60 protein-coding genes (2 of these 60 only partly in view) are annotated in these 54,930 nt (G+C 66.1%); 31 read left to right on the top strand and 29 right to left on the bottom strand.

Going from position 1 to position 54,930, the window contains the following annotated elements; genetic code table 11:
* Together C491_RS13940 and C491_RS13935 are read left to right on the top strand one after the other, a co-directional pair.
* Positions 1-123: the final stretch of an HpcH/HpaI aldolase family protein gene (locus C491_RS13940; RefSeq protein ID WP_005557362.1), read on the top strand. 660 nt of this gene lie to the left of the window's left edge; only the last 123 of its 783 coding nucleotides appear in the window; its start codon lies off the left edge, out of view; the stop codon is at positions 121-123.
* A gap of 91 nt (positions 124-214) precedes the next feature.
* Entirely contained in the window at positions 215-529 is a 315-nt protein-coding gene (locus C491_RS13935) for a hypothetical protein (protein ID WP_005557360.1), read from the top strand.
* 38 nt (positions 530-567) lie between these two features.
* Here C491_RS13935 and C491_RS13930 read toward each other — a convergent pair whose 3' ends face one another.
* The 5 genes from C491_RS13930 to C491_RS13915 all read right to left on the bottom strand — a co-directional run bounded on the left by C491_RS13930 (position 568) and on the right by C491_RS13915 (position 3,822).
* The gene (locus C491_RS13930; protein ID WP_005557358.1) at positions 568-816 is read right to left on the bottom strand and encodes a HalOD1 output domain-containing protein; all 249 of its coding nucleotides are present in this window, start codon (positions 814-816) and stop codon (positions 568-570) included.
* Positions 817-858: 42 nt separating this feature from the next.
* Positions 859-1,134: a helix-turn-helix transcriptional regulator gene (locus C491_RS13925; RefSeq protein ID WP_005557356.1), complete on the bottom strand. Its 276-nt coding sequence runs from the start codon at positions 1,132-1,134 to the stop codon at positions 859-861.
* A gap of 403 nt (positions 1,135-1,537) precedes the next feature.
* On the bottom strand, positions 1,538-1,870 hold the full coding sequence (locus C491_RS13920) for a hypothetical protein (RefSeq protein ID WP_005557354.1): 333 nt from the start codon (positions 1,868-1,870) through the stop codon (positions 1,538-1,540).
* Positions 1,871-2,081: 211 nt separating this feature from the next.
* Positions 2,082-2,234: a DUF7560 family zinc ribbon protein gene (locus C491_RS23305; protein WP_169331739.1), complete on the bottom strand. Its 153-nt coding sequence runs from the start codon at positions 2,232-2,234 to the stop codon at positions 2,082-2,084.
* A 124-nt stretch (positions 2,235-2,358) separates the two neighbouring features.
* The gene (locus C491_RS13915) at positions 2,359-3,822 is read right to left on the bottom strand and encodes a short-chain fatty acid transporter (protein ID WP_005557353.1); all 1,464 of its coding nucleotides are present in this window, start codon (positions 3,820-3,822) and stop codon (positions 2,359-2,361) included.
* Positions 3,823-3,997: 175 nt separating this feature from the next.
* Between C491_RS13915 and C491_RS13910 the strand changes: the two genes are divergently transcribed.
* Positions 3,998-4,198, top strand: coding sequence for a hypothetical protein (locus tag C491_RS13910; protein ID WP_005557352.1), 201 nt, complete (start codon positions 3,998-4,000; stop codon positions 4,196-4,198).
* A 124-nt stretch (positions 4,199-4,322) separates the two neighbouring features.
* A complete protein-coding gene (locus C491_RS23725; RefSeq protein WP_394295454.1) occupies positions 4,323-4,541 on the top strand; it encodes a helix-turn-helix domain-containing protein in 219 nt (72 codons plus the stop codon).
* A 44-nt stretch (positions 4,542-4,585) separates the two neighbouring features.
* Here C491_RS23725 and C491_RS13905 read toward each other — a convergent pair whose 3' ends face one another.
* Both C491_RS13905 and C491_RS13900 read right to left on the bottom strand, forming a co-directional pair.
* Positions 4,586-4,861, bottom strand: coding sequence for a PadR family transcriptional regulator (locus C491_RS13905; RefSeq protein ID WP_005557350.1), 276 nt, complete (start codon positions 4,859-4,861; stop codon positions 4,586-4,588).
* Between the two features lie 108 nt (positions 4,862-4,969).
* Positions 4,970-5,563, bottom strand: coding sequence for a cupin domain-containing protein (locus C491_RS13900; RefSeq protein ID WP_005557349.1), 594 nt, complete (start codon positions 5,561-5,563; stop codon positions 4,970-4,972).
* Between the two features lie 172 nt (positions 5,564-5,735).
* On the opposite strand from C491_RS13900, the gene C491_RS13895 reads away from it, so the two are divergent.
* A complete protein-coding gene (locus C491_RS13895; protein WP_005557348.1) occupies positions 5,736-6,890 on the top strand; it encodes a pyridoxal phosphate-dependent aminotransferase in 1,155 nt (384 codons plus the stop codon).
* Here the strand turns inward: C491_RS13895 and C491_RS13890 are convergent.
* From C491_RS13890 to C491_RS13880, 3 genes are all read right to left on the bottom strand, one after another.
* The gene (locus C491_RS13890) at positions 6,887-7,615 is read right to left on the bottom strand and encodes an SDR family NAD(P)-dependent oxidoreductase (RefSeq protein WP_005557347.1); all 729 of its coding nucleotides are present in this window, start codon (positions 7,613-7,615) and stop codon (positions 6,887-6,889) included. The two genes, C491_RS13895 and C491_RS13890, sit on opposite strands and share 4 nt — an antisense overlap.
* A 542-nt stretch (positions 7,616-8,157) precedes the next feature.
* Positions 8,158-8,628 carry a nucleoside deaminase gene (locus tag C491_RS13885; protein WP_005557346.1) on the bottom strand — a complete coding sequence of 157 codons (471 nt, stop codon included), beginning with the start codon at positions 8,626-8,628 and terminating at the stop codon, positions 8,158-8,160.
* A 38-nt stretch (positions 8,629-8,666) separates the two neighbouring features.
* A complete protein-coding gene (locus C491_RS13880; protein ID WP_005557344.1) occupies positions 8,667-9,086 on the bottom strand; it encodes a VOC family protein in 420 nt (139 codons plus the stop codon).
* A 290-nt stretch (positions 9,087-9,376) separates the two neighbouring features.
* Here C491_RS13880 and C491_RS23300 point away from each other — a divergent pair, with 290 nt between their 5' ends.
* Positions 9,377-9,526, top strand: coding sequence for a hypothetical protein (locus C491_RS23300; RefSeq protein ID WP_005557342.1), 150 nt, complete (start codon positions 9,377-9,379; stop codon positions 9,524-9,526).
* A 53-nt stretch (positions 9,527-9,579) separates the two neighbouring features.
* Here C491_RS23300 and C491_RS13875 read toward each other — a convergent pair whose 3' ends face one another.
* A complete protein-coding gene (locus C491_RS13875; protein WP_005557340.1) occupies positions 9,580-10,005 on the bottom strand; it encodes a universal stress protein in 426 nt (141 codons plus the stop codon).
* Positions 10,006-10,210: 205 nt separating this feature from the next.
* Here C491_RS13875 and ric point away from each other — a divergent pair, with 205 nt between their 5' ends.
* From ric to C491_RS13860, 3 genes are all read left to right on the top strand, one after another.
* Entirely contained in the window at positions 10,211-10,921 is a 711-nt protein-coding gene (ric, locus tag C491_RS13870; protein ID WP_005557338.1) for an iron-sulfur cluster repair di-iron protein, read from the top strand.
* 182 nt (positions 10,922-11,103) lie between these two features.
* On the top strand, positions 11,104-14,373 hold the full coding sequence (locus C491_RS13865; RefSeq protein WP_049891957.1) for a nitric-oxide reductase large subunit: 3,270 nt from the start codon (positions 11,104-11,106) through the stop codon (positions 14,371-14,373).
* Between the two features lie 38 nt (positions 14,374-14,411).
* Positions 14,412-14,744, top strand: a complete 333-nt coding sequence (locus C491_RS13860; protein ID WP_005557336.1) for a hypothetical protein — start codon at positions 14,412-14,414, stop codon at positions 14,742-14,744.
* A 57-nt stretch (positions 14,745-14,801) separates the two neighbouring features.
* Here C491_RS13860 and C491_RS21750 read toward each other — a convergent pair whose 3' ends face one another.
* From C491_RS21750 to C491_RS13840, 6 genes are all read right to left on the bottom strand, one after another.
* Complete coding sequence (locus C491_RS21750; RefSeq protein WP_083909330.1) at positions 14,802-14,987, bottom strand: DUF7560 family zinc ribbon protein; 186 nt, start codon at positions 14,985-14,987, stop codon at positions 14,802-14,804.
* A gap of 96 nt (positions 14,988-15,083) precedes the next feature.
* Positions 15,084-15,971 carry a TorD/DmsD family molecular chaperone gene (locus C491_RS13855; RefSeq protein WP_005557335.1) on the bottom strand — a complete coding sequence of 296 codons (888 nt, stop codon included), beginning with the start codon at positions 15,969-15,971 and terminating at the stop codon, positions 15,084-15,086.
* Positions 15,972-15,973: 2 nt separating this feature from the next.
* The gene (locus C491_RS13850; protein WP_049892067.1) at positions 15,974-17,182 is read right to left on the bottom strand and encodes a 4Fe-4S dicluster domain-containing protein; all 1,209 of its coding nucleotides are present in this window, start codon (positions 17,180-17,182) and stop codon (positions 15,974-15,976) included.
* 2 nt (positions 17,183-17,184) lie between these two features.
* Positions 17,185-20,781 carry a molybdopterin-dependent oxidoreductase gene (locus C491_RS13845; RefSeq protein ID WP_005557333.1) on the bottom strand — a complete coding sequence of 1,199 codons (3,597 nt, stop codon included), beginning with the start codon at positions 20,779-20,781 and terminating at the stop codon, positions 17,185-17,187.
* Complete coding sequence (locus C491_RS23995; RefSeq protein ID WP_275040012.1) at positions 20,774-20,899, bottom strand: hypothetical protein; 126 nt, start codon at positions 20,897-20,899, stop codon at positions 20,774-20,776. Before C491_RS23995 ends, C491_RS13845 begins: the two co-directional genes overlap by 8 nt.
* A gap of 137 nt (positions 20,900-21,036) precedes the next feature.
* Positions 21,037-22,248: a P-loop NTPase gene (locus tag C491_RS13840; RefSeq protein WP_005557332.1), complete on the bottom strand. Its 1,212-nt coding sequence runs from the start codon at positions 22,246-22,248 to the stop codon at positions 21,037-21,039.
* A 181-nt stretch (positions 22,249-22,429) separates the two neighbouring features.
* Between C491_RS13840 and C491_RS13835 the strand changes: the two genes are divergently transcribed.
* Positions 22,430-23,101 (top strand): helix-turn-helix domain-containing protein, encoded by a 672-nt coding sequence (locus tag C491_RS13835; protein ID WP_005557331.1) that lies wholly within the window; start codon positions 22,430-22,432, stop codon positions 23,099-23,101.
* 142 nt (positions 23,102-23,243) lie between these two features.
* Positions 23,244-26,054 carry a cation-translocating P-type ATPase gene (locus C491_RS13830; RefSeq protein ID WP_049891954.1) on the top strand — a complete coding sequence of 937 codons (2,811 nt, stop codon included), beginning with the start codon at positions 23,244-23,246 and terminating at the stop codon, positions 26,052-26,054.
* 58 nt (positions 26,055-26,112) lie between these two features.
* Here C491_RS13830 and C491_RS13825 read toward each other — a convergent pair whose 3' ends face one another.
* The 4 genes from C491_RS13825 to C491_RS13810 all read right to left on the bottom strand — a co-directional run bounded on the left by C491_RS13825 (position 26,113) and on the right by C491_RS13810 (position 28,970).
* The gene (locus tag C491_RS13825; RefSeq protein WP_005557329.1) at positions 26,113-27,357 is read right to left on the bottom strand and encodes a glycosyltransferase; all 1,245 of its coding nucleotides are present in this window, start codon (positions 27,355-27,357) and stop codon (positions 26,113-26,115) included.
* 95 nt (positions 27,358-27,452) lie between these two features.
* Positions 27,453-27,872 carry a universal stress protein gene (locus C491_RS13820; protein WP_005557327.1) on the bottom strand — a complete coding sequence of 140 codons (420 nt, stop codon included), beginning with the start codon at positions 27,870-27,872 and terminating at the stop codon, positions 27,453-27,455.
* 164 nt (positions 27,873-28,036) lie between these two features.
* Positions 28,037-28,513: a pyridoxamine 5'-phosphate oxidase family protein gene (locus C491_RS13815; protein WP_005557325.1), complete on the bottom strand. Its 477-nt coding sequence runs from the start codon at positions 28,511-28,513 to the stop codon at positions 28,037-28,039.
* 103 nt (positions 28,514-28,616) lie between these two features.
* Positions 28,617-28,970, bottom strand: coding sequence for a DUF7344 domain-containing protein (locus C491_RS13810; protein ID WP_005557323.1), 354 nt, complete (start codon positions 28,968-28,970; stop codon positions 28,617-28,619).
* Positions 28,971-29,442: 472 nt separating this feature from the next.
* Here C491_RS13810 and C491_RS13805 point away from each other — a divergent pair, with 472 nt between their 5' ends.
* Entirely contained in the window at positions 29,443-29,754 is a 312-nt protein-coding gene (locus C491_RS13805) for a hypothetical protein (RefSeq protein WP_005557322.1), read from the top strand.
* A gap of 256 nt (positions 29,755-30,010) precedes the next feature.
* The gene (locus tag C491_RS13800) at positions 30,011-30,895 is read left to right on the top strand and encodes a CPBP family intramembrane glutamic endopeptidase (protein ID WP_241431321.1); all 885 of its coding nucleotides are present in this window, start codon (positions 30,011-30,013) and stop codon (positions 30,893-30,895) included.
* Positions 30,896-31,016: 121 nt separating this feature from the next.
* Here the strand turns inward: C491_RS13800 and C491_RS13795 are convergent, their stop codons facing one another.
* Positions 31,017-31,409: a secondary thiamine-phosphate synthase enzyme YjbQ gene (locus C491_RS13795; protein ID WP_005557318.1), complete on the bottom strand. Its 393-nt coding sequence runs from the start codon at positions 31,407-31,409 to the stop codon at positions 31,017-31,019.
* Between the two features lie 104 nt (positions 31,410-31,513).
* Between C491_RS13795 and C491_RS13790 the strand changes: the two genes are divergently transcribed.
* Positions 31,514-32,245 (top strand): diphthine--ammonia ligase, encoded by a 732-nt coding sequence (locus C491_RS13790; RefSeq protein ID WP_005557316.1) that lies wholly within the window; start codon positions 31,514-31,516, stop codon positions 32,243-32,245.
* A gap of 86 nt (positions 32,246-32,331) precedes the next feature.
* On the opposite strand, the gene C491_RS13785 is transcribed toward C491_RS13790, so the two are convergent.
* Positions 32,332-32,781 (bottom strand): pyridoxamine 5'-phosphate oxidase family protein, encoded by a 450-nt coding sequence (locus tag C491_RS13785; RefSeq protein ID WP_005557314.1) that lies wholly within the window; start codon positions 32,779-32,781, stop codon positions 32,332-32,334.
* A 174-nt stretch (positions 32,782-32,955) separates the two neighbouring features.
* Here C491_RS13785 and C491_RS13780 point away from each other — a divergent pair, with 174 nt between their 5' ends.
* Positions 32,956-34,284 (top strand): ATP-grasp domain-containing protein, encoded by a 1,329-nt coding sequence (locus C491_RS13780; RefSeq protein WP_005557313.1) that lies wholly within the window; start codon positions 32,956-32,958, stop codon positions 34,282-34,284.
* Between the two features lie 57 nt (positions 34,285-34,341).
* Here C491_RS13780 and C491_RS13775 read toward each other — a convergent pair whose 3' ends face one another.
* From C491_RS13775 to C491_RS13755, 3 genes are all read right to left on the bottom strand, one after another.
* The gene (locus C491_RS13775; RefSeq protein ID WP_005557311.1) at positions 34,342-34,743 is read right to left on the bottom strand and encodes a hypothetical protein; all 402 of its coding nucleotides are present in this window, start codon (positions 34,741-34,743) and stop codon (positions 34,342-34,344) included.
* Between the two features lie 489 nt (positions 34,744-35,232).
* Positions 35,233-36,219: a TackOD1 domain-containing metal-binding protein gene (locus C491_RS13765; protein WP_005557309.1), complete on the bottom strand. Its 987-nt coding sequence runs from the start codon at positions 36,217-36,219 to the stop codon at positions 35,233-35,235.
* Between the two features lie 565 nt (positions 36,220-36,784).
* Positions 36,785-36,976, bottom strand: a complete 192-nt coding sequence (locus tag C491_RS13755; RefSeq protein ID WP_005557308.1) for a hypothetical protein — start codon at positions 36,974-36,976, stop codon at positions 36,785-36,787.
* Positions 36,977-37,360: 384 nt separating this feature from the next.
* Here C491_RS13755 and C491_RS13750 point away from each other — a divergent pair, with 384 nt between their 5' ends.
* The 7 genes from C491_RS13750 (at position 37,361) to C491_RS13720 (ending at position 44,348) form a co-directional block, all read left to right on the top strand.
* Positions 37,361-37,591 carry a hypothetical protein gene (locus C491_RS13750; protein ID WP_005557306.1) on the top strand — a complete coding sequence of 77 codons (231 nt, stop codon included), beginning with the start codon at positions 37,361-37,363 and terminating at the stop codon, positions 37,589-37,591.
* Between the two features lie 227 nt (positions 37,592-37,818).
* Positions 37,819-39,726 (top strand): TAT-dependent nitrous-oxide reductase, encoded by a 1,908-nt coding sequence (gene nosZ / locus C491_RS13745; RefSeq protein WP_049891949.1) that lies wholly within the window; start codon positions 37,819-37,821, stop codon positions 39,724-39,726.
* A 20-nt stretch (positions 39,727-39,746) separates the two neighbouring features.
* The gene (locus C491_RS13740) at positions 39,747-40,514 is read left to right on the top strand and encodes a hypothetical protein (RefSeq protein ID WP_005557302.1); all 768 of its coding nucleotides are present in this window, start codon (positions 39,747-39,749) and stop codon (positions 40,512-40,514) included.
* On the top strand, positions 40,507-41,907 hold the full coding sequence (gene nosD / locus C491_RS13735) for a nitrous oxide reductase family maturation protein NosD (RefSeq protein WP_005557301.1): 1,401 nt from the start codon (positions 40,507-40,509) through the stop codon (positions 41,905-41,907). The genes C491_RS13740 and nosD overlap by 8 nt, the downstream gene beginning before the upstream one ends.
* Positions 41,888-42,859, top strand: a complete 972-nt coding sequence (locus C491_RS13730) for an ABC transporter ATP-binding protein (RefSeq protein ID WP_005557299.1) — start codon at positions 41,888-41,890, stop codon at positions 42,857-42,859. Before nosD ends, C491_RS13730 begins: the two co-directional genes overlap by 20 nt.
* The gene (locus tag C491_RS13725; RefSeq protein ID WP_005557297.1) at positions 42,856-43,788 is read left to right on the top strand and encodes an ABC transporter permease; all 933 of its coding nucleotides are present in this window, start codon (positions 42,856-42,858) and stop codon (positions 43,786-43,788) included. The genes C491_RS13730 and C491_RS13725 overlap by 4 nt, the downstream gene beginning before the upstream one ends.
* Positions 43,785-44,348 carry a nitrous oxide reductase accessory protein NosL gene (locus C491_RS13720; protein WP_005557295.1) on the top strand — a complete coding sequence of 188 codons (564 nt, stop codon included), beginning with the start codon at positions 43,785-43,787 and terminating at the stop codon, positions 44,346-44,348. The genes C491_RS13725 and C491_RS13720 overlap by 4 nt, the downstream gene beginning before the upstream one ends.
* Before the next feature lie 81 nt (positions 44,349-44,429).
* Here C491_RS13720 and C491_RS13715 read toward each other — a convergent pair whose 3' ends face one another.
* The gene (locus tag C491_RS13715; protein ID WP_005557293.1) at positions 44,430-45,761 is read right to left on the bottom strand and encodes an MFS transporter; all 1,332 of its coding nucleotides are present in this window, start codon (positions 45,759-45,761) and stop codon (positions 44,430-44,432) included.
* 107 nt (positions 45,762-45,868) lie between these two features.
* Positions 45,869-47,269, bottom strand: coding sequence for a chromate efflux transporter (gene chrA / locus C491_RS13710; RefSeq protein ID WP_005557291.1), 1,401 nt, complete (start codon positions 47,267-47,269; stop codon positions 45,869-45,871).
* 197 nt (positions 47,270-47,466) lie between these two features.
* Here chrA and C491_RS13705 point away from each other — a divergent pair, with 197 nt between their 5' ends.
* From C491_RS13705 to C491_RS23295, 8 genes are all read left to right on the top strand, one after another.
* Positions 47,467-48,033 (top strand): hypothetical protein, encoded by a 567-nt coding sequence (locus C491_RS13705; protein ID WP_005557289.1) that lies wholly within the window; start codon positions 47,467-47,469, stop codon positions 48,031-48,033.
* A gap of 63 nt (positions 48,034-48,096) precedes the next feature.
* A complete protein-coding gene (locus C491_RS13700) occupies positions 48,097-48,579 on the top strand; it encodes a DUF892 family protein (RefSeq protein ID WP_005557288.1) in 483 nt (160 codons plus the stop codon).
* A 189-nt stretch (positions 48,580-48,768) separates the two neighbouring features.
* A complete protein-coding gene (locus C491_RS13695; protein ID WP_005557286.1) occupies positions 48,769-49,440 on the top strand; it encodes a helix-turn-helix domain-containing protein in 672 nt (223 codons plus the stop codon).
* A 78-nt stretch (positions 49,441-49,518) separates the two neighbouring features.
* Complete coding sequence (locus C491_RS13690) at positions 49,519-49,737, top strand: hypothetical protein (protein WP_005557283.1); 219 nt, start codon at positions 49,519-49,521, stop codon at positions 49,735-49,737.
* A 215-nt stretch (positions 49,738-49,952) separates the two neighbouring features.
* A complete protein-coding gene (locus C491_RS13685; RefSeq protein ID WP_005557282.1) occupies positions 49,953-50,378 on the top strand; it encodes a hypothetical protein in 426 nt (141 codons plus the stop codon).
* 176 nt (positions 50,379-50,554) lie between these two features.
* Positions 50,555-51,343, top strand: a complete 789-nt coding sequence (locus tag C491_RS13680) for a helix-turn-helix transcriptional regulator (RefSeq protein WP_152421333.1) — start codon at positions 50,555-50,557, stop codon at positions 51,341-51,343.
* A 268-nt stretch (positions 51,344-51,611) separates the two neighbouring features.
* Positions 51,612-54,062 (top strand): CARDB domain-containing protein, encoded by a 2,451-nt coding sequence (locus C491_RS22950; RefSeq protein ID WP_160167159.1) that lies wholly within the window; start codon positions 51,612-51,614, stop codon positions 54,060-54,062.
* Between the two features lie 9 nt (positions 54,063-54,071).
* Positions 54,072-54,218 carry an FmdB family zinc ribbon protein gene (locus C491_RS23295; protein ID WP_005557277.1) on the top strand — a complete coding sequence of 49 codons (147 nt, stop codon included), beginning with the start codon at positions 54,072-54,074 and terminating at the stop codon, positions 54,216-54,218.
* 83 nt (positions 54,219-54,301) lie between these two features.
* On the opposite strand, the gene C491_RS13670 is transcribed toward C491_RS23295, so the two are convergent.
* Positions 54,302-54,643, bottom strand: a complete 342-nt coding sequence (locus C491_RS13670; RefSeq protein WP_005557275.1) for a cupin domain-containing protein — start codon at positions 54,641-54,643, stop codon at positions 54,302-54,304.
* 90 nt (positions 54,644-54,733) lie between these two features.
* Between C491_RS13670 and C491_RS13665 the strand changes: the two genes are divergently transcribed.
* Positions 54,734-54,930, top strand: the beginning of a protein-coding gene (locus C491_RS13665) for an ABC transporter substrate-binding protein (RefSeq protein WP_049891946.1). Its footprint extends 700 nt past the window's final position; the window shows 197 of its 897 coding nt (coding positions 1-197); the start codon lies at positions 54,734-54,736; its stop codon lies beyond the right edge, outside the window.

Below are 54,930 nucleotides of genomic sequence, written 5' to 3'. Positions count from 1 at the left end.
CGCTGGGTCGACGCCGGCGTCGACTTTGCGATCGCCGGCGCGGACCTGTGTTACCTCGCGGAGGGGAGCGACGCCGCGCGGGAGACGTTCGAAACGATGACCGCTGACGACGGCTCGGACTGAGTCCAGGCAGGGAAACGGCCTCGCGGGAACGAATTCCGAGAGCCGCCGCTCTCGGCCCAACGACTATAGTCACCGCCGATCATGTCCTCCCATGGTCGAGGCACATCTTCGGGAACTCGACGGCGAGCAGATTCGGTACAACGACGACACCTGGGAGTTTACCGGAACGATCGACGTGAAACAGAACGGAAACCGGATCCACGCGGCCGCGAAAAAGCCCGAACGGGTCCGCGGAAACACCGGGACCCTCAATTTCACGCTCGACGAGCCACCGGCCTCGCTCAATCCGGGGAATCTCGGCGACCTCGGGTGTGAACTCGAGCAGGGAGCCGACGGTCCCGTCCTCGTCGTCGACCGAAACCACACGGTCGATCGCTACACGCTAGATAGTCTGAGCTACGATTGAGCGCGCGGTTTTGACGTCTCCACCGCTCGGGATCGAACTCAGTCGATTCTGACGACCGGGTCGTCGTCGAACTCGATGCGGATCGTGTGTCCGGCGTACGGGAACTCGACCGTCCCGATCCGCACCGCTTCGCTCTCGGGATCCGCGAAGATCGCCTCGAGCGCGTCTGGATCGACCGCGTCGAACAGCGGTGGGAGCGCCACCGGATCGACGTTCTCGAGCGTCGCGACCCCGACGACGATCCGTTCGTGTATCTCGGTACCAGCCTTCGTGAGTGTTTCAGTCATCGTTCTCCGGAACCATATTATTTCGTAAATACTTTCGGCTGATTATTGGCCGGTGTACCGGGAGACCCACTCCAGACGGTCCTCGATCGCCTGCTCTCCGGTCTCGGTGAGTTCGTAGTAGTTCGTCCGGCGGTCGAGTTGCCCCTTCTCGACGAGGTCCTTGTTGACGACCGCATCGAGGTTCGGGTACAGCCGACCGTGGTTAATGTCGGCGCTGTAGTACTGCTCGATCTCCGATTTGATCTCCTGGCCCGACGGCTGTTCGGCACCCGCGATCACGTAGAGGAGGTCTCGCTGGAATCCCGTGAGGTCGTCCATACTATGAGAAGGTCTACAGGTGAGGAGTTTGTTATGTGCGTCTTAGAGACTGTTTGGGATAGTAAACGTTGTTTCCTTATGACGGCGGTACTACCGTCGCCCGCGAGCAAACGTGACAGCCCTCGTAACGTACTCACCGCTGTCGGCATCGCGGAGGAATTGCGTCGTTCGGCCCTCGAACGGAGATACTACCCGATCGAAAGGCGGAGCGTATTTCGGCCGTTCAGGGCCCACAGGTATCGGTATTGCCCTCCCTGAACGCCAGGTCTCGACAGCTCCGGTAGCCGGCAGCGTCCCCGATAGCGGAGCAGCTAGCGACGACCACTCGACAGTACGGCGTAACTGTCGGCGAGTAGAACTACGAAAACGATCGTTCGAGGACGGCCCGGGGCGCCGCTACGGCTCAGTCACCGTTCTCCCTCGAGTCGTCTTCGGCCGTCCGGCGAGCCGTCTCGGTCAGGCGGTCAGATAGGCGACGGGCCTCCTCGGGGGTCAGCGTCGCGTCGACGTGGCCCGTGCCGTGATCACCCGCCATGGCGTCGACGCTCAGGACGACGTCGTCGCCGGATCGGCGAACCGAGACGTCGGCCCGATCGGGGTAATCCCGCGGTGGACCGATCTCGAGGTCGTTCTCGCCGCGCGTGACGCCAAACTGGATCGCCTCCGGTCGCTCGAGGTCGAGCGTCTCCGTCTCGTCCGAGTCGGACATCTCGTCGCGGTTGGAGTCGGTGACCATGCCGGACGTAGACCGGCCGGCGACTTGGCTGTACTGCCGGTCGGCAACTCGTCGCGGCTCGACGGCCGGTCGGCGGCGATCGGTGGGGTGCGGCCCCGTTTCGAGGCGCGGCGAGCGGAGACGCGCTGACGTCAGCCACCAGATCCGGCTCCTCGAGAGAGATCGAGTGGCTCGTCATCCGACGGGAGGGGACCGCATCCCACAGGACCGTTCAGTCGACGGGGCCGAAATCCGTCTCGGCGACGTCCGCTCGGCAGAAGAGACACCCCCTGCCGAGAAGCTCGGCTTGTACCATCGAATCGACGACGACGCCCTCCCGACAGCTCGAGCACACGAACTCGTACCGATCCGGATCGGATCCCATACTCGAAAGAGGGGAGGAGCGCACATATCGGACGATCCACAGTACGGTGGGTAGTGATCCCACGCGTCGGTCGACCGAGCTTGATCCCCGTCTGGTCACGGACAAAAAAGGTCGCGACAGTCGCTCAGAACATCCCGTACGGGAGGAGGTAGAGGACGACCGTCAGGAACGGGAACAGGGCGAGCAACATCACGGCCGCGTACCCGAACATCTCGCGAGCCTTGATGCGAGTGATGGCCAGCAGCGGGATCGCCCAGAACGGGTTCAGCAGGTTCGTGTGTGCCTCGCCGACGGCAAAGGCCATCGTCGCGTGCCCGAACTCGACGCCGAGCTGGTCGGCGGCCTCGAGGATCGAGGGACCCATGACGATCCACTGGCCCCCGCCGGAGGGGACGAACAGGTTGAGGACCGCCGCCGCCAGCCACGCGAAGATCGGGAACGTCTCGGGGGTCGAGAGCCCGATGATGAGTTCGGCGAGCGCACCGGCGAGACCCGAATCCGCCATCATTCCCTGGATCCCGGCGAAGAAGGGAAACAGCAGGATGATACCGGCGGCTGCCGACGACGCCTCGCCGAACTTGTCGCGGTACGTGGAGGGATTCGTCCAGACCAGTATCCCGGCCATCAGGAACGCGAAGTTGATCGTGTTGAGATCCCACAGTTCGATCCCCTCGGTGACGAGCACCCAGACGACGTACGCGACGCCGGTGAGCGCGAAGAGTCCACCGAGAACGCGGCTGTTGTTGATGCGCTCGGCCGGGACCATCTCGTCGGACTGCTCAGACTCCACGACGTCTTCACCGCCGTCGCTCGCTGTCTCGTACAGTTCTTCTTCCGGGATGTACTCGGTGATACCTCGTGCTCGCTCTCCGGACGGCGTGATGAGGTAGAGGACGGTAACCGCAAAGAGGATCGAGAGCACCGTCAGCGTGATCGTGTAGGGATGAAGAATCGTCTCCGTCACCGGAACCGGCTCGGGGACCATGGCGAAGGCCGTCCCCTCGCCGACTTCGGACTCGTCGGTGAGCAACAGCGGCGCGGATCCGGACCACCCCCAGTGCCAGGTCAGACCCAGTCCCATGTACCCCGCGACACACAGCAGCGGATAGTGGACGTCGATCCCCTCCTCGTGGGCGACCTTTCCCATCTCGCGGGCGAAGATCGCGCCCAGAATGAGGCTGAACCCCCAGTGAATCCAGGCGACGGCCATCGAGAACCCGGCGACGAGCACGACCGCCTGTGCGGGGCTGTTGGGGAGTTTGGCGAGCCGGACCAGGAGCCTGTTGGCGGCCGGATGGTACGCGAGCACGAACCCGGTCATCAGAATTACGACCATCTGCATCGAGAAGTCGAGAAAGCCCCAGAATCCGCCGAACCAGAACTCGATCATATCGACCGGACCGACCGCCCCGCCACCGTTCGGCGGCTCGATCATCCCGGTTTGATTCAACACGAGCCCGGCCGCGAAGACCAGATACGTGAGCAAGATTGCGAACAGGAACGGACTCGGCATCCACCGCTCGACGATACTCGAGAGCCCGTACCCGAACCGCTCGATAGCGGACCCCCCTGTGTCACTTTCGGACATACAGACTACGTGTACGCAACTCCGAGGATAAATAATATGGTTTGGATACCGTTTAGCCCGCTAACACGTACGCAGGCGATTCGTGTCGTCCGCTCTTCGGTCGGCGATTCGTACGCGGACGCGACACGGTCGGACCGCCGATGCGCTTACCTTGGAGAAGTGCGAACAGGTATCGATGGAAGACCTGAGTTCGTACGAGGTCGGCGACACCGTCCGCGATATTCGAGGTGACGGGAACGAGTACGAAATCGTCGAGAAGGAACTATCCTCCGTCGGGAAGGTCAGCGCCGTCGTTGTCAAACCGGTCGGCGAAGACGACGCTGAAACCCGGGTCAGGATCCCGCAGTCGGAGTGGAGCGACACGTGGACGGCCTGATCGGCAGGTCGACGGCGGTGTGTACCGTTGGCCCCTCGAGCGAGATCCGACCCGTGCTCACGGGGCTTCGCTCCCGGTATGAGGGGGCGTCCGCCGAACGGATCGTTCGTCCGGAGACGACGGGATCCGGTTCGACGCTCGGTCACGCCGATCAGGCCGCCTCGCCGACCGACAGGGCGAGGTGTTGCAAGCCGCACTCGAGACGGGACGCTTCCAGCGGCCGCGAGACGCTACCGTGGGTGGGGTCGCGGACGTCCTCGCTACTGACCGAGCGACGTTCGCTGAGCCCCTCGCGTCGACACAGCGGAGGCTGCTCCCGAGTATCGTCGGCAACCGCGACTGAGGGGGCCCTCCAGGTCGGACCCGAGGACCGCGGGAGCGACGATCCTACGAATCGGCGTACTGTTGTTCCCACTCCCGACGGTTGCGGATCGTCCGCTCGCCGTCGTCGGTGATCGCGTAGTAGTTCGTCCGTCGGTCGAGTTCGCCCTTCTCGACGAGCCCCTTGTTGACCAGGGTGTCGAGGTTCGGGTACAGCCGACCGTGGTTGATCTCGGCGCTGTAGTACTGTTCGATCTCCGATTTGATATCCTGGCCGGAGGGTTGGTCGGCGCCCGCGATCACGTACAGGAGGTCTCGCTGGAACCCGGTGAGGTCGTCCATCTCGTCGGAGAATTCAACGAATATGTATTTGATAGCTTTCCCGCCTCGTGTTGTATGTCCGCGGGCTATGAAAGTGATCGCGGGCCGGGTTTGACCGGCGACGCGGTGTCAGGGGGAACGCGTCGACGCGACGCTTCCGGCGGCCGACCGCGAGTCGTCGGGAACGCCGTAGCCGAACAGACTGGCGACCGCCGCGAGGACGGGAACGGCCACGCGTCGAACCGGGGTCGGAACATCCGCCGGCCGCATCTCGCGGCGGAACTCGTGGAGCAGCGCCGCACCCACGAGCGGGTTGGCGGGCATCCCCTCGGCGTCGAGCCCGCCCTCGCGGTCGAGCGCGACCATCGCCCGGAGGAACTCCTCGAATCGCAGCGCTGGCCGGTGTTCGGTCGTCATGCGGAGCTCGCCGTCACCGGCGTTCCAGAACGTGTGCGGCGTCCCGGCGGCGACCGTTGTTTCCTCGCCCGGTTCCAGCACGAACTCCTCGTCCTCGACGGCCAGTCCGAGCGTCCCCTCGTGGACGACGAACCGCTCCCGTTGGTCGGGGTGGCTGTGGAGCGGACGTTTCACGCCGGGGTCGAGGGTCGTTTCGATCCGCAACAGCTTCCCGTCGGTGTCCGCCGCGGTGTCCTGAAGGGCGAACCGCTCGCCAAAGCTGGTCTCGAGCGTCCGTTCCGCGCCGTCGTGATCAGGTGTCTCCATCGGATCACACCTCAGTAAGTGGTACGATACCAATGCGCATATTACTTGGCCGGAAACGCTCGGACAGCAGTCGGCGATCGCAACCGCCTGACGTCGTCGCTCGCGGGGACGGAACGTCGCAGCGATTTCCGGCATCCGATTCCTTTTGCCGTCGATCTCTGTGGTATGGGGTATGCCGACACCAACGGAGCGGGTTCGTCGAGCCGAGCGCTCGAGCATCCGCGTCATGTTCGATCTCGCGGAGCGACACGACGGCGACCTCGTTCGCCTCGAGGTCGGCGAACCCGACTTCGACACCCCCGAACACGTTATCGACGCCGCGGCGCGCGCCGCCCGGGAAGGAGCGACCCACTACACGTCCAACGCGGGCCTTCCCGAGTGCCGGCGGGCGATCAGCGACACGCTCTCCGGCGAGTTCGGCGTCGAACACGAGCCCGACGAGATCGTCGTCACCACCGGCGGGATGGAGGCGCTCCACCTCGCGGTGCTGGCGACGGTCTCGCCCGGCGAGGAGGTCCTCGTCCCCGGGCCGACCTGGCCGAACTACGAGACCCAGGCGCTGCTGGCCGACGGAACGTTCCGCGAGGTTCCGCTGTCGGCTGCGTCAGGATTCGCCCTCGAGGCCGACCGCGTGATCGAGGCGATGAGCGACGACACCGGGGCGGTTGTGCTCACGACCCCCTCGAACCCGACCGGTCGCGTGTTCAACCCCGAGGCGTGTCGGGCGGTCGTCGAGGCCGCGGCGGACCACGACGCCTACGTGATCGCCGACGAGGTGTACCTCGGACTTACGTACGACGGCGAGGCCGAGGGAATCGCGTCGTACACCGACCACCCCGATCACGTGCTGACGGTCGGCTCCTGCTCGAAGGCGTACGCAATGACCGGCTGGCGGCTGGGCTGGCTCGCGGGCGACGACCACCTGATCGACGAGGTCGTCAAGATCCGCGAGTCGACGACGGCCTGCGCCTCGAGCGTCGCCCAGCACGCCGCGATCGCCGCGCTCACGGGACCACAGAAGCCCTTCGAGGAGATGCACGAGGCGTTTCGCCGACGCCGGGATCTCGTCGTCGATCGGATCGCCGAGATCGACGGCCTCTCCTGTCCGCGACCGGAGGGTGCGTTCTACGCCTTCCTCGATCCGGGTATCGACGACGACAGCCTCCCGATCGCCAAACACCTGCTGCGGGAACACGGCGTCGTGCTCGCCCCTGGAACCGGGTTCGGCGAGACGGCACCGGAACGACTCCGTCTCTCCTTCGCCAACTCCGAGGATCGGCTCCGGGAAGGGTTCGATCGGCTCGAGGAGGGGCTGCGAACCTACTAACCCATTCGTTCCCCACCGTTGACGTTCAGGGTCTCGCCCGTGACGAACGTCGCGTCGCGGAGGTAGGCGACGGCCTCGGCGATGTCCTCGGGCCGACCGTACCGTTCGACGGGGATCGACGCCAGCTCCTCACGCTTTTCCTCGGGCGTTCGGTCGCTCGTCATGTCCGTCTCGACGTGACCAGGCGCGACCGCGTTCACGCGAATCTCGGGAGCGAAATCCGACGCGTGGCTCCGGGTCAGCGAGAGCAGCGCTCCCTTCGAGGAGGCGTAGTGGCACTCGATCGCCGCACCCGTGTGGGCGAGAATCGAGGAGACGTTCGTCACCGACGGGTCGTCGGCCGACTCCCGGAGATGGGGAAGCGCTGCCTTCGTGACGTTGAACGCCGAGTTGACGTTGACGTCCATGATCCGATCGAAGTCAGCGGGCTCGAGATCTTCGGTGTGGACGTGCTGGTCGATGCCCGCGTTGTTGACGACGTGATCGATCCCGCCGAGCGCGTTGGCTGCGGCGTCGACCAGCCGGGCTGCATTGTCGGAATCCGAGACGTCGGCTCTGACGGCGATCGCTTCCTGACCCCGCTCGCGGATCTCATCGGCGACCCGATCGGCGGCGTCCTCGCTCGAGCGGTAGTTGACGGCGACGTCGTAGCCGTCGTCGGCGAACCGAAGCGCGGTCGCCTTCCCGATACCTCTGGACGATCCGGTGACGACTGTGGCTGGCACGCCTCGGAGTCGAGACCGAAACGACTTCCCTGTTCCGACCGCCGCAGTCGGGGTCTCGATCCGGCGAGCTCGAGCGTCACGGCCTGTTCGTTGAACCCGGTTTCGTCGTTCGGAGCTCGTGAGAGGTGCGTTCGGAACCGGTCGGGCAGTTACGGTGTGGCACACTCAAGACGGACGGGAAGTTCACTACGGCTACGGGGAGGGTTTCGTCTTTCCCGTACAAGGAACGAGGACGCAACGTCGAGATCGACAGACGAATGGGGCGGGTCTACTCCCGAAGACGGAACGGACGCCGACGCGCGATACGTCGGAACGGAGAGTCTGCCCCTGTTTGGAGAGAGGAGAGACGTATCGTCGCGCCCCGAGTCGTCGGCACCGGCGGCGACGCTATCCTGTTAACTACTCCTAGTGTCTAATATACGTATCTTAGATTTCTTATTAAGATTAGAGTCTTAGAAGTATTTCGAAGAGCTATGTCGAGAGACACCGAGCGAGGGAAAAACGGGCGACCGATGTGACCGGAGCGCGGCTGACGTCGACGGTCAGTCCCGCGTCGCTCCCCAGTCGAAGTTCTCGTGGACCAGCCGGCCCTCCTCGTTCAGCACGGGACCGACGACGTCGGTGCCGTCCTCGAGAATCGTCGCCGCGCGAACCGGCGGCTCGTGGCCGGTGAATTCGCCGATCTCGTTGCCGCCGACGCTGTAGACGACCCGATCGAACCCCGCACGGATCATCCCGCCAGCACACATCGGACACGGCTCCGTGCTGGTGTACATGACCGTCTCGGCTCGCTCCTCGGGCTCGAGTTCCCGACACGCGCGGTAGGCGAGGTGGAGCTCGGGGTGGCGGCGAACGTCGTCTTCGGTCACTACGCGGTTCGACTCGGACATAACGACTTCGTCGTCGCGGACGAGGACGCTGCCGAACGGTCGATCCCCTCGAGTGGCGGCCTCGCGGGCGAGTTCGAGCGCGTCGTGCATGTGGGCATCGTGGTCGAAGTCGTCGGCATCCATGGAGTCGCGTTCGCGCGGCGACGGCAAAAGGGATCGGCCTACTCGCTCGAGTCGTCCTCGAGGTACTCGATGAGTTCGATCCGTACGTCGCCGGGCGCGACGAAGAAGGCGATCCGCTTGTCGCCGTAGACCGCGGGCTCCATGACGATTTCGACGCCGTCGTCGGCCAGTCGCGCGAACGTCTCCTCGATGCCGTCCTCGACGACGTAGCCGAAGTGGAGGAAGCCGAGCGGCTGCTTCTCGACGAGCCCCGCGGCCTCGTAGGGCGCTTTATCGAAGAGGTAGACGCGCTTGTCGGCGATGCCGAGGACGACCGCGTCGACGGCGAACTGGTCGTCCGACTCCGCGGCTCGGCGGCGCTCGAGGATCTCTGCGTCCAGGTGCTCGCGGTAGAACTCCGCGGCGGATTCCAGCTCCTCAACCTTGATCGCGACGTGGAAGAACGATTCGGGTTCCATCGGTACTACTGTTCGAGCTTCCAAATTAAGTTACTGGCGGACGGAGCGTCACGTCCTCACTCGAGCCAAAGGATGGCTCTCGGCGGTCGAGACTCACCCGTGCTCGGGCGGCCGATCCGGCTATCGTTGCGTCAGTGGCTCTCCCGACACGTACCGTGACGGTGCCTCGACGCGAGAACGATTCGATCGCGAATCGGAAGGGCTGCTGTTGTTACTGCCGTAACGGCAGCCTCGTCACTACGGTCGCCTTCTCGGTCGGCTTAACACAATCAAGGCCATCGGAGCCGGTAATGACGACGGATACTCGATCGAAGACGGCCGCGGTCTGTGAGAACTGTGGGAAGGCGGTCGCCGCCCGGCTCTCGGAGGACGGAGAGATCCGTCCCATCGGATCGCGTCGCGGCTGTTCCTGCGGCGGGACCTCGTTTCGAACGTTGTAAACTCTCCTCGAGCACCCGGACTCGAGATCGGCCGTCGTCGCGTTCGCGACCGGTTAGCGAACGACGATGACCGGCGTTGGCGAGCGACGGACGACGGTCTCCGCGACGCTGCCCAGCAGGATCCGCGAGACACCCTCGCGGCCGTGGCTGCCGATGACGATGGAGTCGTACTCGCCGTCGACCGCCTGGCCGACGATGACGTGGTTCGGTTCGCCAATGATCATCTCGGTCTCGATCTCGCGGTCGCGTGCCGACGCCGTTTCGCTGGCCTCGTCGAGGAACTCTCGTCCCCGCTCTTTGGCCTTTTCGGCGTTTGGAACCCTGTCTTCCGGTTCCTCGAACGACGCCCAGTAGCCTCTGGGTGCCGGAACGACGTACAGCGCGGTGATCTCGGCGTTCGGGAACGTCTCGAGGGCGTACTCGAGTGCCTGTTCGGACGGCTCCGAGCCGTCGTACGCGAGGAGGATGCGTTCGGTCATACGCGACAGTACGTCGGCTATCGGTATAAGAAAGGGTCGTTAGCCCCAGTCGCTGGGATTCGGCCCGAACAACGATACCGGTCGAACGGCCGCGAACGATCAGGCTTACGACAGATCGTAGCCCATGCGAACCTATTCGGGAGAAACGGCTTCGACGAGCGGATGGTCGGGCTACGTACAGCGCGGACGAACGGATCCCACTACTATGACCACAACCACAACGATCGACCCCGAAGTCCCGCTCGGACGGCTCGTCGGCGACCACCCGGAGTTCGCAGCCGTCTTCGAATCGCTCGACATCGACTACTGCTGCGGCGGCGACACCTCGCTGCGACGGGCCTGCGAGGAGAACGGCCTCGAGGTCGAGGCCGTCCTCGAGCGACTGGCGACGACCGATTCGACCGACGAACTCGCTCCGGCTGAGGCATCGATCACGGAACTCGTCGACGACATCGTCGAAACCCACCACGACTACCTGAGCGCCGAACTCCCATCCCTCGAGCGGACCGTCCGCAAGGTCGCCCGCGTCCACGGCGACGCCCATCCCGAACTCGAGGCGATCGAGGCGACGTTTCTCGAGCTACAAGAGGAGGTCACCCACCACATCGCCGACGAGGAGGAGATCGTCTTCCCCGAACTCCGGAAACTGGAGAACGACGCGCCGCTGACCGCCGTGGAGGAGGGTCGGATCCGCGAGGCGATCGACCACCTCGAGGCGGAACACGACGCCGCGGCTGTCAACCTCGAGGAGATACGGACGCTGAGCGACGACTACGCGGTCCCGTGGGACGCCTGCACGAGCTATCGGAACGCCCTCGATCGCCTGCAGCTTCTCGAGGCCGACATGCACCGACACGTCCACACGGAGAACAACGTGCTGTTCCCGAAGGCCGAACGGGCGCTCGAGGGGCGCTGAGACGGAGTGATGCCCCGTTCCCGGGTTTGTGGTTCGCTGGACACGCCCGACCCACCGAGAGCAGTCAGACGATGCGCAAGTCGGGATCCTGGGGTCGCTTTCGGCCGGGATCAGCGACTGACAGCCGCACAAATATACAACTGGCTCGAACACGACGGCACAGTCGGATGGTCACATAGCACATGGAACTCGCGAACGCGCTACTGACCGGGACGAGGGGTATAGATCGCCTAGAGTCGGTGGCCGACCGCCTCGAGGACGGCACGGAAGCCGTCGCCACCGCCTCGGCGCAGGCTCGCCGAGCCGTCAGCGAGCGGACCGCGGCCGCCGTCGACCGGGCTGCGGACGAACGCCGCGATCGGTCCGACTCCGACGAACCGTTCCGCGACCGCGCCCTCGAGCGCGTCGCCGACGAGGCGTGCAGCCGCGTCGTCGGTCGCTCCACCGAGGAGCTGCGCGAACAGGTGGAGACGGACCGAGACGCGACCCTCGATCGGGCGCTCGAGGCGTTCCTGCGTCGGTACCGACTCGACGCGACGCGACTCGACGACGAGACGCTAGCGGCGATCCGCGACCGGGTCGCGCCCGAGGCCGATCTCGAGCCCGAGGAACTGCTCGAGCGCCTCGCCGACGCGGACGGCTCCCCGTCGGAGTCGAACGCGGGAACGGGACCAGCCGACCCCGCAGCTGCCGTCGCCGACGCGTCCGAGGACGCCTACGGGACGTTCTGTGCGGCGCTGGATGTCGAGGGGGATCGGTCGCTGGACCGAATCCTCGAGGACGTCCTGAACCGGGACGCCGTCGAGGTCGCCCGAGCGCTCGAGCAGGGCCTCGAGGCGTTCCCGGCGGAGCTCGAGGGTTCGGGAATCGGGTCGGGACACACGGCCGAGTGCGCTCGGGGTACGGGTGCCGGACCCGCGGCTCCGTCGGAGCCGAGCCTCGCGTCAGGCGCTAACGGTGTCGACTCGGATACGCCCACGGGAACCGCGTCGGTGGCGACCGCGGCGGCGCTGGCGGCGACGATGCTGCTGTCCGACGACCTCGGAGAAGGACAGGCACTGTCCCAGCTGTTGCCGATGTTGGCCTCGACGGGAGCGAGCGGCGACGGGTTCGGCGACGGTCTCCTCGGGTGGCGACTCCTCGAGCTGTTCTCGGGGTCGCTCGCGACTACCGACGCCGGCGGGATCGATCTCGCGTCGCTTCGTTCGCGGTCGGCAGGATCGAAGGCGCTGATCGCGCTGTTCATCGCGAACCTCGTCGCGATGAGCATCGGTGCGTGGGTCTCCCGGGAGAAGGCACCGCCGATCCCCGAGGAGATCCGCGACCCCGACGGTGAGGCGATCGTCACGGCCGACCAGATTCGGCTGGGGAAGAAGGCGTTCCAGGCCAACGGCCTGATGAACCACGGCTCGATCCTGGGCAACGGCTCGTACTTCGGGGTCGATCTAACCGCGGACGCCCTGGAGCTGAAAGCCGAGTACGTCCGCGAGTACTACGCTCACGAGCGGGGCGTCGACTCCGTCGAGGAGCTCGAGCCCGACGAGCGAGCGGGCGTCATAGAGCAGGCCGAGCGGGAGTTCGACACCGACGCACCCGAGGGGCCGTTCGCGAGCTACTCGGAAGCGGCAGCGTACGCCCACCGTCGCATCCGCGAGGAGTACGTCGAGCGCTACTACGAGGGCGACCCCGATCGAGGCGTCCCGGCGGAGTTCGTCAACTCGGCCGACGAGGCTGAACGGATCGCCGACTTCGCGTGCTGGACGGCGTGGATGGCCCACACCGACCGTCCTAACTCCGATCACTCCTACACGAACGACTGGCCCTATGTCCCGGGCACCGGGAATCGACCGACCGGGCAGGTGCTCGTCTGGAGTACGATCAGTCTCGTCCTGCTCATCGCGGGCGGCGGCGCGGGGGCCTGGGCCTACCACGCCTTCGACTTCGCCGAGCCCGCGACCGAGGTCGTCGACATCCCCTCGCCGGATTCGGTGTCGATCACACCGACCCAGTACGCCGCGGCGTGGTACGTCCCCGTCGCCGGCGCGCTATTCGTCGCCCAGACGCTCGTCGGCGCGCTGCTCGCCCACTACTACGTCGAGCGGACCGGATTCTACGGCATCGGCGACGCCCTGGGGATCGACATCGTCTCCCTATTGCCGTTCTCGGTCGGTCGAACCTGGCACATCAACCTCGCGATCCTCTGGATCACGGCGCTGTGGCTCGCGGGCGGGCTCTTCCTCCCCGGACTGTTCACCGACAGCGACCCGCCCCTGCAGGCCGCGGCCACGGCCGGGCTGCTCGGCGTCCTCGTCGCGACGACCATCGGCGCGTTCGCGGGCGTCTGGTTCAGCTCACAGGGAGCGTTCGCCTCGCCCGACGAGAGCGAGCTCTGGTGGTGGCTCGGCTCCGAGGGACTGGAGTACCTCGAGGTCGGCCGGCTGTGGAAGGTGCTGTTGCTCGTCGGCTTCGTCAGCTGGACGGGCCTCGTGTTGCGAAGCGTCCGCCGGATGGACGAACCCCCGACCGGGCTCGGTCACTTCATGACCTACGCGGGCGGCTCGATCGCGCTGATGTTCGCCGCGAGCATGCTCTACACGCCCGAGACCAACATCGCCGTCACGGAGTTCTGGCGGTGGTGGGTCGTCCACATGTGGGTCGAGGGCGTCTTCGAGTTCTTCGTCACGGCCGTCGTCTCGGTCGCGCTGGTCTCGATGGAGCTTCTGGACAAGGGCGACGCCGAGAAGGCGATCCTCTTCGAGGTGTTTGCCATCATGGGGGCGGGGATCGTCGGCGTCTCCCACCACTACTGGTGGGTCGGCCTCCCCGACATCTGGGTGCCGATCGGGACGACGTTCTCGACGCTCGAGTTCGTCCCGCTGCTGTTTATCCTCTACCAGAGCTTCGGCGAGTACAGCGCGCTGAAAGCCCAGGGTGAGTCGTTCCCCTACACGCTACCGCTGCTCTTCATCATCGGCTCGAGCGTCTGGAACTTCGTCGGCGGCGGCGTGCTCGGATTCTTCATCAACCTCCCGGTGATCAACTACTACGAGCACGGCACCTACCTGACCGTCGCCCACGGCCACGCGGCCACCTTCGGCGCGTTCGGCCTGCTCGCGCTCGGACTGGGCACCTACGTCATGCGGGTCGTCACCCCCGAGGCGGCGTGGGAACCCGCCTGGTTCCGCGGGGCGTTCTGGCTGACGAACGTCGGGCTGGCGGTGATGACCATCGCGTCGCTGCTGCCGCTTGGCTTCCTGCAGCTCCAGACGTCCTACCAGGACGGCTACGCCGCGGCCCGCAGTCTCGAGTTCTACGAACAGGACCATATCCAGACGCTACTGTGGGCCCGCACGCTCGGCGACACGCCGATGATCCTCGGCGCCCTCGCGTTCACCGTCGGTGCGGTCCGACACCTCCTCGCCGCGCGGCGCGAGCACCGCACGACAGGCTAACCGTTCCCGGTCGCTTTTTTGGGCACGGTCGCATCACAGTGCGTGAGAGCGATCGGCACAGCGTCGATGTGAACGAGGTCGCGGGAATCGCGGACGCGACGGCGCTGCACTGGACGCTCGTTCTTGACGGGTTCTTTCCGCTGACGATCGTCGGCTACGCTTTCCAGTTCTTCCCCGTCACCGGGGCGCGTGTTCCCGGCGCGAACGAGCGGGGCGTCGCGGCGACGATCGGCCTGCTGGCCGTCGGCGCGGCGATACAGGGGCTGGGTATCGTCGGCCAGCTCGGAACCGTCCGAACCGTCGGAATCGCGCTCTCGCTGGCCGGTTCGCTCGGCTACCTCTACCTCGTGGGCGGACGGTTCGCGAGCTGAGCCAGGATCTGTCCGATCGCGACGGGGGGAGTCGCTGCGATCCGCGAGCGACGAGAGTCACCGCTCGCGGACGAAATCCCGTTCCGAGACGTCCCGGCCACAGAAGATACAGCCCCTTCCGAGCAGCTGGTCCTGGACCGGCGCGTCGACCACGGTCTGCTCGCTGCAGTGCGAACACTCGAACTCGTACCGGGTTCTGTCGGAGCCCATGCTTTCGGGCGTATCTATGGTAACGGAACGCATATTTTCGAAACCACAGTACGATGGGGAACGTCCTCCGATGGCGGCGATGTTGGCGGATCAGCGCTCCCGATATTCGTGCTCGAGGGGCGGCCGTCGCTACTCGAGCGACGCGTCACCGCTCGACGCGTTCGGCTGCGATCCCGGGGTCGGCTCGTCGAGTCCCGCAGCGTCAGCGCCGCAGCCACCACAGCCCCGTCCCGCGTCGCCGAAGACGTCCTCGCTCCACTCCGTCACCCCGGGATCGTCGGGGACCCACTCCGGCTCCAGCGAGAGGGTCTCGAGTTCGTCCTCGACGAGTGCCGCGAGCAGGTCGGCAAGCGAAGCGTAGAAGCCGTCGTCGCGTGCGCTCACCTCGTCCGCGAACCGCCAGAACCACCGCCCGAGGTGATCCTCGAGGAACGAGCCGCGGGCGTCGACGACGGTCGCGACCCCCTCGTCGTCGCCGCGCCGTCGCAGCCGCGCCTCCCGGAGACAGCAGTGGCCGAGAAACTCCGTCAGGTAACAGACGTGGTCGCCGCGGTACGGCATCGCCTCACCGACGTCGAGCCCGAAGGCGTCGTAAAACCCCCTGATGTCGGCGAGCTGGCGAACGGTTGTCAGCAGCGGCCCCGGAAGGTAGGTCAGTTCGTACGGCGAGACCGATCGTCCCTCCTCGACGCCGAACAGCGACGCCCACTGTCGGGTGACCTGGTCGGTATCCGCCGGGGGTTCGACGGCCGTCGCCGCGTCCGCGACGGCGCCGTCGACTGCCGTCGCGGCGTCGACGAGCCCCGCGGCGTACTCCCCGTTCTCGAGCAGTCGCTCGAAATCGTCGTCGGGACGCGCGAACCCGAGCGCCAGCAACGAGTACAGCCGTCCGCGGGCGGTCGCCGTCTCGGGATCGCCCGGGGGCAGCTCCCGGGTCGGTTCCGGCTCCGCATCGTGGTCGTCCGTGCGGTTCGATCGTTCGCTCGGCGGGCCGCCGAGAATGGTAAACTCGCTCATGATCAGGTGATGTCCAGTCGGTAGACTTCCTGTCCGTCGACCTCTTCGACGCGGTCGCGTTCGGCCTGTGGCTCCGTGATCGGGACCCGACCGACCTCGTCGCCCTCGTAGTAGCCGATCGCCTCGTCGCCGTCGACCTCGAACTCGGTGAGCGACCACTCGGTACTACCCATCAGGTTCAACAACCCCTCGAGGGCCGGTTCGTCGCCGTCACCGATCCCGCGGTACGTCTCGAAGGCGTCCTCGACGCCGGGCCCGAACAGCTGCTCGAGGTAGTCGATCGGTGCCGTCGTCGGCGGGATGTAGTAGACGTTTGGTTCGAGGCCGAACTGCGGGTACAGCGGCAGGGCGATCTCCTTCCGGTGGACGAGGAAGTCCATCGGGTTCGTCGGCTCCTCCATCGGATCGCTGTCGTCGGCCTCTTCGGGCGTGTTGATGTAGCCGTGGAGCCGGATCTTCCCGAGACAGGTCTCGAAACACTGCGGCGCCCGTCCGTCCTCGGTCTTCGGGTAGCAGCCGACGCACTTCTGGGAGATGTTCTCGGCCGGATTGAACTGGGCCTTCTTGTACGGGCAGGTCTCGTTGCAAACCAGCCGCGCCTCGCACTCCTCGCGGTCGATCAGGACGACGCCGTCCTCGGGGCGCTTGTAAATCGCCTGCACGGGACAGCCGCCGGCGCAGCCGGCGTACGTGCAGTGGTTACAGATCCGTGGAAGGTAGAAGAACCAGATCGGGTGCGTGTCGTCGTCGAAGTGCATGTCCGGTTCCATCCCCTCGCCCGCGCTCTCGTCCTCGCCGAGGTTGGGGTAGCGCCAGTCGTCCTGGATGTCCGGCATGAAGCCGGCGACATCGTCGTTGATGTTCTCCTCGGTCGGGTGGGTGTCGGGATCGTCCCAGTCGACGTCCTCGGTCTCGAAGATGGTGTCACCCTCGTAGGTGTCGCCGTCCCACTCCATCGCACCCATATCCTCGAGGGTCCGCTTGTCCCAGCCGACAGGGTGGCCGCCGTAGGGTTTGGTTTCGACGTTGTTCCAGAACATGTGTTCCTGGCCCTCCTCGTGGGTCCAGGTCGTCTTGCAGGCCAGGGTGCAGGTCTGACACTCGATGCACTTGTTCAGGTCGAACATGGCCGCCCACTGTCGCTCGGGGCGGGCCTCCTCGTAGGGGAACTCGACCTCGCGGTTCAGCTGCCAGTTGTCTACTTGTGGCACGATCATTCACCTCCGGTGTCGATAAAGTCGCCGTCCAGGTACTGTTCCATCGCGTCGTCCTCGTAGCCGGGTCGCAGCCCCATCTCGGCGACCCGCCAGAGTCCCTCGCCCTCGAGGCCGCCGTCCTCGGCGTGTTCGACCCTGACGAACGCCTCCTTCGGGGCGCCGTTGGCGCAGTGGACGTCCGCGGCGTAGCCGGTCTCGACGTTCTGTCCGCCGTAGTTCTTCCGGGCCATGTCGTCGGTCAGCAGCGTCGGCCGGAACCACGTCCGGGTCGCGCTCTGGTGACCGCCGTACCGGTACAGCGAGACGTAGTCGGTTTCTTCGTTTCGCGCCTCGCCGTCATCGCGTGCCTCGTGCCCGTCGGCGCTGCCGTGAGTGGCCTCGTTGAGGTTCATCCAGCTCTTGACGATCCCCGAGGGCAACGCTGGCTGGTAGCGAACGCGCATCATCGCCCGCGCAACCTGGTAATCGTCGTCGTCCTCGTCCCATCCGCGGTACGGGCGGTCCTCGGGATCGGCATCGATCCAGACGTAGTCGCCGTCCTCGAGGCCCTCTTCCTGGGCGTCGGCGGGGTTCATCTCGACGTATCCCTCGCCGACGTACGGACGCCGTTCGTCCTCGCGGTCGAAGTCGCCGAAGTTGCCCCACCAGACCGCGATGTTCGGCAGGGCGTTGGCGAACGTGTGGGCGCCGTGGCGGTACTTCGGCGTCATGTAGTTGTAGCGGTACCCCTCGTCTAGCTCCATTAGCGGATGCTCGGACTCGAGGAACTCCTCGGCCCCCATCACGACGTTGCGCACCTGACGGAGGTCGCCGTCGAGCTGGTCGGGATCCCAGCCGCGGTCCTCGGGCGTTTCCGGGTCGATCAGCGGGTGATCGCCGTCGTCGACGAGGACGTTCGGCTCGTTGGGCGTCCCGTCCATCACCTCCCGGAAGACCGGGATGTTCTCACCGGCGTCAGCGAAGTGGCCCTCCTCACGGAAGAACTCGAGGCGACCGGTCTTCGTGTACCAGGGGTCGTCCCCCTGAATCTGTCGGCCACCCTTGAATTTGGGGTAGGTCCCGGTCATGATGAGTTTCGGAACGCCGTTCTCGGCCTCCTCGAGCATCTCGTCGACATCGTAGCCGGCGACGGTGTTCGAGTTGTCGACGATGCGCTGGAGGTACGGGCGCGCCTGGTGGTCGTCCTCGTCGATGAACGTCCAGTAGTCCTCGAACCGGTCGTCGCCGGTGGATTCGGCCAGCGCCGCCGCGACGCCCGCGTAGATCTGGGCGTCGTTCCGGGTGTTGTAGATCCGCTCCTCGAGGCCCGTCTCGGGCATCGTCATCACGAACGGGTTCGTCACCGAGGCCGTAATGTCGTGGACGTGGTGTTCGGCCCACGAGTCGACCGGGAAGACGATATCGGAGTACTCGCAGGTCTTCGTCCACCACCACTCGTTGGTGAAGACGGCCTCGATAGCTCCCGTCCGTAGCATGTTCTGGATAATGTCGTAGGCGCCTTTCGCGTTGCCCAGAATCGAGTTCGAGCCGGCCGTCCAGAGGAACTTCGTCGGCGTAAACATGTGCGAGTCGCCCATGTAGTACTCGCCGTCCTCCGGATCGTACTCGCCCTCGTCGTCGAACTTCAGCGGCCGATCGCCGTGGGAGTACCAGTGGGTCGATTGGGAGGTCTGGCGTTCGTCCTCGCTGGCTGGCTCGTCGGGGTCGAGTTCGGGGTCGAACGGGTCCTCGTTGATCCACTGGGTTCGGCCGTTGAAGTAGGCCCCACGGTAGTTCCCGGCGTAGCTACCGACGTTGCCGCCGAAGTGGCCGACGTTGCGCGTCAGCGACGTCAACAGGAACGAGGCGCGACCGAACAGGTCCTGGTTGGTGTAGTGGTTCGGCCCCATCCCGGTCAACAGCAGCGCCGACTCGTGGCTCGTCCCGAACGCCTCGGCCAGACTCTCGACTGCGTCGGGATCCGTGCCGGTGACGTCCGCGACGGTCTCGGCGTCCCACGTGTCGGCGAGGTGTTCGGCGATCAGGTCGAAGACGGTACGAACCTCGATCGTCTCGCCGTCGCCGGCTTCGCCGGCTGCCAGCGAATCATCCTGATTCGCGCTGTCGACGGTCTCGACCTCGAAGGGGCCCTCCAGACTCGCGGGAACGTCGAAGTCCTCGCCGACTTCGTCGCGGCTGACCGCCACGTACTCCTCAGCCTCCTCGTCGCGAACGACGAAGTCACCCCAGTCGGTCCGCAGGTCCTCAGTGAGGACGTTCTCCCAGATATCGGTCACGCCCTCACTCGGACGCTCCTCGTCGTCCTCGACGACCACGGTCTTCTCCAGCTCCGCGGGCTCGTAGCCCTCGATCACCTCGCTTGCGCGCAGTAGTCGACCCTCGTCCATCCGCACCAACAGCGGCAGGTCGGTGTGCTGGCGGACGAACTCGGCGTCGTACATGTCTTCCTCGATGATCTGCCGGGCAGCGCCGAGCAACAGCGCCGTGTCGGTCCCGTTCCTGACGGTGATCACCTCGTCGCACTTCGTCGCCGTGGCGGCGTAATCGGTGAAGACACCGGTGACGTCAGCGCCCTTCATCCGGGCCTCGGTCAGCCAGTGGGAGTCGGCCATCTTCGTACAGATCCAGTTCATTCCCATCAGGACGATGTGGTCGGCGTACTCGACGTTCGACAGGTCGAAGTCGACGGTCTGCTGGCCGGTGACCATGGTGTGGCCCGGCGGCAGGTCCGTGTGCCAGGAGTAGTTGTCCAGGCCGACGCCGCCGATCGCCTCGTCCTCGTCGACGTCCCGAACGTGGTGGTCGACCAGCGCCATCTGGTTCGCCACCCGGTACATCCCCATCAGGCGGATCAGGCCCAGCAGCGGCATGCCGCCGCGGAACTTCATCGTCTGAATTCCGGCGCCGCCGGTCTCCTCGACGACCCGCTCGTCGTAACCCTGCTCGAGCAGCGACTGCTGGCCGTCGTCGCCGCTGTAGTGGTCGGCGAGCTCGAGGATCGTCTCCGCGGCCAGTTCGTAGGCCTCCTCGAAGGAGACTTCCTCCCAGCCGTCCTCGCCGCGCTGGGCGTACTCCTCGGGCATCGAGCCGTCGTCCTCGCGGGGGAAGCCGTCCTCGACCCACTCGAGGAACCCCTCCCGAACCATCGGCGCGTGGACGCGGCGATCGCCGTAGAAGCGTTCGATCATCGCCAGCCCCTTCTGGCAGACGCGGGGATCCCAGCGCGAGGACGCCTGGTTCCCCTGGAGGTCAGTCGCCTCGCCGTAGCCCATCGAGGGCTGGAGGCGCGTGATCGTTCCGTTGGTGACCTGGGCCTCGAGGTAGCAGTTGTGGGTGTCGTTGGGCGTACACGTCAGCATGAACGTGTCGTCGACCGCCCAGATGTCGCGGTAGAACTCCTCCCAGTCGCGGTCCGGGTACTCCTCGAAGACGTTGAACGGCTCGTCCGGCTCCTCGTCGTCACCGGCACCCGGAAGCGTACAGCCCGCGAGCGCGGTCGAGGCCGCGACGGCGCCCGCCTTGAGGACCGAACGACGCGACGGGCCGTCCGCGAGGGGCGTCTCCGACGCAGGATCGAACTCGTCGCTAGCCATCGTCCCACCTCCGATCCGGAACGAGGACGTCGGGTCGGTTCACCCCGCCGGAGGCCGGCGTCGGAGTCGAAACGCCGATCGTGCCGTCGAGCGCGGTCGTCGTGCGATCAGTGCGCATATCCCTATCTCTTACGGCCCCGCCGAACAGCGTACATCCACCGCACTATGGGAGTTTTTAACGGGGATAGAAACAGGGGGCAGTGACGAACGGCGAACCACGAGCGCGAGTAACGAGCGACGGGCAGTAAGCGACGATCAGCCCCGCGTCAGCTCGAGCAGGGCCCCGGTCGCCCCGATCGGCGAGCGCTCGGTCGTAGCGAGGACGCGACCGACGTCGGCCCGAAGCGCGTCGTCGACCGCCCCCGGATCCTCGACGACGGCTCGGACGCGATCGCCAGGCGCGATCGCACCCAGCTCGTCGCTCAACTGTCGCACCTGGCTCTCGCGGGGCAGCCCCCGCAGCTCGAGGGCGTCGTCTGGGACGGCGCCGAGGATCGCCTCCAGGAACTCGCCGACCGTCCCCGCGAGGTCGTCGAACGCGTCGTACTCGCGGCGACCCCCGGGGTTGCGCTGGAGCTCGCGGTCGAAGGGAACACCGTGGACGATCGGGACGTCCAGTTCGACGGCGTCCTCGAACAGGACGTTTCGCTCCCCGCAACACTCACACGCGAAGCTGTTCATGTTGACGACCCCCGCGACGGCGGCGACGCCACGCTCGTCGAACAGCTCGATCGTGCGGCGGGTGTCGTCGACGCTCGCGTCGAACGGCGTCGTCACGAAGACGGCGCCGTCGACCGGGACGTGTTCGACCACGGCGCCGACGACATCGTCGGAGCCCGCCGGCATATCGATGATCAGCACGTCCCGCTCGGACCAGGCACCCTGGCCGAGCAGGTTCTCGACGGCGCCGTACGCGATCGCGCCGCGGCGGGCCGTCGGCGGGTCGCCACCGACGACGCCGGGGCTGAGGACCTGCAGTCCGTCCTCGCCCTCGAGGGGGACCGGCTGGCCGCTGTCGTTCGTCAGGACCGGTCCCTCGACGTCCTCGAGGAGATGGGGGACGTTCGGTCCGTAGATATCCGCGTCGAAGAGCCCGACGTCATACCCCCTGGCCGACAGCGTCCGCGCGAGCGCGACCGAGACGGTCGTCTTCCCGACGCCGCCTTTCGCGCTCGCGACGGCGATCACGTGATCGACGGCGGGAAGCTCGACGTCCTTGTCCTCGTGGCGCGCCGGCAACACGCGGACGCGTTCGGTCTCCGGCACCGCGAGCGCGGCGCCGCGGATCTGCTCGACGATCCGTTCCGCGAGGTCGTCGCCGAGCCCGTCGACGGCGACCTCGACCGTCACCGTTCCGTCGGTCCGCTCGAACGAACGAACGATCCCCTTCGAGATCGGATCGATGCCGTCGGGAAGTTCAATCGCTCGAAACGGGTTCCGTTCCTGCGTCGACGAATCGGTGCTCATGGCCGGTACTGTGTGACGCGGCGACAAACGATCGCCCCCACAACGCTGTGGTGGTTTATATACTCGGTGCGTCTCGCGATCGACGGCGAGAGGGTCGTGGACCGTCGGCTACAGCGTCCGATATCGGAACCAGGAACTCTCATGGACCCCACTTATATAATGTGTTCTGGTACCGCACCGCATGGGAGGTGGCGCTCGCGTCGAGCTACGGATCGAGTCCCCCGCGGAGTGTCCGGTCGTGGACGTCGCCGCGGCGACCGGCGGGACCGGGCGATCGATCGCCTGGTCTGCCGATCCGGAGACGGGACGGACGGTCGAGGAGTTCGTCCTCGAATCGGACGCGGACGGTTCTGATACCCTCGAGCTCCCCGTCGAGACGGTGTTCAGTGACGCCTCGAGCGAGATCTACCGGTTCGACCGGGATGCCAACCGGGACTGTCCCTGCGTCTCGATCGAACGGTTCGGCTGTCCGATCGCGAACGTCGAGGCGAGCGATGACGCGCTGTTCGTCACCTTTCACGTCGCCGAGATGGACGAGATCCGGCCCCTGCTCACGGAGCTTCGCTCGCGGTACGACGGGCTTTCGGTCGAACGGCTCATTCGCTCCGAGACTAACCGAGACGAGTCGAACCTGCTGTGTATCGACCGGGACGTCCTCACGGACCGCCAGATCGAGGTGCTCCGGACGGCCCTCGAGATGGGGTACTTCGAGCGACCGCGGGACGCCACGGCCGGCGAGGTCGCCGCGGCGCTCGAGATCAACCGGGCGACGTTCGCGGAACATCTCGCGTCGGCCCAGCGGAAACTGCTGCCGGATATCGTGGGGAGACGGGAGCAGGCGCGTGATCGGTGAACCGCCTCGGCAGTTGGCTCCGAGTCGCTCGCCGACGGCTGATCGGCCGCCGTAACCCGAATAGGACGCGACGATTGGCTCGTATTCCCAACCTTCGGGGATCGCGACTACTCATTACCCTACTGAAAGTCATACTCCACACGTGTCACAGTCAGAGCAATACGAGCGAGCCAGGTCGGACACTGGCGGCGGCTGGCACTCGCGGCCGCTCGAGGACGTCTACGCGGACCTGGAGACCTCACCGGATGGGTTGGACTCGGCGGAAGCAGGTGCCCGCCTCGAGCGCGAGGGGCCGAACGAGATCGAAGCGGGGGCGGGCGTCTCTCCGCTCCGGATTCTGCTCGAGCAGTACACCTCGGCGCTGATCTGGGTGTTGATCGTCGCCGCGATCGTGATGGCGGGCGTCGGCCACCTGATCGACGCCGGCGTCATCGCGGGTATCGTCGTCTTCATCACGCTCTTCGGCTTCCTCCAGGACTACCGGGCCGAGCAGAGCATCCGGGCGCTCGAGGAGCTGTCGACGACGTCCGCACTGGTCAGACGCGGCGGCGAGAAGCGGGAGGTCGACGCGAGGACCCTCGTCCCCGGCGACGTGATCTTCGTCGGGGCCGGCGACATCGTTCCCGCGGACGCCCGACTCGTCGAGGAGTCCAACCTGCGCGTCGACGAGGGGGCGCTGACGGGCGAGAGCGTCGGCGTCTCGAAAGCGGTCGGCGAGGTCGCCACGGATACCTCGCTGGCCGAGCGCGAGAACGTTCTCTACAAGGACACTGTCGTCCAGCGGGGCTCCGGAACCGCCGTCGTCGTCGAGACCGGTCCGGAGTCCGAGATCGGGCAGATCGCGACCGCGCTCGAGGAGGCCGAGGACCGCGACACGCCGTTCCAGGCCGAGATGGATCGGCTGGGGAAGCTCATCGCGGTCGGCGTCGTCGGGATCGTCTCGATCATCGCGGTCACCGAACTCGTCGTCGGCGACACGGCGCCGCTGCAGGTGTTTCTCACGGCGGTCGGGATCGCGGTCTCGGCGGTGCCCGAGGGGCTGCCCGCGGTCGTCACCCTCTCGCTGGCGCTCGGGGCTCGACGGATGGCCGAGCAGAACGCCCTCGTTCGCCGACTGCCGATCGTCGAGGCGCTGGGCTCGGTCGACGTCATCTGTACGGACAAGACGGGGACGCTCACCGAGGAGGAGATGACCGTCCAGCGGATCGTTACCAACCGCGAAACCTACGAGGTAACCGGCACCGGCTACGGCACCGACGGCGAGTTCCGCCGGGACGGCGATCCCGTCGACGAGGACTGCGTGGCCGAGGTGTTGCGCTGTGGAATGCTGTGTAACAACGTCGACGTCGGAACCCGCGAACGGGACGACGACGGTGGAGCCGCGACCGATGACCAGCGCAGCGAGGAAGATCGGACGTATCTCGGCGATCCAACTGAGATCGCGCTGTTCGTCGCCGCACAGAAGGCCGGGTTCGACCACGAGGAGCTCGAGGAGACGTACCCCCGGATCGGCGAGATCGACTTTACCTCCGCGCGAAAGCGGATGACGACGGTCCATCGGACGCCCGACGGTGGCATCACCGCGTACACGAAAGGCGCTCCCGAAACCGTCCTCGAGCGCTGTAACCGCGAACTCGTCGGCGGAGAGGTCGTCGAGCTGACCGACGAGCGTCGTCGGGAGCTCGAGGCACGGACAGAATCGTTCGGCGAGGACGCGCTTCGGGTAATGGGCTTTGCCTACCGACCAGCGGTTCCCGACGCACAGGCCGAGAATCCCGACGAGGACCTCGAGCGAGGGATGGTCTTTCTGGGTCTGCAGGGAATGCTCGACCCACCCCGCCCCGAGGTCCCGGACGCGCTCGCAGGCTGTCTCGACGCCGGCATCGACATCGTCATGATCACCGGCGACAACGCCGTCACCGCGCGGGCGGTCGGCGAGGAGATCGGGCTTCGCTCGGCGACGGTGATCACGGGTCCCGAGCTCGAGGAGATGAGCGACGAGGAGCTTGCGGCCGTCGTCGAAGACGTCGACATCTTCGCACGCACATCCCCCGAACACAAGACCCGAATCCTTCAGACGCTTCAGGCGAAGGGCCACACGGTGGCGATGACCGGCGACGGCGTCAACGACGCGCCCGCGGTCAAAAACGCCGACGTCGGCGTCGCCATGGGGATCCGCGGCACCGACGTGACCGAGCAGGCCTCCGACATCGTCCTGCTGGACGACAACTTCGCGACGATCCGTGATGCGGTGCGGGGCGGCCGACGCATCTTCGACAACGTCCGCAAGTTCGTCAACTACCTGCTTTCCGGCAACGGCGGCGAGGTGACGATGATCTTCACGGGGACGCTCGCGGGTCTTGGCCTCGTGATTACGCCGATCCAAGTGCTCTGGATCAACGTCGTCACCGACGGCATTCCGGCGCTGACGATGGGCGTCGACCCGGCGGCCGACGACATCATGGAACGGGAGCCGCGACCGCCGGACGAGGGCGTCATCACGGATCGGATCGTGACCTCGATCGTCGGTATCGCGCTGTTCATGACGGTCTGTTTGCTCCCGCTGTTCACGCTGAACTTCTACGGCGAGCTGATCCCGGGGTACGACGTCACCGGAGCGCTGCTGGGCTGGAGTCCCGACTACGACGTCGGCCGCGAGCTCGCCCAGACGATGGTGTTTACCGGTTTCGTCGTCTTCGAAATCGTTCGCATCCAGGCGATCCGGTTCCGGTACGGTCTCGGGATCGGCTCGAACCGGTGGCTCGTGCTCGCCGTCGGCGTTGCGATGGCGCTGCAGCTGCTCGTGCTCTACACGCCGACCGGGCAGCTCCTGTTCGACGTCGAACCGCTCGCGCTCGTCCACTGGGCACAGATCGCGGTCGCGGCGGTCGTCTTCGCCCTGCTGATGGCCGTCTTCGTGAAGGTACAGGACCGGTACTTCGATCGGTACTGAGCGGATCGGCAGCCGTCAGCGCCGTGTTTCGCCCGTGGCGTGGTCGTCAGCGTCTCCGTCAGCACTCGAGATCCAGCACCGTCGCGAGGACACCGAGGAGGTCCGCGAGCTGGCGAGGAAGCAAGAAACGTTCGCGGACGCGGTCTCGGCCGTTCGCACCGAAGCTCGTTCGCAGGCGCTCGTCCTCGAGCAGCGCGACGACGCCGTCGGTAACGCCCGGAACGTCGTTCGGCTCGACGAGGTAACCGTCGTGACCGTCCTCGACCTGTAGTGGGATGCCGCCGACGTTCGACCCGACGACGGGCGTGCGCTTCCAGAGCGCCTCCGAGACGACCAGCCAGAACCCCTCACGAAGCGACTTCTGGACGACGACGTCGGACTCCCGTTGCAGGACGTTCACCGTCGTGTCCGGGAGATCGGTCAACACGTGGACGTCCGGGTCGGCGGCCGCCTCCTCGGCGACCCGCTCGTACAGCTCCGCTCCCTCCGGATCGTCGCCGGCCATCCCACCGACGAGCGCTAGCTGGAGGTCCGGCACCGCCTCGCGGGCTCGGCGGGACGCCTCGAGCGTCCCGAACTGGTCCTTCCACGGGTCGAACCGGGAGACCTGCGCGACGACCGGAGCGTCGAACGAGAGGGGCTCGAGCCGATCGCGTTCGGCGGCGACCGTCGCCTCCTCGAGCGACCGGTTCTTCTCGGAGAGCGGATCGATCGAGGGATGGACGACGCTCGCTCCCGGAACGTCGATCGAGCCGCCGTACGCCGCCCGGCTGAAGACCGCGTGATCGACCCGCTTTGCGTACTCGGAAACAAACGCGAGGTGCTCCTCGGCGGGAGCGGTGAGATCGACGTGGCAGCGCCAGACGAACGTCGCGTTCGGCATCGCCTCCTCGAGCCGATCGATCGTCCCGAGGGGCTGGGGGTCGTGGAGCACGACGACGTCGTACTCGCCCTCGATCTCGGTCGCGTTTCGCTCGGTTACCGCACGATAGGTCGCCTTCATCGCCTCGGTCAGCTCGGTCCCGCTCCCCTGAAGCCCGTTGTGGAGCGCCTTCGTCACCTCGAAGAACTCGTCGTCGGCGTCCATGACGAGCCAGTCGGTGTCGACGCCGAGATCGACACACACCGGGACGATCGACCGGAGAAGCTCCGCGACGCCGCCGCCGGTCGACGTCGAGCTGACGTGGAGCACCCTGACGCCGTCCAGCGTCTCGGCGAGCGCTCGGAGCCGCTCGAGCCGATCGCCGGGGGTGACCTCGGCGTACGCCTCGATCGACCGATCCGGGAGCGATGGAGCGTGCATCTCGTCGGTCTCGGTACGACGACCGTGCTGGTATCAGTTGCGGGGACGGCGGGCCCCATCCGGCCAGTTTGCCGCCGCGTCGAAACTCCGCGGGATCAGACCGTCAACACCGGTCGGTCGGCGGTTCGGACGATCCGCTCGGCGACGCTCCCGATCCGATCCGTCCGCGTGTGACTCTGGCCCTGGTAGCCGATCACGATCAGGTCGGCGTCGAGTTCCGCCGCCTTCTCGCGGGCCTCCTCCCAGGGGCGGCCGTGACAGACGGTCCAGCGACACTCGACGCCAGCGTTGGCCGCCCGATCGCCGACCCCCTCGAGCATCGCCGCGCCGCGGTCCTCGAGGTCGTCGAGGACGAGTTCGGTGCTGCTCAGCGCGGGTTCGCCATACCGGTGGGTTTCGACGCAGTACAGGGCGTGGATATCCGCGCCGTATCGATCCGCGAGCGTGAGCGCGTGCTCCACCGCCCGGTCGGCCGGCTCGCTTCCGTCGGTCGGCACGAGAATCGTGTCGTACATCGGCGTCGGACTCCACACCGGAGGGACTCAAATAAGTAACACCAGACCTCCTGACAGAAGGAGCGCGACGACTGCGATCGGCCGGTCGACTTCCGCTCGAGCGTCGGGGAGCGAATCGGTCGGGGCTCGTCGGCTCGCGACGGAAGCGCGAGAGCCGTCGATCGCTACTCGTCCGCCGGCTCGAAGGCGGGCGGGAGCCCCTGGTGTTTGATCCCCGTCTGCTCGTCGACCCGGAACTCGTAGACGGCGACCTTCCCGGAGTGTGACGCCGACTCGAGGAGGCTCGGCCGCCACGCGTCGGCCAGAACGTCCTCGAGTTCGTCCCACGACGATTCCGAGACGGTGGAGATCCGTCCCGACAGGAGGACGCTCTCCCAGCTGTACGCCGTGTCGATCGAGAACGCCAGAAAGCTCGCGCTCTCGGCCCGTTCGGTTAGCGCTTCCTTTCGGCTGTTCGAACCGAGGAGGTACGTAAAGTACAGGCGAGAGTCGCCGTCGTAGCCGAACGACAGCGGAAGGAGGTAAGGTGCACCTTCGTTGGGAAGCCCGAGAACACCCGTCTTCCGGGTCGAGAGGAAGTTTCGAATCTCACTGTCGTCCATTTCGACCAATCCGTACTCCCGCAGTTCGTCGACTGACATATGCGCCTAGTCACGGACTACTACCAAAAACCCACCCACGATCCCCGGGTGGTGAGGATCGGCTACGGGATACGCGTCCCCGGCTGACAGTGGGGTTCGGTCGCTACCGAGCCGACGGGACCTCCGAATCGACCGCCTCGAGCACGCTCGAGACGAGGTCACAGCGGTAGTAGCGAACCGTCCTCCCGTGGCGGTCGTAGTCGACGAGACCGATATCTCGGAGCATCGGTAGATGGACGTGGTGCAGCTCTCCCGCCCACCCGTCGTCGTCCGTTTCGTCACCTGTCGCGGAGATGGCTCGAGCCAGTTCGTCGACCGTAATCCAGTTCTCGTCGGACGCCTCCAGCTCTGAGACGATCTCCCGACGACGCGCGCTGGCGAGCACGCGAAGGACCCCGTCCGCCTCGCAGGTCCGGTACACGATCCCGTTCTCGTCGAGGATCGGACACTCACTCATGATCAGTTGGTTCTACGACGGGCGGTGGGCGTAAAGTCTCCCGCAAGAGTTCCCACGACGTGATAATATCGGGACTGGGAGCCGTTCTCGAGACGAGTGCCAACCGAACCCGCTTGGCTCTCGAGTCCGGCCGTTCGATCGCTCGTCCAGTTGGCCGCAGTCACCGTCTCTCGAGGGAGAATTCCCCGTTCTGATTACATATGTACCTGCGTAATTTACGTCCCGACTGGAAAATCGGACTACAGCCGCTTCGAGCGCCCCACGACGAGCGCTGCGGTCCGCGCTGCCAGCAGGGAGGCGAGTCGAGACCCAGCTATTCGTCGTGGTCGACGTCGGTATCGTTCTCCGTACGAACCTCGATCCTGCCAGCCATCGGGTCGGGGTGAGCCCCGCAGGCGTATTCGGCGAGTCCCAAGTCCGCCCGAACCCGAAGCGTTCGTGTCTCCCCTCGCGTTTCGATCGACTCCGTCAGATGTCGCTCGGTGATCGCTCCGTCACCGTCACGGAGTACGATGGCGTGCGATTCGCCGTTACCGTTTCTGACGGTGATCCCGTACTCCCGGCCCTCGTAGAGGACGAGCGTTGGACTCCACTCGCCGGCGATAGCGTCGGGCTCGAGGCCCCGCCATCCGTCGACGTCGCCCTCGAGGACGATCTCCTCGACGCCGCCTCACGCGTCGTGAACGGCTGCCGGCTCGGTACACCCTCCGAGAGCGACCGTTCCGCCGACAGCGGCGAGAATCCCCAGCAGCGTCCGACGTCCGCACCCGCACCGGTTCCCTGAAAACGGATCGGCGAGCGAGAGACGCTCCTCGAAGCGGGTCGGGGCCGTTGAGATGGGGTTCGGTTCCGTCGTGGGACACCGATCGGATCGGTCAAGAGAGCGGTTCGCATCGGGTGGGCTGGCTACGGCGAGCGACGTAAACCGGTTTTGCACGACGACTGCACTGACACGACGGCGTATCTGTCCGCTCTCGAGAACGGCTCGCGGCTGCCACGAGCCGCGACAGGTCCATCCGTCGGCTCCGCGAATGGGGAACGTGAATCCGAGAGAACGACGACCGAGGAGCCGCATCCCAGCTTTCGGGCGTCGCCTCGCACCGTGGGGGTTCCCCATTTGCTACCTCGGCTGGGCGTACCTCTGGTGGCTCCCGATCGTGCTCTCGGGCGACTCCGTCTGGACGTTCCCGAACGTCGCCTTCCTCCTCGTGGGCGGCTCGAGCCCGCTGGTGGCGGGGCTCTCCCTGCTGTGGCTGACGAGCGGTCGGGACGGCTACCGCGACCTTCGGCGTCGACTGACCGAAACCGACCGTATTCGGCGCCGCTGGTGGCTGGTAATCGCGCTGCTGTACCCGACGTTCACTCTGGTGGCGGCTGCGGTCGCGATCGCGATCGGGTACACGTCTTCTCCGCTCGAGATCGCCGAGCCGCGGCGACTCCTCGAGCCGGGATCCCTCGCCCTGCTACTGGCCGTTGCGCTCGTCTTTCCCGTAGTCGAAGAGATCGGGCTGCGCGGCTACTGGTTCGATCAGCTGCAGGCGCGCTGGAGCGCGCTCGCGGCGAGTCTGATCCTCGGAGTCGTCTGGGCGGCGTGGCACGTGCCGCTGGTCTACATGGTCGGCTACTACGACGAGACGACGTTCCAGCCGGAACTGTGGTGGTGGCTCCCGAGTATCGTCCTCACCGCGATCGTCGGGACGTGGGTGTACAACAACACTCGGCGAAGCGTCCTCGCGGTGATCGGTCTCCACTTCGTCGGCAATCTGACCGGCGAGACGATGGGATTCGCGAGCGAGATGTATCCCGTCGTCCACCTCGGAACGGTGCTCGTCGCGGTCTGTCTCGTGATCGTCTGGGGACCCAAATCGCTCCGCGGGTGGGGCGTTCCGAAGCCGACCGCGGGAGTCCTCGAGCGATCGAACTGACGGCGGGCCCGAGGTGCGACTCCTCAGTCGACGTCCGCTGACGGGTGTCGCTCCGCGTTCACGACACCACCCACCTCGAGCGGGCGGCCGAAGATTTCGCGCCGGGTACGGACGGGACGCGCTACGCCGAGACGGTCGTCACCCGAAGCCGACGCTGCCTCGGGCCGTCGCAGTCGACGAACAGGATCGCCTGCCAGGTCCCGAGCGCGAGGTCGCCGTCGACGACGGGAACCGTGACGCTCTCGCCGAGCAGGGTCGACCGCAGGTGGGCGTCCGCGTTGTCGTCGATCGCGTCGTGGGCGTACCCCTCGCCGCGCGGGACGAGGCGCTCGAGCGCATCCTCGAGATCCGAGAGGAGCCGGTCCTCGCGCTCGTTGACGATCACGCCGGCCGTCGTGTGCGGGACGTACGCGGTGCAGAGCCCGCTCTCGAGATCGGTCGGGACTGCATCGGCGACGTCGGCGGTGACGTCGACGATATCGACCCGCTCGTTCGTCCGAACGTCGATCTGCATGGACGACTCGACGACCGACTCCGTGATAGGCCTGGCGCTGCGAACAGCCGCGCTCGAGCCCCGTCTGCCCCCGGATGTTTATCGAGCGGGAACGAAGTGTACCTATGGTCGCATCCGATGGCGGCTGGGTCGCGCTGTTTTCCGGCGGAAAGGATTCCTCGTGGGCGCTGTACCGGGCGCTGGAGGCAGGCCGCGACGTTCGCCGGCTCGTCGCCGTTCGCCCTCCGGAGGGGAGTCACACCTATCACGCCCCGGCGACGTCGGTCGCCCGGCTGGCAGCACGAAGTATCGGGATCCCCACCGCCGATGCGGGGCTTCCCACGACCGATATCGAACCGCCCGATCTACGACCGACCCCGGCGAACGGAGTCGAGGATCTCGAGCCGCTGGAGGTCGCACTCGAGCGTCTCGACGACGCGTTCGACGGCGGGCTCGAGGGTGTCGTCGCCGGCGTCGTCGAAAGCGAGTTCCAGGCCGACCGCCTGCGATCGCTCTGTGACGGACTCGGCTGTGACTTTCTCGCGCCGCTGTGGCGAGCGGAGCCGCGGGAGCTCGCGACGGCGATGATCGACGGCGGCCTCGGGATCGTGATCGTAGAAGTGTCGGCTCCCGGGTTCGACGCGGACTGGCTCGGTCGGCGGCTGGACCGGGACGCCCTGGCCGATCTAGAGGCGATCCGTCGCGAGCACGGAACTCATCTCCTGGGCGAGGACGGGGAGTTCGAGACAATCGTGATCGACGGTCCGCATATGACGCGCTCCATTGCACTCGAGTTCGAACGGGAGTGGAACGGGGAGTGGGGCCGGCTGCGGATCACCGACGCTCGGCTCGAGTGACGGCGTCTGGCTCGCTGGCGGAACTCGTCCCGCTCGGCAGGATACCAGCCCGACTCGGCGACCGGGACGCGCTCGATCCGCCGGTATCAGGAGTCGGTTCGAACCTCCTTCCGCCCCGTCATCGTCTCGGGCTCGAGGCGGAAGAAGCGAAACGCCACCTCCTTCGGCGGTCGTTCGAAGACGTCGACGAGCGGGATCTCGACGGCCCACATCCCGTGGAGCGCGCCTGGATCGAACGGATCGTCGGAGATTTCCTCGAGTTCGCCGCTGGCGACGACGCTCCGCCAGCCGTCGTCGGTGTTCCGATGCGTGACGAACGAGACGGATCGGTCGACGAGCTCAGCCTTCCGGCCGTCCTTCGGCATCGAGAGTCGGTAGTAGAGCGCTCCCTCGTCCGGGTTGTACCCGTAGGAAACGGGAACCGAGACCGGAGGGTCGTCCGCGCCCGTCGCGAAGGAGATAACCCCGACCCCGCCTCGACCGAGGAATTCGCTCATCTCGTCGGCGCTCAGCTGAAGCCAGCGAAGCCCTTGCATACCGGTATGGAGAACGGGAGAGGTGAAAGTACCTTGCTGTACGGAAACGAGACATTCACACCGGGATGAGCGAAATGGTCACCTCGGCTCGAGGACGGACACTCACCTGAATCCGCCCGCTCGAGTCAGCTTTCGGGCTACGGTTTTACCGATTCGCACGCCGTAGAGCGGCACATGGACGACAATTCGGTTCGGGTCGGCGTTTTGAGTTTTCACGATAGCAAGGAGTCGAAGGCGATCTGCAACGCCGTCGAGGAGCTCGGCCACGAGCCCGTCTGGCTCCGCGAAAACAACGTCCTCCTGCGATTTACGGACGGTACGTTCGTTCTCGAGCCGGACGTGGACGTAGTGATCAACCGCCTGCTGCTGTCGACGGCGACCCAGCCCGTCGAGGCCGTCGGAATCGCGAACGCGATCGCTCGATTTCGGCCGATAGTGAACGATCCTAACGCCGCGGCGCTCGCCTCCCACAAGATCGCCGCCGCCGCGACGATGGTCGCAGCGGGTGTGCCGATTCCGGAGACGGCGCTGGCGATGGGAACGACGACAGTCGGGCGGGTCGGCCCGACGTTCGGCGAGGAGTTCGTCTACAAGACGATCGTCGGAACCCACGGCGGCGGCGCGTGGAAGGTCCGCCAGAACGACCTGCTCACCGGAACCGTCGGGACGCGGCGCGCGTTCCTGCAGGAACTCGTTCGCGCGGACCGCGAGCGAACCCGGGATCTCCGCGTCTACGTCGTCGACGGAACCGTCGTCGGCGCGATGTACCGCTACGCCGACGAGGAGGAGTGGCGGACGAACGTCGCACGCGGCGGGTCCGTCGAGGACGCGACCGACGCGCTACCCGCCACTGTCGAAGACACCGCGACGACCGCGGCGTCCGCGGTCGGACTGGACTGCGCCGGCGTGGACCTCATCGAGGGCGAGGACGGCTGGTACGTTCTCGAGGTCAACCCGACCGCCGGATTCAGGGGACTGTTCCGCGCGACGGGGCGGAGTCCGGCGCCCGTCATCGCGAAAGTCGCGGTCGAGCGCGTTGGAGGGTCGGTCGACGACGAGCTAGTCGAGCAGTTGCGGGCGACGCTCGACGATTCGGTTCCGTCGTGTGTCCCGAGCGAGGCCGAGCCGATCGGGAGCGACGCACCGGTCGTCGGGCTCACCGAACGCGTCGTCGTCAGCGGCACGACCGACACGAAGTCGGTGGCTGGCCGGGCCGAACCGGTCAACGCGCGAACTCGGATCGATCTGCAGCTCGCGGCCGCGATCGGCGCCGGTCCGATCCAGGTCGGAACGACCGACTCCGTCGAGAACGGCCGTCGTCGGCGACCCGTCGTGGACGTCGTTGTCGGCGTCGCAGGAACCGAACGAACCGTCGACGCGATCGTCGAGGACCGAGCCGGAGAACAGTATCCGATCCTGCTCGGTCGCGATGTGCTCGCCGAGTTCCGGATCGACGTCGCCAGCAGGTACGGCGGCCGGATCGATGAGTCGCTCGAGGAGTGAGGGGTTCCGTTTCGGGGACCCGTCGAAGCGGTGCCGTCGGACCGCGCTCCGCCGTCGCTACCGTTCGTCCTCGAGGACACGCTCGTACACGTCCAGAATCGGACGGTACCGGTCGCGGTGACTGTCTGGAAGCTCCCGGACGATGTCGTAGCTGTCCTCCGAAACGACGATCGTTCGCGGAACTCCCTGCCAGTCCTCGCGGTGGCCGAAGAGCTCCCGCTCGATCCCGTACCGGCCGTTCTCGTCGACGTAGGCGACGCGAGTCACCGGGAGGTCGAATCGTACGTTCGGAATCGAAACCTCCTCGAGCGAGCGGGCGACGGCGGCGAACCGACACCCCGATCGTTCGGTATCGTCGTCCTCGAGCCGGTGGATCGTCTGCTCGTCGATCAGCGCGACGTCTCGGGCGGGGGCGCTACCGGCGGTACGTTTATTACCGTCTCTCGTTTTCGTATTCATGTTCTCTGAGATCCCGGAGGACACGAGGTCCGCTGTTGGCGCAGCGGGCCGGAAATCGTTCCCGACACACCTCGAGTAACTATCTATATTCTAGCGAGCCACGCTTATAAACCTGTGGCGTTCCTTTCAGGTTACGGACTATCAGAAAAGCAACCCCCGTGTGGTAGTTCTGACAGTCATACTGTAACGTACCTGGGAGGAAGATTGAGGTGGGGAAATCTGCGGTTCCGTGAACGGTTTCAGGCGGCCAGAGTCAGTCGCTGTTCGGTTCGTCCTGCCCGCCAATTCCGGCGGCGAAGACGAAGGTAACGAACCGAATCGAGTCTGCGTCCTCGAGACTGTGACGAAACCGGCGAGACGTGAGACGTGGCGTGACCGTCGGAACCGGCGCTGCCGCCGCAGAGACGAACGATCGGGACCGAAACGGCTCCTCGAAGGGACCGACCGACGTCCCTTTCGACACTCCGAAAACGCTCGTGTTGGCTGCCCTCACTGACGACCGTTTCGGCCGGGAACCTCGAGCGCAGCGGTGAGGCGTTCGAACAGTCCGGGTCGATAGGCACCGACGCTCTCGGTCGTGTCGTACTCGGGCTCGAGCGTGCTCTCCCCGTCCTCGTCGAACGTCAGCACCGTCAGCTCCGAGCCCTCCGCTCGCTTCGCGACGTCGGTCTCGACGGTTCCCGAGGTCGTCACGACGACCGGGTGTGCGCCGACCGATTCCGCGAACGCACAGAACTCGTCGACGCTCTCGGCGTCGGGCGTCTCGTGGACGCTGACGATCCGTCGTTCGCCCATCAGCCCGTCCTCGGCGAGGACGTGAACGCGTCGGGACCCGTCGTCGCCGACGGTGGTGTCGATCTCGGTCTCGAAGCGACGCTCCTCTAGCGCCTCCGCGGCCGTCCGACGGGCCGCCTTCTGACGGGCAAGCCACGTCTCGCCCTCGGGAGTGAGCGTGTACCGGTACAGGACCCGTTCGATCGTCTCCAGCGGGGGGAACATCGACGAGCACTCCCGGCACCGAAGTCGGTCGTCCGGCACGTCGAACGACTCGGTACACTCCTGGCAGCTGTAGCGGAGTTTCTTCTCGATGTCGACGGACTCGAGGTCCTGCTCGCAGTCGGGACAGCGGTAGCCGGCCTCGGACTCGAACTCCGATTCGGGACCCGCGTAGCCACAGACGTGCTCGAGCACGGTCGTCTCGATAGCCTGTGGATCCCCGCAGGCCGGACAGACGGTCGTGTACTGTAACCCCTCGCTCGTACACTCGGGGCAGACGTACACCTTCGAGACGAACCCGTCGGCCAGTACCCCTCGAGTGGCGAACCGCTCGAGGACGACGGTCGGATCGTCGTCGATCTCGTCGAGCAGGTCGGCGGCGGCCGAGTAGTTCACCGACCCGTCGTCGGAGATGTCGGGCTCGAAGGCGTCGTCCTCGAGCAGCGTATCGATCAGTCGAAGCTCCCCTGGTGAAACCATAATCCCGGTTCGAACTGGGAGGACAATTACCGTATAATTTCCGCTTGAGTGGCTACTAGTTTCTCGGTGAATGTCCGTTGTTCGCAACTGGAGTCGAGAGGGTACGGGTTCGATACTCGTACCAAGTAATAGTCGCTTTGCTGGTGAGCAACGAACCGTTTCTGTCACCGGAGGAACGACGAGACGTGGAAGATCGCTGTTCGACCGATTGAGTTGCTGTGCGAAGCCCCCATCTCGAGCGAGGGAGCGGTGACGACCGCCTGTGGCGGCGCCGCTTCGAGAGGAGCGAACAGCGGCAAAGACCACACTCGTCTCCGTCAGGAAACGACCTCGACGTTCTCGGTAGCCGTTACGAAATGCGGTGGAGCACCTGCTCCGGACGGACAGTCGGTCGGAAGGACTGCGTTCCGTGAGATCCATCGTCGAACCTGCGTTCGCTCCTCGTAGTCGCCCCGCCAGAGGGAAGGGAACACCGAGTTCGCGTCGCGTATCCGGTGTCGCTCGTGAAATGCCATATCTGGAGGAATTCTCCAGAACCGTCGAATCGTGTTTCGCGACGGGGCGTTCAAGCCGCGAGTTTCGTACGAACCAGCAGGGAGAACTCCACGACGATCATGAACAGCGCGGCGAGCAGCGAGACCCAGAGAACGGTGGTCGGGAGGACATCGAGCAGTACGAGCGAAGCTGCGGCGGCAGCGGCGAGCAGGACACCCGTGACAACCTGAGTGGAACCCAGCGTGTCGAGCACGGTTACCATCCGCCACCATTCGGTAGCTGTGGCTTAGTGTTTGTCCCTGGCTGGTCCGAGCGCGTGCCAGTTACGGGTTCGCGCGGAAGCGTACCCCGAAAACCGCCGAGTCCGACGGATGGTACCTCGGCACCTGCTCGCGAGCGGAGAGATCTCCTGCTGTGGGGCGTATCACGCGAGCGGTAGCCATGCGAGTGACACCGTCAATAGTAGTCTTGCTCGGCGGCGACTACTACACGGGCCGGACGCTCAGTCCCGACGGGGGGACACGATGCGCTGACGGGAACCGATCCACAACACGTCACCGGCGGAACGCCTCGAGGACGAGGCATCGAACACTCCGAGGCACCCGTTCGCTCCCGGTAGTCGGCCGTTCGGCGGCGGAACGTCGCCGTGCTTCTCGAGGACGGGATCATCGGGACCGATCGCACCGAGCGGGTCTTCGAGAAGCCGACCGGCGAGCGGACCCAGACGAGTGTCGACAGGGAGCCGATCTCCCGACACCCGGTCGATCGATGCCGCAATCCGCCGGAACGGTCGGAGATGAACGCGAAACGAGCGGGTTCGAACGGTTCGGACGCCGATCGCACGGTGCTCGCTCGAGCAGGCGTCCGCTACTGCTGACGAACGTGAGTGGTGCTACCCCAGTTTCATAATATTTCCTACCTACGCCTCTGGAGAATAGGAGTGAGCGGTAGAGGAACTACACCGCCAGGATACGTGTTCTTTCGGCCGAACCAGTTCCCCCCTATATTCCCAAGTGACGGGAATCTGAAACAGCCATAACGTCGTGTCCGACGGAGTGTGACCTGTACAGGTGCAGGAACGTCCACCGCGACAACCCCAAGACGATGACAAAATCACATGCGTCCGAACCGACAACCCCCGAGGAACCGACCAGCACGACCGCGGTAGACGACAGAGATCCGCTCTTCGCACGAATTCCGCGGCGTGACTTCATGATCGCGGGCGCCGCCACCGGGATGATGGGATCGCTCGCGGGCTGTACCGGACTGCTCAGCGACGACGAGCAGGTCTCGGCGGCCGACGTCGACACGGAGGTCCCGCCGGGCGAACACGACGACTACTACGCGTTCCTCTCGGGCGGCCACTCCGGCGACATCCGCGTCTACGGGGTTCCCTCGATGCGCCAGCTCATGCGCATCCCCGTGTTCAACGTCGAGAGCGCTCGAGGGTACGGGTTCGACGACGAAACCCACGAGATGCTCCAGGAGTCCGGCGGCTACACGTGGGGTGACACCCACCACCCCCGCGTCAGTCAGACCGACAACGAGTACGACGGCGAGTGGCTGTTCGTCAACGACAAGGCCAACGGTCGGATGGCCCGGATCGACCTGAAGTACTTCGAGACGGACGCGATCATCGACCTGCCGAACCACCAGGGAACCCACGGCGCATGTATGCTGATGCCCGACAGCCGGTACGTCTTCGGCGTCGGCGAACTCCGCGTCCCGATTCCGAACGACGGCCGCGACCTCGACGATCCCAGCGAGTACGGGTCGACGCTCTCGGCGATGTCGCCGGACCCGTTCGACCACGAGTGGGACGTTCGCGTCGACTGTAACCTCGACAACGGCGACTCGGGCAAGGACGGCGAGTGGTTCTTCACGACCAGCTACAACAGCGAGGAGGGCGTCACCGAACGGGAGATGACGGCGGCCGACACCGACTACGTGGTCGCCTTCAACATTCCCCGCATCGAGGACGCGATCGACGCCGGCGAGTACGAGGAGATAAACGGCGTCCCGGTCGTCGACGGCACCGAGGACAGCTCCCTCAACGACGGCGATGAACCCCTGGTCCGGTACATCGACGTCCCGACAAACCCCCACGGCGTCAGCGTCACGCCGGACGGACGGTACGCGATTGCCTCCGGCAAGCTCGACCCGACGTGTACGGTCATCGAGATCGATCGGCTGAACGAGGTCGACGACCCCAACGACGCGATCGTCGGTCGCGTCAACGTCGGGAACGGCCCGCTGCACACCGCCTACGACGGCCGCGGCCACGCCTACACGACGCTGTTCGTCGACTCCCAGGTCGTCAAGTGGGACATCGAAGCCGCCGTCGAGGCCGAGAAGGGGTCTGAGGACCCCGTCATCGAGAAACACGACGTCCACTACAGCCCCGGCCACCTGATCGCCGCCGAATCCTACACCGGCGATCCGCAGGGCGACTGGCTGATCGTGCTGAACAAACTCTCGAAGGATCGGTTCCTCCCGGTAGGCCCGGTGTTCCCCGAGAACGACCAGCTGTTCTACATCGGCGACGACGACGCCGGGATGGAGCTGGTCAAGGACACCCCCACCTACCCCGAGCCCCACGACGCCTCGATCGTCCGGGCCGACCGGCTCGATCCCGCCTCAGTGTACGACCCCGACGACCTCGAGCTGGATTTCATCTCGGCCGACGACGAGGAGAACTTCATCGAGCGCGACGGCGACCAGGTCCGCGTCGAGATGTACAACCAGCGCAACCACTTCGGCTTCGAGGACATCACCGTCCGGGAGGGCGACGAGGTCACCATCAGGTCGACCAACATCGAGAGCGAGGAGGACATCATCCACTCGCTGGCGATCCCGCAACACGACGTCAACGTCAAGCTCGCCCCCCAGGAAACCCGCGAGGTGACGTTTACGGCCGACGAGCCGGGCGTCTACTGGATCTACTGCGCGTACTTCTGTAGTGCGCTCCACCTCGAGATGCGCTCGCGGCTGCTGGTCGAACCGGCCGACTGACCACACCCCACCCATCCGCCATGTCAAAACTCAACGACCTGTCCGAACTCCGTCGCGTGCTCCCGCTCGCAGCGGCGGCGCTGTTGCTCGTCGCGATCGCGCTCCCGATGTGGCGGATCACGCTCGAGGCGCCGCAGTACCCCGACGGATTGTTCGTCGAACTGTACGCCTACCCCCGCCTCGAGGGCGACGTCGCCGAAACGCAGGGACTCAACCGGTACGTCGGGTTCTACTACCCGGATCCCGTCTACCTCGATCCCAACTACGACGTCAATCCGAACGCGATCGCGGTCCCCGAGTGGTCGGTCGGCCCGCTCGCGTTCGTCGCGGTCGCCGCAGCGGGCGTGTTCGTCGCGCTCGCGCCGACGGTCCGCAAGCTGAAGCTCGGGCTGACCTGCCAGCTCGCTGGAACGATAACGGTGTTCGTCGCGATGTTCGCGCTGATCCAGTACCGGCTCCACCAGGCCGGCCACGCGCTCGATCCCGACGCGCCGATGCGCGGCATCGAGTCGTTCACGCCGCCGCTGCTGGGCACCTACGAGATCGCCAACATCAGCGGGCTCGCCTGGTTCGGTTCCGGCGGCTACCTCGCGCTGGTCGCGATCGCGTTGCTGGTCGCAGCCTACGCGTTCCGGGACTCGACGGCGACCGTCGGCGACGTGCCGACGATCGTCTCGGACCGCCTCGAGCGGACCCGGACGTGGATCCGAAACCGACGCGACCGGAGCGATTCGCCCCGGCCGACCGCCGCGGACGACGCCGACGCGGAGGTGAGCCGCGATGGCTGACCGCGTCGCGGCTGACCGCGAAACGTGGTTCGTCGTCGTCGCCGTCGCGGTGCTCGTCGTCTTGCTGGCGGCGGCCGCCGTCGCGGCGACGGACGGCTCCGACGACCGCGAGGCGACCGTCGAGGGCTGGACGCCCGACGTCTCGGACCCCCGCGACGCGGAGGCGCCCGGCGAGTCCGGCGTCGCGACCGTCGACGGCCAGGAGTTCGACTCCGTCCAGGACGCCGTCGACGCCGCCGAGCCCGGCGACACCGTCGTCCTCGAGGGAGTCTTTGAGGAGCGCGTGACGGTCGAGACGGAAGGACTCACGCTCGAGGCCACGGGCGAGGGAGCGCTGATCGACGGCGGCGGCGAGGAGACGGTCGTCCACGTTGCGGCCGAGAACGTGACCCTCGAGGAGCTGTGGATCCGCGAGTCGGGCCACGATCGGAGTAGCGAGGACGCTGGCGTCCTCGTCAACGGGTCGGAGTCGACCCTCGAGGACGTCCGGATCACGGACGTCACCTACGGCGTCTGGATCGGCGAGGCCGAGGACGTCACCGTCGCGGACGCGACGATCGCCGGCCGCGAGGACGTCTCCGAGGCCGAGCGGGGCAACGGGATCCACCTCGACCGGGCCGACCGCGCCGAGCTCCGGGACAACGAGATCACGACCGTCCGGGACGGGATCTACTTCTCGTGGTCCGACGGCGTCGACGCCACCGAGAACACGATGTGGGAGCTGCGCTACGGCGTCCACTACATGTACTCCGACGACAACCGACTCGCGGGCAACGTCGCCTTCGACAACGACGTCGGCTTCGCGATCATGGTCTCGGAGAACCTGACGGTCGTCGACAACGTCGCGGTGAACAACGACGGCCCGAGCGGTCAGGGGATCCTCGTCAAGGACGTCGACCGCACCGAAATACGGGACAACGCGGTTGTCGCCAACCGCAACGGGTTCTACGTCTACAACGCCCACGGCAACGAGCTAACCGACAACCTGATCCTCGAGAACGAGGTCGGAGTCCAGTTCACGGCTGGCAGCTCCGACGAGCTGGTCATCGGCAACAGCTTCGTCGCGAACGGCCAGTCGGCGTACGCGCCGACGACCGCACAAGTCACCTGGAACGACTCCGAGCGGGGCAACTACTGGTCCGACGCTCGAGCGGTCGACCTCGACGGCGACGGCATCAGCGAAACCCGCCACCAGCCCGCGGGGGCCGTCGAGAGCATCGTCCGCGAGCAGCCCCAGGCCGCCGTCTTCGCCGAGAGCCCGGCGTTCGACGCGGTCCGGATGGCCGAAAGCTCGTTCCCCGTGATCGAATCGCCCGGCGTGGTCGACCACCGGCCGCTCGCCGAACCGCCACACGACGACTGGAGGGAGTACTATGCAAATCACGATCACTGACGTTCACAAACGCTACGGCGACGTCGTCGCCCTCGACGGGCCGACGTTCGAGATCCCGTCCGGGTCGACGTTCGGCGTCCTCGGGACGAACGGCGCGGGAAAGACGACGCTCTTCGAGCTGCTGGTCGGCCACGACAGCCCCGACGCGGGGCGGATCGAAGTCGGCGGGATCGACGTCGAGCAGGCCGGCCACCGCGTCCGCGAGCGAGTCGCCTTCCTCCCCGAACACGCCGGCTTCCCGCCGGCGATGACCGGGCGAGAGGTGCTCGACGTCCACGCCCGCATCAGAGGGCTCGGCGCGCGCACGGAGCGCATCGACGACGCCCTCGAGACGGTCGGCCTGGCCGACGCGGCCGACCGGGCGGTGGAGGGCTACTCCAACGGGATGGGACGACGGCTCGGACTCGCGTCGGCGCTGCTGGCCGAGCCGCCCGTTCTCGTGCTCGACGAGCCGACGGCGGGGCTCGACCCCCGCGGCGTCGCGACGTTCCACGAGATCATCGAGCGGATCGATCGTGAGACCGACGCGACGGTCGTGCTCTCCTCGCACGTCCTGAGCGAGGTCGAACGACTCTGCGACGCCGTCGCCGTCCTCGAGGACGGCCAGCTTCGCGCGGTCGGCGCCGTCGACGAGCTGCGGGCGGCGGGCGACGGGCGCGTCACCGTCGCCGTCCGGCCTGCGAACGAACGGGATCGGTCGCGGGTCCTCGAGACGATTCAGCGGTACGGTGAAGTAACCGACTCGGGCGGGGAGTTCGCGGTCGCCTGCGGGCGCGAGGCCGCCCTCGAGCTCTCGGGCGCGCTCGAGGCCGACTTGGTCGATCGCTTCGAGGTTCGCGAGCCCGGGCTCGAGGCGGCGTTTCACGAGGCGCTCGCGGGAACAGAGAGCGGATCGAGTGAGGGGGCTGTCGACGACGAGGTCGTCGGTGAAACGGAGGTGAGCGCGCGATGACCGATCCGAGGCGGTCGAACCCGCAGCAGTCGACAGCCGGGAACGACGAGCCGCGACCGAGAGCCGACGGCGGCTACGGGACGGTGGCGGACGCCGAGATCGGGCGAGCGAGCGAGTCGGGCGACTGGTACCGACAGCTACGGGCCGTCGCCGAAACCGAGTACCGGCTCGCGGTGCGGGGCCGGTGGGCGATCGCGCTCACCGCGGTCTTCGCCGCGTTCGCGCTCGGGCTGACGACGTTCAGCGGCTCGAGCGTCAGCCCCGAGGGGTTCGAGCGAACCGTCGCGAGCCTCGCCGTGCTCGCGGTCTACCTCGTTCCCCTGGTCGCGCTCGCGTTCGGTTACGACGCCGTCGTCGGCCGCGAGGAGAGCGGCTGGCTCCGGACGCTGTTCGCGCTCCCCGTCGAACGGGCCTGGATCGTCGTCGGAACCCTGATCGGGCGGGCGGTCGTCCTCGCGAGCGCGACGATTCTCGGGTTCGGGGTCGCCGGCGGCTTCCTGCTGCTCGAGTTCGGCCTCGGCGGGTTCGACGCCTACGTCCAGTTCCTGCTGGCGGCCGTTGGGCTCGGGCTCGTCTTCCTCGCGGTCGGGGTCCTCGTCTCGGCGCTCGCCCGGGAGAAGACCCACGCGCTCGGGATCGCCCTGCTGATCTGGGCGTGGTTCGTCCTCGTCCACGACCTGCTCGGACTCGGCATCGTTGCGGCGTTCGACCTCTCGGGGACCGCCGTCTCGGCGATGTTGCTCGCGAACCCGACGGGGATCTTCCGCGCGCTCGTCCTCGGCTCGCTGGGGGCCGCCGGTGACGCCGGCTTCGCCACCGTGCTGGCCGAGTCCGGTCTCTCGACGGGGGTGCTGCTGGGAGCGCTCGTCGTCTGGATCGTCGTTCCGACCGTTCTCGCGGCGCTCGCGATACGGAGGCGACGGCTATGAGCTGTCCGCGACGCCGCGTCCTCGTCGGTGCCGGAACGATCGCGACGGCAGCGGCGGTCGGGCTGGCCGGCTGTCTCGGGGATGGCGAGGCGACCACCGAGGAGTCGGCCGAACCGATCGCCCTCGACGGCGGGGCGACGTGTGACGCCTGCGGAATGGTGATCGAGGAGCACTACGGCCCGGCCGGCCAGCTCTTTTACGCAGACGGCGGCCCGGAGAGCAGTGATGGACCCGCCCGGTTCGACAGCCTCACCGAACTCGTCACCGTCTACGAGGAACGCCGCACTCGAGGTGACGAGCTCCGTGCAGCCTTCGCCACCGACTACTCGAGCGTCGACTACCGCCTCGAAGAGCGGGAGGGAGTGCAGTATATCTCGACGCACGTCGCGGCCGACACCTTCGTCGACGCGACCGAACTGGTCTACGTCGTCGACAGCAGGGTCAAGGGGGCGATGGGCGAGGAGTTCGTGCCGTTCTCCGATCGGGAAGAGGCGTCGGCGTTCGCCGACGAGCACGGCGGCGAGGTCAGTGCGTGGGAGGAACTGGGAGCCATCGAGTGAAATCCGCACCCGTGTCTCGAGCGGGACCCGTCGAGGGCGCGGGCTCGAGGTCCTCGGAACAGCGCGAATGCAGCGCACGGGCTACCGATAGGCCTCGAACTCCTGGCCGAAGAGCGCGAAGTAGACGACGCCGATCATGCCGATGACCGTTGCGATCGTAAAGGAGAGTTCGGGATCGACAAACTGCCAGAGGAATCCGCCCAGCGCGCCGCTGGGAATTACGATTGCGCCGCGGATCAGGTAGTACGATCCCGTTACGCGACCGCCTGCGCCCTGCTCGGCGGGCCCGACCACGAGCGCCTTGTGAGCGGGCAGGCCGGCAAATCGCAGCCCCGAGAAGGCAAACAGCGCGATCAAGAGCCACGTTTCGTCGATTCCGCCGACGTACTGGGGACCGAAGATCAACAGTACCGGGAAGATCGCGTAGACGAAGAATCCCAGCCCGACGACCGGTTTGAGGCCGACGTACTCGGCGATCTTTGCCGCCGGCGCCATCGTCAGCAGCGCGACCAGCATCTCGATGCTCAAGAGAAGGCCGAAGAAGGCCGCGGGCGAGAGGTCGATCGTACCGACGACGGGAAGGGAGAGCGTCAGTCCGATCTCGAGCAGCTGGGTGATCACGAGGATGAAGAAGGCATACACCATCCCGTTGGCAAAGCGGACGAACGTGTCGGCGACCAGCAGCGGTCGCAGCGGATCCGGGAGCGCCCGCAGGTCGTCGACGATCTGACCGACGCCCTCGAACTCCTTGCCCACCGAGTCCTCATCGGCCTCGTACAGCAGGTGCTGGGCGATCGTTCCGAGGACGGCGAAGACGATTCCGATGGCGAGCACCCAGAGGAAGTCGGGCATGAGCTCGTCGGCGACGAGAACGGCGACGATCAGCGGCGCGATCAGGAACGCGGTCCGACGGAACGTCTCCGTGCTGGCGAAGCCCTGCGCTAGTCGGCTCGGTTCGGTCGCCTGTTTGACGATGGCGTAGTGGCCGCCGATGCCGAAGGACTTCCAGCACTGCGCCAATAGTAGACCGACGAACACCCACACCCACGGCTCGAGGACGACGGCGCCGAGGTCGATCGCCGGGATGTACGCGGAACCGAGCCAGATCGCGAAACCGAACGTCGAGAGGAAGCCGAAGACGGTCAGCGCGTACCGTGATCCCACTCGGTCGGAGATAATTCCACCGTAGTAGGGGTAGACGGCGCCGATGACGTTGCCCAACGTGGCGAACAGGCCGACGACGAACCCGCCCGCGCCGAGGTAGACCAGATAATCCGGCAGGAACCGGTTTGTCATCTGGAACCCGAGACTGAACGCGAACATCGCCAGCGAGAGCACCAGCACGTCCCGCTGCAGCGAGAAGAACTGGCGAAACGGTCCGAAGAGGTCGGCGGTTTCGCGTTCCGTGCTCATCTACAGATCGTATTGAACAGCGTGGTAAATACATTTTACTATACCAGATAGTTAGTCTCGAGAGCGCCGACGGTTCCGAACCGAGGGGAAATTACCCAGCGACGGAGTCAAGCGAGGAAGAAGGCGCCGACACCGATCGCGCCGCCGGCGGCGATGAGGTACGCGGCGTGGACGCCCCGGACGAACAGCCAGTAGGTGACGAGCGCCAGCAACACGGCGAACAGGTCGAGGACCGCTCCGGCGGCCGGGATCGGAACGGTCGGCTGCTCGACGAAAAACGACTCCTCGGCGAGGATGACCGTCGCGCCGAGGATCGCCCCGATGACGGCGGCGTTGACGGCGACCAGAGCGGTCTGGACGAGTTCGTTCTCGCGGACCCTCGCGAAGTAGGGAAAGAAGCCGATGATGAACGCGAAGGAGGGACCGAACGCGCCGATCGTCGCCACGAGCGCGCCGATCACGGCGACGGCGACGACTCCACCGGAGACGTCGAGCATGAGCTTGTAGCCGACGAACGCCGTCGTCATCACGACCGGACCGGGCGAGAGCTGTCCGATCGCGATCCCGTCGACGAACTCGCGTCCGGTCATCCAGCCGAACTCACTGACCACGTAGGTCTCGATGAAGGGGATCAACACGAGCCCGCCGCCGTAGATGAACGAGCCGGTGTAGATCATGAACGCGAACAGCTGGATCCAGGGGTTGGCCCAGAGCGCGATCAACGCACCCCAGATCGGACTGGTCTCGAGCGCGCCGCGAACGGCGGGACCGAGAGCCTCGAGGACCCGATCGCGGAGGACGAACAGGAGTCCAGCGACGGCGCCGAGGATCGCCCACGGCGCCAGTCGGCGCGCGTTCGCCCGGACCCAGTCGGAACGGTAGACCGCGACGCCGACGAGCCCGGACGCGATGAACAACAACACCGGGTTCGGACCGAGGGCGGCCTGAACGACTGTGGTCGCGACAAGCAGGACGACGAGCAGGTAGTCGACGGTCCACGATTCACCCCGGACCTCGAACTCGGTGTCCGTTCGCCCCTCCTCGAAGGCGCTTCGAGTCATCGAGTAGCAGGCGCCGACGATGAGGCCGATGACGACGGGGTTAATCCCGTAGAACACCGCCTCGACCGCGGGAACCTGCTGGTAGGCGAAGTAGAGCCACGAGAAGAAGACGACGAGAACGAACGTCGGCAGCATGAAGAAGAAGCCGGCGACGAGCGCGCCCTTCGTCCCGGCGTAGATCCAGCCCATGAAGATTCCGAGCTGGGTCGAGGCCGGTCCCGGAAGCATGTTACAGATCGCGAGCCCCTCCATGAACACCGACTGATCGGTCCACTCTTTGCTGTCCTCGCCGACGAGGTCGTCCTCCATCATCGCGATGTGGACCATCGGACCGCCGAAGCCGACGATCCCGATAAAGAGGTAGTATCTGGCGACCTCGAGGAGTTTGGCAGGGGTGGCGCGGCCGCGGTACTCCGTCTGCGCCGCGTCGGCCGTCGCGTCAGCCATCGCTCTCGGCGGTCGATCGATCGCCGTCGGGCAGCCGTCTTGCGCTCGTGGATGGCACAATCTTCATGCCGATCGGGGTGTCATCTCGACGCATGAGATAACGTCACGATGTTCGGGTAAATATATTCCTATTTATAGGGTATACTGAATATAGTATCATTGCTGGCGGACCGGAGCCGAACGAACACGACGCAACCATGACGGACCGAAAGAACGCGATGTTGACGACCGAGGATCGTCGGTGGCTCACCGGGGAGAAGTCCTACGAGGGTGAGCACGCCAAACAGCAACGCTACCAGCGCCGACGCGACATCCGCAAGCGGGTCCACAACACGATTCTCGATTTCACGATCCTGTTCGAGCACCTCGAGGAGGCCGAACGGGAGAAGCTCTTCGAGCGCCTCGCGGACGGCGACGAGGACGACGAGTTCACGGCGGGGCTCCGAGACGGGCTGGCCTTCATCCTGTACAACGCGGGGATCACGGAGGCGATGCTCGAAGAGCGCGCGGCCGGAACCGAGTCGACGGCGGAACGGCTCCTCCGGGAGGCCGTGTACGCGGCCGGGAAGCGAGACGAGATCCTCGTCGAGAACGTCGACCTCACGATCGACGCGACCCGTGCACCGATCGCGTCGATCCTAGAGGAGCTGCGGGCGGGAAACGAGGTGTCGACCGCGGAGCTGTGTCTCCTGCTGGAGAGCGAGGCGGTCGACACCGAGGACGCCCGAAACTGTATCAGGGAGCTGGTTCTCGATGCGGAGTGAGCGACTGGGACGGCGGGCAGAGCTATCCGACCGATATCCGTACACGCCACGCGAGAAACGATCATGAGTATCAAAACTGAAGCGGACATGTTCGAGCGGGAGCTACAGAAGCTGTACCACGCGGAACTCGAGATCCTCGATCTGAACGGCGACCTCGCGGAGGCGGCCGCCAGCGAGGAGATCCGGGAGCTGTTCGCTGGCCACAGGGAGGATACGGTCGCACAGATCACCCGGATCGAGGAGATCTTCGAACTGGCCGAGCTTCCCCTCGAGGAACGGGGCAGTCCAATCATGGAGGGGTTGCTCGCGGAGAAAGACGAGTTCGTCAACGAGGTCGAGAGCGACGAGCTGCGCGATCTCGACGCGATCGGGGTCGGCACGATCAACGAGCGGATCGAGATCACGCTGCTTGATCGGCTGGTTCTGCTGGCCGAGAGCCTCGACCACCCCGAAGCGGTGGTGAATCGGCTCGAGCAGAATCGGTCCGAAGCCGAATCCGCGCTGCGGAAGATGCAGGAGTTCCGGGAGCGAAGGCGGGAGAGCTGAGACGGACGTGCCAGCGGTAAGAAATCGTCGCCAACGGCCGTACATCCGGTACTGATCGACAGTATGTCTACAACTCCATTTATGAATTGAACGATGGAATAGTCACCCGCAATCGGGGTCGGAAACTCGGATCACACTGTTGCAGGGTCAGGTGCCGGTTTTCAGTGTCTCGAGCCGAAAGAACGGTGCATGAGCGTCGTCGCCGAGTTCACGATTCCCGCCGACGCCTTCGCGCTGGAACACACGTTCGAGACCGCGCCCGACGCGACGGTCGAGATCGAACGGCTCGCGACCCATAGCCGCGAGTGGGTGATGCCGTTCCTGTGGGTGACGAGCGACGACCTCGAGGTCGTCGAGCGCGCCCTCGAGGCCGACCCCGACGTCGAGGAGGTCCGAACGCTCAACGTCACCGACGACATCGGCTACTTCAACGTCCGCTGGAGCGAGGAGGTCCAGCAACTGATCGACGAGGTCGTCGACCAGCACGGGATCGTACAGGAGGCGGAAGCGAAGGACGGACGTTGGTACCTCAAGTTGAAGTTCGTCAGCGAGAGCGTTCTCGAGGAGTTTCAGGCATACTTTCGCCGGCAGAATCGCACGTTCGAACTCCAGCGACTGTACCGAGGGATCGAGCCGAAGGAACGGCGATACGACCTCACGCCCGAACAGCGGGAGGTGCTCACGACCGCCCAGGAGATGGGCTACTTCGAGGTCCCCCGCGAGACGCAGATCGAAGAGCTGGCCGCAGAGCTCGACATCTCGACGAACTCGGTCTCCCAACGACTGCGTCGGGCGACGGACAACCTCGTCAGGAACACTCTCACCGTCTCGACCCCGAGCGGGCTGCCCGACGCGAACTGAGGTGTACCAGCCCCGGTATAAATACCCTCGACTTCAATGCAGAGTAGGTTTCGACCAGGGCTGTCTTGGGTCCGACAGATGAACGATCGTTCCGGCCGCGACTCGGCGGCCGATTCGGACGCCGACGCGGAGACGACGCGGAAAGTCGCAGCGGTCTGTACTACCTGCGGAAAAGCCTACGCCTCCGAACAGCGAGCCGACGGAACTATCCGACCGATCGGACAGCGAACGGGGTGTAAGTGCGGCGAAACGTCGTTCGAGGTCGTCGACTCGACAGAGGCTGCCGCCGACGACTGAGCAGTGGTTTCGGACCCGTCGTGGGAACCGGCTCTGACGGGATCCGCTTCCCTTCAGCAACGCAACCAAAGGCGGGTCTTGAGCGAGGATGATGACGAACGTGCCGAAGGGATGACCCGGCAAATGGGGGCCGTTCGATCGGCGAGGGGTGTTCGGCGATCGCGTGTTAGTTTGATGGCGACGCCGACGGTACGACCCGCCGGAGGTATCCAGCCATGCACACGGCGGATTCGGTTACGGACGGCGATTCGGAGACGGCGGCACCGCGCCGGCGAACGGTACTCACGGCGCTGAGCGCGCTGACGGGGGCAACTGCGATCGGCTCCGGAACGGTAATGGCACAACAGGACGGCGGTCGGGTCGAGACTCGAGGCTGCGGCGACGAGGACCTCACACCTGAGGATTGGTCGACCGGCGCGATGACCGTTCGCGCCTGCGAGGGAAGCGGCGGCGAGGTGACCCTCGAGGTTACCGGCAATGTCTCGACGGACCGCCACGTACGGGACCCGCGACTGTTGCCCTCGAGCGAGACGCTGTTCGTGTCGGCTGGCCAGCGCGGCACCCTCTGGTTCACCGGTCGAATCGTGGGGCTCTCCTGTTCGAGTTCCGCGCTCAACATCGGGATCGCACACCGCGGGTGAGACCTCACCAGACAACTCACCCGGCCTTCCACACAGCTCCACTCGGTCCGGCGTCGCGAGCGATCGCGTCCCCTCGTCGCCGATAGGACAATTTTTCAGCCGATTCGGTTCGGATCGTGTTGACTAGAGTAAACTGTGTTCCCGGCAAAGCTATCAGTGTCGGGGTGAGTTCACACATGTCCACTACGACGGGGGTCGACGGAATGTGCTTTCTGACGCAATCGTCCGTTCGGATCCGGCTGCTCGAGACGCTGTACGACGAGCAGCGGCTCCGGAAGCGGGAGTTGCGAGGACGGTTCGACGCCTCCCGCGTGACGGTTCGGCGCAACGTCGCCGCGCTCGAGGAGCGGGACCTGGTCGCGGTAACGGGACGGACCTGCGAGATCACTCCTCTCGGGGAGCTCGTGGTCGAGGACGTGCTTCCCGCGCTGTCGCTGGTCGACGTCGTCGAACGGCTGCGGCCGTTCGTGCGGTGGTTTCCCGACGACGAACTCGAGTTCGATCTCCGGGCGCTCGAGGACGCGACGGTTATCGCTGCGTCCTCGAGCGATCCGTACGCGCCCGTAAACCGCCACATCGAGGCGATGGAGCACGCCGATCGGTTCCGGTGTCTACTTCCAGCCGTCGGCCTACCGGCGATGACGGTGGCACGCGACCGCGTCGTCGACGGCGGAAGCGAGCACGAGCTGATCTACGGTCGCGAGATCGCCGTGACGGTTCGGAGCCAGCCGGAGTACGAACGGCTGATCGACGAGATGCTCGAGTCCCGTAACTGCGAACTGTACGTCGCGGACCGCGGGCTCGAGTTCTATCTCGGCCTCTTCGAGGACGGCGTCCAGCTCGGCGTCGAGAACGACGACGGCGTTCCTCGGGCTCTCGTCGAGACCGACGCCGAGGAAGTTCGCGAGTGGGCCGAACGAACCTACGACCGCTACCGAACGCGAGCCGATCCCTTGATGCCCTGAACCATACGCCGACCACCCTCTGAGCCACCGGGCGAAAGACGCACCGAATATCCCCCGTTCTTCGATCAGGGGGTGTTCGCGGAACACCGAATACAACTTTTGTGTGTTGTGAGATAGCAAATACCATGCTTTGTCAAAGGAGGGAGCGTACGGCCCGGACGGACGGCCCCCCAGCGGATCGGGTGGCAGGTTCCTCGACGGCGGACAGCAAGCGACGAGACAACGCCGCGGGATGCTCGCTCGAGGAGACACACCGGGAGCGATCACGATGACAGATAACGACTACGCGGGGAGCAAGTCACGCCGAAACGGGCTCCCGAAGGATCGAATGAGACCTGCGGACGGCCGGACCCTGGCGGTGGGGAGACGGGCGGTACTCCGGTTGGGCGCTGGAACGGTCGCGGCCGCACAGCTCCCGTCCGCGCTCGCGCAGGCGGACGACGAACCCGGTGAGAGCGACGCACCCGGCGGAAGCGAGGGGGTTCCCGCCGATGCGGTAGCCGCGATCGAGGACGGCGTCGCGGAGGGGATCGAGGCCGCGCAAGCGGAGGGCGTCGACGCGAGCCCGGAACAGGAGACCGCACTCGAGGAGAGCGCCCTCGAGGCGGCGGCTCGGTACCCGGACGCGGATCTCGACGCGATCCGGGCGGCGACGGCCGGCGCGGCGGAGGGCGCGTTGCTCCCGTCTGAGCCGCTCGAGAACGACGGCGACGAAACACTGCTGACGACGCTTTCGACGGCTCGCGGCTCGGTTCAGTCCCGAACCGCGACGCCCGCCGAGGCGATCAGACCGGCCGTAACCGGCGCCGTGGCGGGCGGGCTCTCCCAGTACCAGGAGGTGACCGTCGAACAGCTCCAGTACGTGACGAGGGGCGTCTGTGGCGGCGCGGTCGTCCAGCGACAGCGCGTAACCGTCCGGCAGGTACAGGTAGCCGCGTTCGGCGCCGCGCGAGGCTGCGTCCGCTCGATCGTCCAGTACCAGGAGGTGACCGTCGAGCAGATTCAGTACGTCGCTGACGGCGCCGTACAGGGTTGTCTTACCGGGGTCGTCCAGCACCAGCGGGTGACCGTTCGACAGGTTCAGGCCGTCGCCTCCGGCGTCGCGCAGGGTGGGATCTCGGCCGCCTTCCAGTACCAGGAAGTCAGCGTCGAGCAGGTCCAGTATCTGACCGGTGGTGCCGCGTGGGGTTGTCTCACGGGTGTTGTCCAGCATCAGGAAGTGACCGTCGAACAGCTCCAGTACGCCGCAGCGGGGACGACTCAGGGAGCCGCCAGCGGCGTTGTCCAGCGCCAGACGGTCGACGTGCGGCAGGTCCAGTATGCCGCGCAGGGGGCTGCACAGGGCGCGGTACAGATCCAAGAGGTCGACGTACGCCAGATTCAGTCGATGGCCTTCGGCACCTCGAGCGGCGTCGTCTCGCGCGCGGGCGACGCGACGCCCGAACAGCTCAGATCGGCCGCCCTGGTGACGGATCGGACGGTCGGCGAACTCGTCCGCGATCGGCCCGTCTCCGACGAGGAGCTGCAAGCGATCGCGGCCCACACCGCGGGGGAGACGGTAGAACACGCCGTCGAGACCGAGACCGACGACGAGGGCGAACTCGAGCAGCGGGCGAGCGAGTCGGCCGAGGAGGGGTTCGACGATCCCGAAGGGCTCGAGGAGCCCGAGGACCGGCCGGAAGAGCCCGACGAACTCGAGGACGAGGAGGAGTTCGAGGAGCCCGCGGAAACGGAAAGGCTCGAGATCGCCGCGTTCGACGTCGACGACGCTGTCGCAGTCGGCGAGGAGCTTGAGGTGACCGTCGGGCTCCGGAACCTCGGCGACGAGACGGTCACCGAGGACGTCGTCCTGGAGATCGACGGGGAGGAGATCGAGACCGAATCGGTGGAAGTCGATGCCGAGAGCGAGGAGACCGTCGAGTTCGCCTACGAGACGAGCGACGACGACCTCGGCGATCTCGAGGTTGCGGCCCGGACCGACGACGACGAAGCGAGGGCGACCGTCGAAGTGAGCGACGACGACGCACCCGCGGAGTTCACGGTCGAGATCGTCGACACTGGCGAACCGCTCGAGGCCGGCGGCACCCTCGCGGTGGTCGTCGAGGTCGAGAACGTCGGCGACGAGGACGCGACCCAGGAACTCGAGTTCTTCGTAGACGATGCGCTCGAGAACACCGAGTCAGTGTCGCTTCCCGGCGACGAGGTGGAGACGGTCGACTTCGAGCACGAGACCGAGCCTGCAGAGGACGATCGAGAGCTCGCGATCCGGGTCGAGAGCGAGGACGACGTCGACGAACGAACCGTGCCGGTGTCCGGGGTCGAGGAGGACGAGGAGCCTCCCGCCGACGACACGGATGAGGATCCCCTCGAGGATGAAGGCGAACCATCCGAGGAGCCGCCGGTCGACGAGGACGACGATGACCCACCGACCGAAGAGGAACCGATCGAGGAGCCGCCGACCGATGAGGACGACGATGACCTACCAACCGACGACGATGATCCACCCGAGGAGGACGACGACGATCCCACCCCCGATGACAGCGAGCCCGAGGAGCCAGACGAGGGACCGCCGAGCGAAACGGACGATCTCCCGGACGACGGCGCGGGGCCCGAAGACGAAGGTAGTGACGACGCATCCGTCGACGGCGAAGATATCGGGTCGGGGATCGGAGACGGCGCGGAACCGGAGGACGACCTGCCCGAAGACTCGTCGGCGTAAACGCGCAGAATGAACGTACTCGAGTCGCTTCGGGAGCTACTCGACGGCGACGACGTCGTCCTGTACGAGTGTCGCAGGTGCGGGACGACGTTCTCGACGGAGACGACCGAGTGTCCCCGATGTGAGTCGAACGAGATCGCTCGGTACGAGTGGTGAGCTACCGGACGTTTCGGCGCGGGTTCCGACGTGGAACCGGGTTTCGAGGACGGCGGTGACGGTCCGGTGGCCGTCGGACGCGGTCACCCATTACCCCAGTCGGGCCGTTCCCGCGGCGGAGCGAGAACGCCGATTCCGACAGCGGGGTCGGACGATCGGTTCTCGGCGCCGTGACGTTCCCGGCTCCGAAAGTGATAGCAGTCCCCGGGCTCGAGCCGTACCTCCTCGCCGTCGGCTATCGCGACCAGCGTTCCCTCGAGCATGTAGCCGATCTGTTCGTTGTCGTGTTCGTGAACCGGGAGGGTCGCTCCCGGATCGATGCGCCAGTACTTCACGCTCGCCTCTCGTCCGGTCGCGAGATCGGCGAGGTAGACGCCGTCGCTGACCTCCTCGAACCCCGCGTCGCCGGTGTGTACCTTCTCCATGATAGTAAGTCCCACGATACACATCCACAACGCCTCTTATAAAAGTTGACGAGAAAGGTTTATCAGTGAATTCGTGATCATTGTGACTGCATGGCAGACAATAACACACTCAAACTGTTCCACCTCCCGTTCTCGTTCGTATTGCCACAGCGGGTGGCGGTCGAACGGGGGTACTTCGAGGACGAGGGACTCGACGTCGACCTGATCGAGCGCGACCGCGGGTCCGTCGAGATCAAGTATATCCCCGCGGAGGAGACGCTGACAGGCGACTACGGAGTCGACCTCTA

Origin of the sequence: Natronococcus amylolyticus DSM 10524 (genome assembly GCF_000337675.1) — an archaeon.
Taxonomy (GTDB): domain Archaea; phylum Halobacteriota; class Halobacteria; order Halobacteriales; family Natrialbaceae; genus Natronococcus; species Natronococcus amylolyticus.
The sequence above is the reverse complement of the archived record's forward strand: the minus strand, read 5'-3'. Positions and strand labels throughout refer to the sequence as shown.

Coding starts and splice junctions, on each gene's coding strand:
- C491_RS13720 (WP_005557295.1), top strand. CDS start 43,785: ATGAGCTGTCCGCGACGCCGCGTCCTCGTCGGTGCCGGAACGATCGCG.
- C491_RS13785 (WP_005557314.1), bottom strand. CDS start 32,781: ATGCAAGGGCTTCGCTGGCTTCAGCTGAGCGCCGACGAGATGAGCGAA.
- C491_RS13700 (WP_005557288.1), top strand. CDS start 48,097: ATGAGTATCAAAACTGAAGCGGACATGTTCGAGCGGGAGCTACAGAAG.
- C491_RS13775 (WP_005557311.1), bottom strand. CDS start 34,743: ATGAATACGAAAACGAGAGACGGTAATAAACGTACCGCCGGTAGCGCC.
- C491_RS13835 (WP_005557331.1), top strand. CDS start 22,430: ATGGGAGGTGGCGCTCGCGTCGAGCTACGGATCGAGTCCCCCGCGGAG.
- C491_RS13790 (WP_005557316.1), top strand. CDS start 31,514: ATGGTCGCATCCGATGGCGGCTGGGTCGCGCTGTTTTCCGGCGGAAAG.
- C491_RS13905 (WP_005557350.1), bottom strand. CDS start 4,861: ATGGACGACCTCACCGGGTTCCAGCGAGACCTCCTGTACGTGATCGCG.
- C491_RS13825 (WP_005557329.1), bottom strand. CDS start 27,357: ATGCACGCTCCATCGCTCCCGGATCGGTCGATCGAGGCGTACGCCGAG.
- C491_RS13815 (WP_005557325.1), bottom strand. CDS start 28,513: ATGTCAGTCGACGAACTGCGGGAGTACGGATTGGTCGAAATGGACGAC.
- C491_RS13725 (WP_005557297.1), top strand. CDS start 42,856: ATGACCGATCCGAGGCGGTCGAACCCGCAGCAGTCGACAGCCGGGAAC.
- C491_RS13875 (WP_005557340.1), bottom strand. CDS start 10,005: ATGACCGAACGCATCCTCCTCGCGTACGACGGCTCGGAGCCGTCCGAA.
- C491_RS13810 (WP_005557323.1), bottom strand. CDS start 28,970: ATGAGTGAGTGTCCGATCCTCGACGAGAACGGGATCGTGTACCGGACC.
- C491_RS13715 (WP_005557293.1), bottom strand. CDS start 45,761: ATGAGCACGGAACGCGAAACCGCCGACCTCTTCGGACCGTTTCGCCAG.
- C491_RS13855 (WP_005557335.1), bottom strand. CDS start 15,971: ATGAGCGAGTTTACCATTCTCGGCGGCCCGCCGAGCGAACGATCGAAC.
- nosZ (WP_049891949.1), top strand. CDS start 37,819: ATGACAAAATCACATGCGTCCGAACCGACAACCCCCGAGGAACCGACC.
- C491_RS13755 (WP_005557308.1), bottom strand. CDS start 36,976: ATGGTAACCGTGCTCGACACGCTGGGTTCCACTCAGGTTGTCACGGGT.
- C491_RS13805 (WP_005557322.1), top strand. CDS start 29,443: ATGTCGCTCGGTGATCGCTCCGTCACCGTCACGGAGTACGATGGCGTG.
- C491_RS13880 (WP_005557344.1), bottom strand. CDS start 9,086: ATGGAACCCGAATCGTTCTTCCACGTCGCGATCAAGGTTGAGGAGCTG.
- ric (WP_005557338.1), top strand. CDS start 10,211: ATGACCACAACCACAACGATCGACCCCGAAGTCCCGCTCGGACGGCTC.
- C491_RS23295 (WP_005557277.1), top strand. CDS start 54,072: ATGAACGTACTCGAGTCGCTTCGGGAGCTACTCGACGGCGACGACGTC.
- C491_RS23995 (WP_275040012.1), bottom strand. CDS start 20,899: ATGCGCACTGATCGCACGACGACCGCGCTCGACGGCACGATCGGCGTT.
- C491_RS13780 (WP_005557313.1), top strand. CDS start 32,956: ATGGACGACAATTCGGTTCGGGTCGGCGTTTTGAGTTTTCACGATAGC.
- C491_RS13740 (WP_005557302.1), top strand. CDS start 39,747: ATGTCAAAACTCAACGACCTGTCCGAACTCCGTCGCGTGCTCCCGCTC.
- C491_RS13730 (WP_005557299.1), top strand. CDS start 41,888: ATGCAAATCACGATCACTGACGTTCACAAACGCTACGGCGACGTCGTC.
- C491_RS22950 (WP_160167159.1), top strand. CDS start 51,612: ATGACAGATAACGACTACGCGGGGAGCAAGTCACGCCGAAACGGGCTC.
- C491_RS13820 (WP_005557327.1), bottom strand. CDS start 27,872: ATGTACGACACGATTCTCGTGCCGACCGACGGAAGCGAGCCGGCCGAC.
- C491_RS21750 (WP_083909330.1), bottom strand. CDS start 14,987: ATGCGTTCCGTTACCATAGATACGCCCGAAAGCATGGGCTCCGACAGA.
- C491_RS13695 (WP_005557286.1), top strand. CDS start 48,769: ATGAGCGTCGTCGCCGAGTTCACGATTCCCGCCGACGCCTTCGCGCTG.
- C491_RS13930 (WP_005557358.1), bottom strand. CDS start 816: ATGACTGAAACACTCACGAAGGCTGGTACCGAGATACACGAACGGATC.
- nosD (WP_005557301.1), top strand. CDS start 40,507: ATGGCTGACCGCGTCGCGGCTGACCGCGAAACGTGGTTCGTCGTCGTC.
- C491_RS13920 (WP_005557354.1), bottom strand. CDS start 1,870: ATGGTCACCGACTCCAACCGCGACGAGATGTCCGACTCGGACGAGACG.
- C491_RS13925 (WP_005557356.1), bottom strand. CDS start 1,134: ATGGACGACCTCACGGGATTCCAGCGAGACCTCCTCTACGTGATCGCG.
- C491_RS13690 (WP_005557283.1), top strand. CDS start 49,519: ATGAACGATCGTTCCGGCCGCGACTCGGCGGCCGATTCGGACGCCGAC.
- C491_RS13705 (WP_005557289.1), top strand. CDS start 47,467: ATGACGGACCGAAAGAACGCGATGTTGACGACCGAGGATCGTCGGTGG.
- C491_RS13935 (WP_005557360.1), top strand. CDS start 215: ATGGTCGAGGCACATCTTCGGGAACTCGACGGCGAGCAGATTCGGTAC.
- C491_RS13910 (WP_005557352.1), top strand. CDS start 3,998: ATGGAAGACCTGAGTTCGTACGAGGTCGGCGACACCGTCCGCGATATT.
- C491_RS13900 (WP_005557349.1), bottom strand. CDS start 5,563: ATGGAGACACCTGATCACGACGGCGCGGAACGGACGCTCGAGACCAGC.
- C491_RS13895 (WP_005557348.1), top strand. CDS start 5,736: ATGCCGACACCAACGGAGCGGGTTCGTCGAGCCGAGCGCTCGAGCATC.
- C491_RS13845 (WP_005557333.1), bottom strand. CDS start 20,781: ATGGCTAGCGACGAGTTCGATCCTGCGTCGGAGACGCCCCTCGCGGAC.
- C491_RS13840 (WP_005557332.1), bottom strand. CDS start 22,248: ATGAGCACCGATTCGTCGACGCAGGAACGGAACCCGTTTCGAGCGATT.
- C491_RS13680 (WP_152421333.1), top strand. CDS start 50,555: ATGTCCACTACGACGGGGGTCGACGGAATGTGCTTTCTGACGCAATCG.
- C491_RS13670 (WP_005557275.1), bottom strand. CDS start 54,643: ATGGAGAAGGTACACACCGGCGACGCGGGGTTCGAGGAGGTCAGCGAC.
- chrA (WP_005557291.1), bottom strand. CDS start 47,269: ATGGCTGACGCGACGGCCGACGCGGCGCAGACGGAGTACCGCGGCCGC.
- C491_RS13765 (WP_005557309.1), bottom strand. CDS start 36,219: ATGGTTTCACCAGGGGAGCTTCGACTGATCGATACGCTGCTCGAGGAC.
- C491_RS23300 (WP_005557342.1), top strand. CDS start 9,377: ATGACGACGGATACTCGATCGAAGACGGCCGCGGTCTGTGAGAACTGT.
- C491_RS13865 (WP_049891957.1), top strand. CDS start 11,104: ATGGAACTCGCGAACGCGCTACTGACCGGGACGAGGGGTATAGATCGC.
- C491_RS13885 (WP_005557346.1), bottom strand. CDS start 8,628: ATGGATGCCGACGACTTCGACCACGATGCCCACATGCACGACGCGCTC.
- C491_RS13915 (WP_005557353.1), bottom strand. CDS start 3,822: ATGTCCGAAAGTGACACAGGGGGGTCCGCTATCGAGCGGTTCGGGTAC.
- C491_RS13795 (WP_005557318.1), bottom strand. CDS start 31,409: ATGCAGATCGACGTTCGGACGAACGAGCGGGTCGATATCGTCGACGTC.
- C491_RS23305 (WP_169331739.1), bottom strand. CDS start 2,234: ATGGGATCCGATCCGGATCGGTACGAGTTCGTGTGCTCGAGCTGTCGG.
- C491_RS13685 (WP_005557282.1), top strand. CDS start 49,953: ATGCACACGGCGGATTCGGTTACGGACGGCGATTCGGAGACGGCGGCA.